This window comes from Streptomyces corchorusii (assembly GCF_001514055.1).
In the GTDB taxonomy this organism is placed as follows: Bacteria; Actinomycetota; Actinomycetes; order Streptomycetales; family Streptomycetaceae; genus Streptomyces; species Streptomyces olivaceoviridis.
On the sequence record NZ_KQ948354.1, the window covers coordinates 1 to 57,259 of the forward strand.

A 57,259-nucleotide genomic window follows, 5' to 3' on the forward strand; every position below is an offset into this window, starting at 1 on the left:
AGCTAGGCGGTGAGCCAGTTCCGCAGTCGTTCCTCGCCGGCCAGGATCTTCGCGGTCTCCACGCGCTCGTCCCGCTTGTGCGCCAGGTGCGGGTTGCCGGGGCCGTAGTTGACCGCGGGGATGCCGAGCGCGGAGAAGCGGGAGACGTCCGTCCAGCCGTACTTGGGCCGCGGGGTGCCGCCCACCGCCTCGATGAAGGCGGCGGCGGCCGGCTGGGAGAGGCCGGGCAGCGCGCCGGGGCTGTGGTCGTCCACCACGAACTCCTCCACGCCGCAGTCCGCGAACACCTCCTGGACGTGCGCGACGGCCTCCTGCTCGGTGCGGTCGGGGGCGTACCGGAAGTTGACCGTGACCACGCACTCGTCCGGGATGACGTTCCCGGCCACTCCCCCGCTGATGCCCACCGCGTTCAGACCCTCGCGGTACTCCAGCCCGTCGATGACCGGCCGGCGCGGCTCGTAGGAGGCCAGCCGGGCCAGGACGGGGGCCGCCGCGTGGATCGCGTTGGAGCCCATCCAGGCGCGCGCCGAGTGGGCCCGCTCGCCCTTCGTCCTCAGCAGCACCCGCAGCGTGCCCTGGCAGCCGCCCTCCACCTCGCCGTCGGAGGGCTCCAGCAGGACCGCGAAGTCGCCCGCCAGCCACTCCGGGTGGGCCTCGGCTACGTGCCCCAGGCCGTTGAGGTCGGCGGCGACCTCCTCGTTGTCGTAGAAGACGAAGGTCAGGTCGCGGTTGGGGGCGGGGACGGTGGCCGCGATGCGCAGCTGCACCGCCACGCCCGACTTCATGTCACACGTGCCGCAGCCCCACAGCACCCCGTCCGCGTCGAGCCGCGAGGGCACGTTGTCCGCGATCGGCACGGTGTCGATGTGCCCGGCCAGGATGACGCGCTCGGCGCGGCCCAGGTCCGTCCGGGCGATCACGTTGTTGCCGTAGCGGTCCACCGTCAGGTGCGGCAGGCCGCGCAGCGCGGCCTCGATGGCGTCCGCGAGCGGCTTCTCGGTGCCGCTCTCGGAGGGGAAGTCCACGAGCTGCGCGGTGAGCGCGGCGGCGTCCAGCGTGAGGTCAAGCGAGGTGTCGGCCATGGCCACGACCCTAACGCGCCACCCGCCGGGGCCGGGGGCGCGACCGACGGCGCGGTCCCGCGGACCCGGCGCAGGGGGTCCGGGGAGCTCCAGTACCTTGTACGCGTGTCAGAGCCGTCCCCCACCCGTCCCAAGCGCCGCGGGCGCCTCTTCCGTTACGCCGCGGCCCTGTTGGTCCTGTGCGGTGTCGCCGCGTACCTCGTGGTGCAGTACGTCACCGGAGGCGGCGGTGCGCGCGGCTGCACGGTGGTCTCGGCCTCGGACGACGGGGCGTCGTACGAGTTCACGCCCGAGCAGGCGGCGAACGCGGCGACGATCGCCGCCGTCGGGACCGGGCGCGGGATGCCCGAGCGGGCCGTGACGATCGCGCTGGCGACCGCCCTCCAGGAGTCGGGGCTGCGGAACATCGAGCACGGCGACCGGGACTCGCTGGGCCTGTTCCAGCAGCGGCCCTCGCAGGGCTGGGGCACCGCGCGGCAGATCATGGACCCGGCCTACGCGGCGGGCATCTTCTACGCGCACCTGGCCAGGGTGCCGGACTACACCGACCTGCCGCTGACGGTGGCCGCGCAGCGGGTGCAGCGCAGCGGCTACCCGGAGGCGTACGCCAAGCACGAGCAGGACGCCACGCTGCTGGCGGCGGCCCTGACCGGGCGGGCGGCGGCCTCGCTGACCTGCGACGGGCGCCCGCAGCGCACGACCTCGGCGACCGGCCCGGACGCGGTGCGGGCCGCGCTGGTACGGGACTTCGGGCGGGACGCGCTCCAGGAGACCGGCGCGGTGGTGGGCGGGACGCCCGTGCCGTCGCCGTCCCCGTCGCCGAGCGTGACCGCGACCGCGCGCGGGCGGACGGTGACGGTCCCGGTGCCGGAGGGTGCGAAGACGGACGCGACCGGGCGTGGCGAGCGGGAGCGGGGCTGGCAGCTGGCGCAATGGGCGGTGGCCCACTCCTCGGCGCTGCACATCCAGCGGGTGGCGTACGCGGGCCGGGTGTGGACCGCGGGGAGCGACAGCGACGAGTGGCGGACGGCCGGGCCGGACGGGGCCGGGGGCGCGCAGAGCTCCGCGGGGACGCCCGTGGAGACGTCCGTGGGGTCGGTGCGGATCGTGGCCGGACAGTAGTACGGACGATCACTCCGGCGGGTTGTGCGCCGCCAGGGCGTACGCCGGTTCGGGCGGGTGGCGTGCCCCTCCCGGGAACCCTTGGGAATCAAGGGCGGGAAGGATTCTGCACGATTTCCGGCGGATGTTCTTTGCCCGTTTTTATCCACACCTGATAATGCGACGCGTTATCCATTCTTTACCTGGGGCGTCCGCAACCTTCGCGGGCTTCGAGCGGTAGTCACGGCGTCCGAGCCGGAGACGGGCTTGGACACAGACACCGTTCTCTCCCGTCGAATGGAGCATCATGTCCCTCCCTCTGACCCGCCGGATCGCCCGTGCCGCGCTGCTCGTCGCAGCGGGAGCGGCTGCCGGGGTCGGTGCGGCCGGCTCCGCCGGAGCGGCCACTCTGCCGGCGGCCACCCCGAACCTGGGCGGTCTGACCGCCCTGGACGGCGCGCACGTCGGCAACGCCGTCGACGGTGCCGCGCAGAGCGTCACCACGGTCGCGGGCCACACGGGCGGCAAGGCGGTCGAGCAGGCGGTGCCGGCCGCGGGCAAGACCGGCGGCGCCGCCGTGAAGAAGGCGGCCCCGGCGGCGCAGAAGGCCGCGGGCGACGCGGCCGGGACCGCGGGCGGTGTCCTGGGGGACGCGGCCTCCGGCGCCACGAAGGGCGGCCTGCCGACGGACGCCCTCACCAAGGGCGGGCTGCCGACGTCCTCCCTGCCGACGTCCTCCCTGCCGACCAAGGGCCTGCCGCTGGGCGGCTGAGCGCCCGGCTGTGAACGCCGACGGGGTCCAGGTGCCTCTCCTGGGCCCCGTCGGCTTGTGCGCCGTCGAGACGGACGGACGGGCGGGCTATGCGGTCAGGCGGGCCACCGCTGCTCGCACGCGTTCGTCCGTCGCCGTGAAGGCCACGCGGACATGGTTCTTGCCCGCCTCGCCGTAGAAGTCGCCCGGGGCCACCAGGATGCCCCGGTCGGCCAGGTGGGCGACCGTGGTCCAGCAGGACTCGTCACGGGTGGCCCAGAGGTAGAGGCTCGCCTCGCTGTGCTCGATGCGGAAGCCGTCGGCGAGGAGCGCCGCGCGGAGCGCCTCGCGGCGGGCGGCGTAGCGCTCGCGCTGCTCGTGCACGTGGGCGTCGTCGCCGAGCGCGGCCACGACCGCCGCCTGCGTCGGCGCGGAGGTCATCATGCCGCCGTGCTTGCGGATCTCCAGCAGCGGGCCCAGGACGGCCGGGTCGCCGGCGGCGAAGGCCGCGCGGTAGCCCGCCAGGTTGGACCGCTTGGAGAGGGAGTGGACGGCGACGATGCCGTCGTAGGAGCCGCCGTTGACGTCCGGGTGCAGGACCGAGACCGGGTCGGCCTCCCAGCCCAGCTCCAGGTAGCACTCGTCGGAGAAGACGAGGACGTCGTGGGCGCGCGCCCAGGCGACGATGTCCGTGAGCTCCTGCCGGGAAAGGACCTTGCCCGTGGGGTTGGACGGCGAGTTCAGCCAGAGCAGCTTCAGGCCGGCCGGGTCCAGGTCGCGCGGGTCGTCGTAGACCTCGTACTCGGCGCGGGCCAGACGGGCGCCGACCTCGTACGTGGGGTAGGCCAGGCGCGGGTAGGCGACCCTGTCGCCGGGGCCGAGGCCGAGCTGGGTCGGCAGCCAGGCCACCAGCTCCTTGGAGCCGACGACCGGCAGGACGTGCCGGTGGGTGACCCCGCGGGCGCCCAGGCGGCGCTCCAGCCAGCCGGTGATCGCGTCGCGCAGGGCGGGGGTGCCCCAGACGGTCGGGTAGCCCGGGGAGTCGGCCGCGTCGATCAGGGCCTTCTGGACCAGCTCGGGGACCGGGTCGACCGGGGTGCCGACGGAGAGGTCGACGATGCCGTCCGGGTGGGCCGCGGCCGTCTTCTTGTACGGCTCCAGCTTGTCCCAGGGGAAGGTGGGAAGCCGGTCGGAGACTGCGGACACGGGAATCAGGCTCACTTTCGTACGGTGCGGCAAACGCCTCGGTCCCGTACGGCGCCGATCGGGCTGATCGGGCCGTACGGGACCGAGGCGGCGCGGCGCTGTGTGGCGGGCGGCCGCTTGGTGCTCAGTCGGTCACTCGCCCTGCGGCGGCAGCGCGGCGACGAAGGGGTGGTCGCGCTCGATCAGCCCCAGCTTGCTGGCGCCGCCGGGCGAGCCCAGCTCGTCGAAGAACTCGACGTTCGCCTTGTAGTAGTCCTTCCACTCCTCCGGGACGTCGTCCTCGTAGAAGATCGCCTCGACCGGGCAGACCGGCTCACAGGCACCACAGTCGACGCATTCGTCCGGGTGGATGTACAAGGACCGCTGGCCCTCGTAGATGCAGTCGACCGGGCACTCCTCGATGCACGCCTTGTCCTTGACGTCGACACAAGGCTGCGCGATGACGTAGGTCACGCTGTCGTTCCTCCTCGATAGGGCGCTGGCGGGCCTCCTCAGGCTCCGCCGCCTGGCGCGCGGGAGCGCGGCGTCGTCGATGCCCGCCCCTAGTATCTCCGTTCCGGAGCATGATCCGAACAGGAGGGGTGAACTGACCAGTGGAAATCTCGGCGAAAGGACGCCTGGAGGTCCGAATCACCCCTGCTGACGTGGGGAAACGGGTCTCTGTACGGCGGTTGGGCGAACCCGGTGGCGGACCGGAGAAGTTCACTGACACGGTGGGTGTTCTCACATCATGGGACGGTGGCGTGCTCATGATCACACGGCGGGACGGCGAACGGGTCAGGATCCCGCAATCCGCGCTGGTCGCCGGGAAGGTCGTGCCCGCCGCCCCGGCGCGGCGCAGGGGGCCCGCCGCCACGTACCCGGAACTCGTGCGGGTCTCCTCCCGGGCGTGGCGGCCGGTGGAGAGCGAGCGGCTGGGCGAGTGGGAGCTGCGGGCGGCCGGCGGGTTCACACGGCGCGCCAACAGCGTGCTGCCGCTCGGGGACCCCGGGCTTCCGCTCGACGCGGCCCTGGCGGCCGTACGACGCTGGTACGGCGAGCGCGGCCTGCCCGCGTACGCGCAGACCGCGACCGGCGCGGAGGGCACGCAGGAGATGCTGTGCGCGGAGCTGGAGCGGCGCGGCTGGGTGCGCGAGGTGACCGCCGAGCTGTGGACCGGGGCCCTGGCGCCGGTCGCGGACCGGGCCGGGGGCGCGGGGGTGGTCCTGTCCCGGGCGGCGGACGAGGCGTGGCTCGCGCGGTACCAGCGCAAGGGGGTGAGCGAGGTGGCCCTGCGGGTGCTCGGTTCCGGGCCGTCGGTGTGGTTCGCCTCCGTGCCCGGCGCCGGGGAGGGCGAGCCGCCGGCGGCGATCGGGCGGTGTGTCGTGGACGGGCGGTGGGCCGGGTTCGCCGCCGTCGAGGTGGACCCCGGCCGGCGGCGGCAGGGGCTGGCCACCGAGGTCATGGCCGCGCTGGCCCGGCGCGCGCTGGAGGAGGGCGCCTCGGCGGCCTGGCTCCAGGTGGAGACCGACAACGACTCCGCCCGAGCCCTCTACCGCGCCCTGGGCTTCACCCCCCACCACGCCTACCACCACTACCGGGCCCCCGAAGAGCAGGACCCGCCGGACCAGCCCCCCACCACCGCCGACCGGCCCTCGCCGGGGGACACGCCCGGGGCTGGGTCCCTGCCGGAGGGCGCCGCCGGGACCGGGTCCCAGCCGGAAGGCACCCCCGAAACCCGGCCCCTGCCGGGTGACAACCCCGAGACCCCGGACCCAGGCAAGTGACGCGCCCAGTACTCGCCCCCGACAGGGCGACATGCCCAGCGGCCGGACCCGCGCGAGCGACCGCCCCGGCAGCCGGACCCGTCCGAGCAACCGCCCTGGCGGCCCGACCCACCCGAGCAACCACCCCGGCAGCCGGACCCGTCCGAGCAACCACCCCGGCAGCCGGACCCACCCGAACAACCACCCCCACAACCCGACCCACCACCCCGGCAGCCGAACCCGGCCCGTCAACAGGCCCAGCAGCCCGACCCGGCCGGATAGCCACCGTGGCGGTCGGAGCCGGCCCGGCGGTCACCCAGCGTCGCGAGCGCCGCGGGCATCCCGCTGCGGGCTGCCGTAGAACGCGCCGTGGAAGGGCATGAGGCTGCCATGAGTCATCCGTATCTGCCGCCCCCGTACCCTCCCTCCGAGGACCGCTCCGCCGAGCTGCGGCGGCGGTTCGCCGAGGAGGCCCGGTCCGAGCGGCCCGACCTGTCGGCGCTGTGTCTGCTGATCGGCGCGGTGACGGACGGCTCGCTGGACGAGGCCGGCATCGACGCCGCGCAGGCGGAGCTGGACCGGCTGGCGGGCGAGCTGCCGTTCCGGCCGGGCGGGCCACAGGCGTGGGCGGAGGCCGTACGAGAGCTGCTCGGCACCCGCCACGCGTTCCACGGGACGCCGGGCGACTACCAGCGGCTGGAGTCCTCCCTGCTGCACGAGGTGCTGCGGCGACGGCGCGGGCTGCCGATCCTGCTGTCGGTGGTGTGGCTGGAGGTCGCGCGCCGGGCGGGCGCCCCCGTGTACGGCGTCGCGCTGCCGGGGCACTTCGTGGTCGGGTTCGGGGCGGCGGCGGAGCAGGTGCTGGCCGATCCGTTCGACGGTGGCCGGGTGCTCACCGGGCCGGACGCCGACCTGCTGGTCGTGGGTGCCACGGGCACGCCGCTGGACCCCTCGATGCTGGAGCCGGCGCCGCCCCTGGAGGTCGTCCAGCGCGTCCTGAACAACATCCGGGCGTGGGCGGCGGCCCGGCCGGAGCGGTCGGACGTCGCCCTGCGGGCCGTGGAGCTGGCGCTGCTCATCCCCTCGCACCCGGCACGCCTGCGCTACGAGCGCGGGCAACTGCTGGTGCAGCGCGGCGAGTTCGTCGCGGGCGCCGAGGAACTACAGCACTACGCCGACCTGATCGAGGTGGTGGACGAGTCGGCGGCGCGCAAGGTCCGGCAGGAGGCGCGCACGGCGAGGTCCAAGCTCAACTGAGATGGGGGTGGCCCCTCACAGCCACCCCTTGTCCCGGGCGATCCGTACCGCCTCCGCCCGGTTGCGCGCGGCCAGCTTCTGGATGGCGGTCGACAGGTAGTTGCGGACCGTGCCCTGGGACAGGTGCAGTGCCTGGGCGAGTTCGGCGTTGGTGGAGCCGTCGGCCGCCGCGCGGAGCACCTCGCGTTCGCGCTCGGTGAGCGGGTTGGCGCCCTCGGCGAGCGCGGCGGCGGCCAGCGTGGGGTCGATGACCCGCTCGCCGGCCAGCACCTTGCGGATCGCCTCGGCGAGCTGCGCGGCCGGGGCGTCCTTGACGAGGAAGGCGTCGGCGCCCGCCTCCATGGCGCTGCGCAGGTAGCCGGGGCGCCCGAAGGTGGTCAGGACGACCAGCTTGACCCCCGGATGCGCCCGGTGCACCAGGGCCGCGGCCTCGATGCCGGTGCAGCCGGGCATCTCGATGTCGAGCAGCGCGACGTCCACGCCGTGCGCGCCGACGGCCGCGAGCACCTCGTCGCCGCGCGCCACCTGGGCGACGACCTCGATGTCGTCCTCCAGGCCGAGCAGGGCGGCCAGCGCCTCGCGGACCATCGACTGGTCCTCGGCGAGGAGGACCTTGATCATGCTCGTCATGCCCCGGATCCTATGTCCGCCCCGGCGGCCGTGGGCACACGCGCGACGAGCCGGAAGCCGTGCCCGACCCGGCCCGCCTCCAGGCTGCCGCCGGCCTTCTCCAGGCGCTCGGTCAGCCCGGTCAGGCCGTTGCCGGGCCCCTTCCCGGAGCCGCCGCTCCCGCTGTCCTCGACGGAGAGTTCGAGCACCGGTCCGTCCAGGGTCTGACGGCGCAGCAGCCGTACGGCGCAGCGGTCGGCGCCGCTGTGCCGGACCACGTTGGTGACCGCCTCGCGCAGCGCCCAGGCCAGCGCGGACTCGGCCTCCTCGGGCACGCCGGCGAGGTCGGGTTCGGCGGGCACCTCGGCGACGACCCCGGCGGCGGTCAGCGCGACCTGGGCGCCCGCGAGTTCGGCGGCGAGCCGGGGGCGCCGGTAGCCGGTGACGGCCTCCCGGACGTCCACCAGGGCCTGCCGGCTGACCTGCTCGATGTCGGCGACCTGCTGGGCCGCCTTGTCGGGGTGGCCGGGCAGCATCCGGCCGGCCAGCTCGCTCTTGAGCGTGATCAGCGACAGGGAGTGGCCGAGCAGGTCGTGCAGGTCGCGGGCGAGGCGGAGCCGCTCCTCGTTGGCGGCGAGCTGGGCGACGGTGGCCCGCGCCTTGCGCAACTCGATCGTGGTGCGCACCAGTTGTCCGACGCCGACCATCGCGAAACCTATGAGCCCCACGAGGAGCAGCAGGCCACGGGCCTCCTTCTCGTTCGAGTGCAGCCCGACCAGGTACATCAGCGCGGCCGTCGCCGGGATCGCCCAGTACGACGCCCGGACCGGCAGGGTGGCCCCGCAGGCCACCGACAGGTAGACGAAGAGGCCGAGCCAGGCGCTGCCGAGGGTGTAGGCGAGGACGGGGGCCAGGACGGCCAGGACCGCGATGAGGCCGACGACGGTCCGGGGCGCGAAGGACCGGCCCATGTTGCGGAAGACCAGCGCCAGGTAGACCCCGACGAACGCGGCCAGGCCGAGGGAGCCGGCCAGGGTGGCGCGCGCGGTGTGGTGGCCGCCGACCAGGTCGCCGACCGGTGAGCTGAGGAAGACCAGCCACACGCCGATCCACAGCACCTTGGTCAGCACGTCCCGCCGGGTGCGGGGGCCCTGGCCCAGCCTCACCTGGTGTTCCGGCCGCTTCTGGCCGGTCAGGGGGTCTTCCGTCATCGCGCTCACGCCTTCAGCGTGTCCTTCCGGTACAGCCAGGCCGCGCCGCCCGCGAAGAGGACGAAGTAGGCGGCGAGGACGGCGATGTCCGCCGCGTGCGGGGCCTGGCTCTGCTCGATCGCCCGTCCCAGGGCAGCGTACGCGTGCGTGGGGAGCCACTCGGCGATGTCCTGGAGGGCCTGCGGGAAGGTCGTGGACGGCATCCACAGGCCGCCGAGGATCGACAGTCCGAAGTAGACGATCATCGTGATCGGGCGGACCGCGTCCCCGGAGGCGAGGTAGCCGAGGGCGACGCCGAGCGCGGCGAAGACGAGGCTGCCGGCCCAGATGACCCCGGTGAGCGCGAGCCACTGCCAGGCGTCCAGGCGTACGTGCTTCACACCGGCGGCGACGGCGAACACGACGACGATGGCCGGCAGGCTCACCACGGCGGCGCTCGCGGTCTTGGCGAGGACGTAGCCGCGTCCGGGCAGCGGGGTCAGCCGCAGCTGCCGCACCCAGCCGCTCTCGCGTTCCTTGGCGATGCGCTCGCTGTTGCCCATCAGGACGGCGGTCAGGGCGCCGAAGGAGGCCATGGAGACCATCAGGTAGGTGGCGACGGTCAGAGCGGTGCCGTCGACCCGCTCGTTCGCGCCGGCGCTGCTGGAGAAGATCAGGTAGATGATCGAGGGGTAGAGCACCGAGAAGAACAGGAATTTCCTGTTCCGCAGGGCGCGGGCCAGTTCGAGCTTGATGAGGGCGTTCACGACTGCTTGGCCTCCTCGGCCTCCGTGATGGCGACGAAGGCCTGCTCCAGACCGAGCCCGGCGACTTCGAGGTTGCGGGGGTAGACGCCGAGGCCGTAGAGGGCGTGCACGGTCGCGTCGGCGTCGGCGGACTGGATGCGGACGGTCTGGCCCGATACGTCGATCGAGGTGAGGAACGGCAGCCCGCGCAGGGCACCGGCGTCGATCTCGCCGGACAGGTCGAAGGAGATCCGCCGCGCGCCCGCCTTGGCCTTGATCTCGGCGGCCGTGCCGTCGGCGAGGAGCCGGCCCCGGTGCAGCACCAGGACCCGGTCCGCGATGGCGTCGGCCTCTTCCAGGTAGTGGGTGGCGAAGAGGACCGTACGGCCCTGGTCGGCCTGTTCGCGCATGGTGGCCCAGAATGCCTGGCGGGCGGCGACGTCCATGCCGGTGGTCGGCTCGTCCAGGATGATCAGATCGCTGTCGCCGGCGGTGGCGAGGGCGAACCGGACCCGTTGCGCCTGTCCGCCGGAGAGCTTGTCCACCTTGCGGTCGGCGATCTGGGCGATGCCCGCCCGGGCCAGCACGTCGGAGACCGGGTACGGCCGCGGGTGCAGGGAGCAGGCCAGCTTCACCAGTTCGGCGACGGTGACCCCGTCCATCAGGCCGCCGCTCTGGAGCATCGCCCCGACCCGGCCGCCCACGATCGCCTCGCGGGGGCTGCCGCCGAACAGGCTCACCGTGCCGCCGTCGGCGTGCTTGAGCCCGAGGAGCAGGTCCAGGGTGGTGGACTTGCCCGCCCCGTTCGGGCCGAGGAGGGCGACGGTCTCGCCCGGGTACAGCCGGAGCGAGAGGCCGTCGACGGCCCGCACGCTCCCGTACGTCTTGGTCACCTGGTCGAACCCGACCACCGGGGTGGTGGCCGGTGCCGCTGTCGTCGTCATGCCGTCCATGCTGGCGGCGGGGGCCCGGGAGCGGGCAGTGTCGGGGGTCCTGAGTGCCGCATGACAGATGTCACGCGGTGCGGGTGACGGACACGGCGAGGGGGCGCCCCCTGGACGAGGGCGCCCCCGCAAGCCGCCGGCTAGCTCGGGTTGGTGTCGATGACCCCGACCCGCTCCGCCTCCGTCTTGCCCCGCAGGGCCTGGCGCAGCGCGCCGACCACGTCCTGCGGCAGGACGCCGCGCTTCCCGGTCGCGGTCTGGATCTGCACGCCGTCGAAGGTGCTGCCGTAGGCCTCCTTGAGCGCGCCCAGGTCGTAGGTGTCCACGAGCTTGCCGTCCACGGCCTTGAAGCCGAGGATCTTCGGCAGCGACAGCGGACCGAACCGGATGCTGTGCGCCGCGTCGGTCTGCACCTTGACGATGCCGGACATCGCGGGCTTCGCGAAGTCGTTCATCACCCGGTCCACCTCGGCGTTCGACACCGTCGGCTGCTTGATGGTGGTCGGCACGGTGACCGGGGGCGTGCTGCCCGTCTCCACCAGCGTGCGGTACGCCTGTTCGACCGCCGTGGTCGAGCGGCCCGCGTCGATGGCCCTGCCCGCCTTGCCGTAGACCGCGACGGCCTTGCCGCCGGACTCGAACTTGATGGTGCCGTCCGTGGCCGAGCCCGAACCGCCGCCGGCCTGCTGGAGCGCGGCCTGGAGCTTCTCCTCGTCCACCGGCATGACCGGCTGGACCACGCGCTTCTGTCCGAAGAGGGAGCCGACGACGTGGACCGGGTTGTAGTCGCTCTTCGCGGCCCCGCTCACCGTGGCCTGGTAGTCGAACTGGAGACCGGCGTTCTCCGGCGTGAGGGTGACCGTCTTGCCGCCCACGGCCAGCTTCAGCGGCTTGTTCACCCGGCTGCCGAAGGCGTCGTCCAGCTTCTTGACGGCGTCGTCGCGGGTGCCGCCGCCGATGTCGACACCGAGCACGGTGGTGCCCTTGGGCACGTCGGTGTGGTTCATCAGCAGTCCGGCGCCGTAGGCGCCGCCCGCCACGACGAACACGCCGACGACGAGCAGCATCAGCTTGCTGCGGCCCTTCTTCTTCGGCTTGCCCGCCGCCTTGGGCGCGGCGGCCGGCTCCGGCTTGGGCGCCGTGGACGCCGCCGGGCCGCCGGGCTGGGTTCCGAAGGGGGTCTTGCCGGCGTTCGGGACGACCGGGATGCCGCTGGTGACGGTGTGTCCGGAGACGTTGTCGGCGGACGGGGGGCGGTACCCGGGCGTGCCCGGTTCCGGGGCCGGCTTCTGCGGGGTGAGGATCGCGGTGTCGTCGCTGAGCCCGCCACCGGGGCCACGGCCCGCCGGGCCGCCGGGGCTGCCTCCCGGACCGCCGGGGACGCCGGGCCCGCCGGGTCCGGTGAAGCCTCCCGCGGCGCCGGGCGCGTCGAGATCGGCGATGTCGGCGAGGGCGCTGCGCGCCGCCGGGGTGCCCTGGCCGCCGAAGCCGGCGCCCGCCGGGCCGTCGAAGGGCTCGCCCGGCCCCATGCCGACGCCGCCGGCGGCCGGCGGGACGAGGGTGCCGTCGCCGGTCACCGGGCCGCTGGTGGGACCGGCCGGCCCGCCCTGCGGACCGCCGGGGCCGCCAAGGCCACCGGGTCCGTCGAAGCCGCTGGCGCCGCCGGGACCGCCGTTCCCGCGGGCACCGCCCGCGGCACCGCCGTAGCCGTCGTGCCTGTCGGCCCCGGCCGCACCGGCGCCGTAGCCGCCCTGGCCGCCGGGGCCCGCCGTGCCGGTGCCGAAGTCGTCCTGGCCGCCGTTCTCCGAGAAGTACGGCAGGTCGTCGCGGCGGGGCTCGTCGGAGCCGGTGGAGCCGGGTCGGGAGCCGCCGCCGAGGGGGCCCGCGGCCAGCGCCTCGGTCACGTCGAAGGAGCCGGTGCCGCCGCCGTGACCCGGGGCGACCGGGCCGCCGGTGGCGCCGGGCAGGCCCTTGCCGTTCGTACCGCCGGAGCGGGGACCGCCCGGTGCGCTCATGGAGCCGACCACACCACCGGGACGGCCGCCGCCGGGGCGTGCGCCGGTGGTACCGGCCGCACCCGAAGCCCCCGGACCACTCGAACGGGCACCCGACACGCCGGAGGAGACCGGGGCGGCGGCGGAACCGCCGGACATCCCGGCGCCGTTCGTGCCACCGCCGCCCGGACCGCCCTTGGGCGCGCCGGACTTGCGCGGCGCGAACCAGTCGCTGGTCTTCTCCTCCGCCTGGGCGGCGGGCTCGGCCGGGGCCTCGGCGGCACCGGCGGTCGGCCGGTCGGCCACCGGCAGCGGCTCGGCGGCCGGCGCCTCCTCGGCGCCCTCGCCGTCCCCCACGGGCTTGCGCACGACGACCGGCGGGATGGGCCGGGACCCGGGGATGTTGATCCGGATCCGGGTCGTCAGCGTGGTCTCGGTCTTCTTCTCCTCCGGCCGCGTGCCCGAACGGCCCGCGCCCGTACCGTCGTCGGAAGCCAGGGGGGTCCCGTACGGCGGCGTGCCGGAGGGGTATGCGGCTCCGCCGCGCCCGTTGGGCCCGGAGGACGGAGTGTCAGTTTCACGACTCAAGGCAGGTTCTCCCGGTTGGCTCCGCCGCCCGTTTCGACCTCAGTGGGGGTGCCCCCTGTTCGAGCGCAGTCGAGAACTTGGGGGAGGCTCGGCGGCGCGCACCACCATACTGGCCACTTCTGGCGCGTATCCCATGACCGCCGGGGAAACCCACACCGGACTCGCACCCGCGCCGTACGGCGAAGTGGTACGTCACTTGCCAAGTCGGGCGGGGCCGCCGCGCGGTTGCCGCCCCGCGCCAACGGTGGCGCAGATCACAGCGAGGGCCATGCCGCCGAGCAGGTACAGGTAGGAACTGCCGCCCGCGCCGAAGAGGTAGTCGCCCTCCGGGCGCGTGGTGGTGAGCAGCAGGACGGCGACGACCCAGCCCGCCGCCGGCGCGACCGCCCCGCCCCGGCCGCCGGTGGCGTACGCGCCGCCGAGGAACAGCCCGGCGGCGCCCGCGAGCGCGAGCAGCAGCCCGCCGGGGAACCAGGCGGCCTGGAGGAGGGCCCCGGCCAGGCCCGTGACGGCGCCGAGCAGGAGCAGGCCGACGAGGGCGGCGGTCCGGCCCGCGGAGGGCGGACGCAGCGGCTGGGCGAGCAGGGAGCCGTTCCCGCCGTCGCTCATGACGCCTCCCCGAGGTCGAGGCCGGCGAAGAGGTCGGTCTCCCCGCGCTGTCCCGGCCCGCGCACCAACTCGTAGTACTCGGTGGTGAACAGCGGCTGGGCGAGTTCGTTGGAGAGCGCGAAGTACGGCTCGGCGACCTCGATCTGGGTGGCGTGGGCGCGCATGGCGGCGGTCTTGGCGGCGGCGTACGCGGTGCCGTCGATCGTGGTGGTGATCCGCTCGTCCGCCACCACGCCGGGTACGTCGTCCACGGTGGCGCCCTTGTCGAACGGCAGTGCGGACAGCTCGTCCTGGAGGCGGGCGAAGGCCGCGTCGGCGACGGAGCGCGGGACGCGGTTCCAGTACACCTTGGCGATCCGGTGGCCGCGCTCGGCCGCGAGGTCGACCGCGCGCATGGCGACGCGGTGGGCCTGGATGTGGTCCGGGTGGCCGTAGCCGCCGTCGTCGTCGTACGTCACGAGGACCTGGGGGCGGACCTCCAGGATCACCTCGGCGAGCCTGCCGGCGGCCTCGTCGACGTCGGCCCGCCAGAAGCAGCCGGGGTCGTCGTTGTCGGCGAGGCCCATCATCCCGGAGTCGCCGTACCGCCCGGCGCCGCCGAGCAGCCGGGCGTCCGTCACGCCGAGCGCGGACACCGCCGCGGCCAGCTCGCCGCGCCGGTGCGCGCCCAGCGCGGCGCCCGTCAGGTGCCGCAGCCCAGGCGGGATGACCTCGCCCCGCTCCCCCAGGGTGCAGGTGACCAGGGTCACATGGGCACCCTCGGCCGCGTACCGGGCCATGGTGGCGCCGTTGTTGATCGACTCGTCGTCCGGGTGCGCGTGCACCAGGAGAAGACGCCGGGAGGGCAGTTCCGTCATGGCCTCCACCCTACGAGGTCCACCCGCCCGGCCCCGCGACGCCGGCCGTCAGAACTTGATGCTGCCGATCATGCTCGCCACGTTGGTCGTCAGCTCGCTGATCGTGGGGGCCACGGTCGAGGAGGAGAGGTAGAAGCCGAGCAGGATGCAGACGACCGCGTGGCCGCCCTTCAGCCCTGACTTCTTGATCAGCAGGAAGACGATGATCGCCAGCAGCACCACCGCCGAAATCGAGAGTGCCACGGCGGCTCACCTCCAAAGATCCCAGGGACGCGGGTTCTAGATCAGTTGAGCAATTCCATGCAGACGACAGCAGGTTCCTACCCACTCTGCGGTAGTGATCATAACTATCCGTACTCGCGCATCGATCGGCGCACAGCCGCACAAGGGGGCGCATGGCCAATATGGTCGGGGTATGACGACCGAGGCTGACTCCTTCCCCCGTCGGCACGCCCGGACCCAGCGGTTCACGCTCGGCGCGCCGCGCGCGTTCACCGTGGCACCCGACGGTTCGCGTGTCGCGTTCCTGCGTTCCGGCTCGGGCACCGACCGGGCCAACTCCCTGTGGGTCATGGATCTTCCGGGGGGTGCGGAGCGCCTGGCGGCCGACCCGCGCGCGCTCCTCCGGGGCGCCGCCGAGGAACTCTCGGCCGAGGAGCGGGCGCGCCGCGAGCGCAGCCGCGAGGGCGGCGCCGGGATCATCGGCTACGCCACCGACAGCGCCCTGGAGTTGGCGTCTTTCGCCTTGTCAGGGCGGCTTTTCGCGGCGGAGCTGCGCGCCGGGACGGCACGCGAACTCCCCGTTCCCGGACCGGTGATCGACCCGCGTCCGGCCCCCGACGGCCGGCACATCGCGTACGTCGCCGGGGGCGCGCTGCGGGTCGTGGGCGCCGAGGGCGAGGGCGACCGGGCGCTGGCCGAGCCGGAGTCGGCGGACGTCTCCTACGGCCTCGCGGAGTTCATCGCGGCGGAGGAGATGGCGCGTTCGCGGGGCTTCTGGTGGGCGCCGGAGTCGGACCGGCTGCTCGTGGCACGCGTGGACGACACGCCGGTACGGCGGTGGTGGATCTCCGATCCGGCTCATCCGGACCGTGAGCCGGCCGGCATCCGGTACCCGGCCGCGGGCACCCCCAACGCGGACGTCCGCCTGTTCGTGTGCGGGCTGGACGGGACGCGCACGGAGGTGGTCTGGGACCGCGCGCGTTACCCGTATCTGGCACGTGTGCACTGGTCAGAGGCGGGTGCGCCGCTGCTGCTGGTGCAGGCGCGGGATCAGCGCAGCCAGCTCTACCTGGCGGTGGACCCGGATTCCGGGGCCACGCGGATGGTGCACGCCGATGAAGATCCAACTTGGCTGGAACTTTTCGCTGGCGTGCCCTGCTGGAGCCCCTCGGGGCAGCTTGTCCGTATCGCGGACGAGGGGGGCGCACGGGTGCTGGCGGTCGGGGAACGTCCCTTGACCAGCGGTCAGTTGCATCTACGCGCGGTGCTGGACGTGGGCGCGGACGACGTACTGGTTTCCGCCTCTTCCGGCCCGGAGGCCGAAGCGCCCGAAATTGGCGAAGTTCATGTGTACCGGGTGAACGAACTGGGCGTGGAGCGCCTGTCGCAGGAGCCCGGTGTGCACTCGGCGGTGCGCTCCGGGAACGTGACCGTCCTCGTGTCGGCCGCGCTGGACCGGCCGGGTGCCCGGGTCCAGGTGCTGTGTGACGGGAAACCGACGGGTACTGTCCGGTCGTACGCCGAAGATCCTGGTTTGTCCCCCCGGGTGACCCTCACCCAAGGGGGCGCACGCCGAATTCCGTGCGCCGTGCTTATGCCACGGGACTACCCCGGTGACACTCCCCTGCCGGTTCTCCTGGACCCCTACGGCGGTCCGCACGGCCAGCGCGTGGCCGCCGCGCACAACGCCCACCTCACCTCCCAGTGGTTCGCCGACCAGGGCTTCGCGGTGGTCGTCGCCGACGGCCGGGGCACCCCGGGCCGCTCGCCCGCCTGGGAGAAGTCGATCCGGGACGACGTGGCGGCGGTCGTCCTCCAGGACCAGGTCGACGCCCTGCACGCGCTCGCCGAGCGGTACCCGCTGGACCTCACCCGGGTGGCGATCCGGGGCTGGTCCTTCGGCGGCTACCTGGCCGCGCTGGCGGTGCTGCGCCGCCCGGACGTCTTCCACGCGGCGGTGGTCGGCGCGCCGGTCACCGACCTCAGGCTGTACGACACCCACTACCAGGAACGCTATCTCGGCGACCCGAACGAGCAGCCGGAGGTGTACCGGCGCAACTCGGTGATCGACGACGCGGGCCTGGTCGACCCCGCCGAGCCGCACCGCCCGATGCTGGTCGTCCACGGGCTGGCGGACGACAACGTGGTCGTCGCGCACTCCCTGCGCCTCTCCTCCGCCCTGCTGGCCGCCGGCCGCCCGCACGAGGTGCTGCCGCTGTCCGGGGTGACCCACATGACCCCGCAGGAGACGGTCGCGGAGAACCTGCTCCTGCTCCAGCTGGACTTCCTCCGCCGCTCCCTGCCCCGGCCGGCAGACGGCGGTGAACCGCGTTAACACACAGGCAACTTCACGGAAGCTGTGCCGCTATACGGACACGGCATCCTGAAGGACGTACGGCCGTGCGGGTGCCGTGAACGGGCCGGGGTGCGCCATGTCACCCCGGCCCGTTGCCGTTCAGCCGGGACTCCTCCGGCGGCACCACTTGCTTCTCCTCCGCGAAGTGACAGGCCGAGGGGTGCGCGGCGGGCCCGGCCGCGTCGCGGAAGGCGGCCGGCACGGCGAGCGCGGGGACCTCCACGGCGCAGCGTTCCTGTGCCTTCCAGCAGCGGGTGCGGAACCGGCAGCCGGAGGGGATGTCCGTCGGGGAGGGTACGTCGCCGGTGAGGATGATCCGTTCGCGGTGTTCGCGGGCGTCGGGATCGGGTACCGGGACCGCGGAGAGCAGGGCCTGGGTGTAGGGGTGGGTGGGGTGGTCGTAGATCTCGCTGTCGCGGCCGGTCTCCACGATGCGGCCCAGGTACATCACGGCGACGCGGTCGGAGATGTGCCGGACGATGGACAGGTCGTGGGCGATGAAGAGGTAGGAGAGGTCGAACTCCGTCTGGAGGCGGGCGAGGAGGTTGACGACCTGGGCCTGGACGGAGACGTCGAGGGCGGAGACGGGTTCGTCCGCGACGATGATCTCGGGGCGCAGTGCCAGTCCGCGGGCGATGCCGATGCGCTGGCGCTGGCCGCCGGAGAACTGGTGGGGGTAGCGGTTGACGTACTCGGGGTCGAGGCCGACGACGTCCAGCAGTTCCTGCACCCTGCGGCGCCGGTCGCCCTTCGGGGCCGCCTCGGGGTGGATCTCGTACGGCTCGCCGATGATGTCCCCCACCGTCATGCGGGGGTTGAGGGAGGTGTACGGGTCCTGGAAGACCATCTGGATGTTGCGGCGCACGGCTTTGAGGGCCTTGCCGGACAGCCGGGTGATGTCCTCGCCCTTGAACGTGATGGTGCCGGCGGTGGGTCGTTCGAGGCCGCACAGGAGTCTGGCGACGGTGGACTTGCCGCAGCCCGATTCGCCGACGATGCCGAGGGTTTCGCCCTGGGCGAGGGTGAAGTCGACCCCGTCGACGGCCTTGACCGCGCCGATCTGCTTCTTGAACAGGATGCCCCGGGTGAGCGGGTAGTGCTTGACCAGGCCGCTGACTTCGAGGATCGGTTCAGCCATCGAGGCACTCCCTCCAGAAGTGGCAGGCGCTGCCCCGCTCGTCGGACACCTCGTACAGCGGGGGTTCGTCGGTGCGGCAGACGTCCCTGGCCATGGGGCAGCGGGGGTGGAAGGAGCAGCCGGGCGGGATGTGTGTCAGGTTCGGCGGCAGGCCCTTGATGGCGTAGAGCTGCCGGCCTTTGTGGTCGAGACGGGGGATGGAGTCCAGCAGGCCCCGGGTGTAGGGGTGGGCGGGGGCTTTGTAGAGGTCGTGGACGGGGGCGGTCTCCACGATCCGTCCCGCGTACATCACGGCGATCCTGTCGGCGACGTCGGCGACCACACCCAGGTCGTGGGTGATGAGGATCAGTCCCATGCGGTACTCGCGCCGGAGGTCCGCGAGGAGGTCCATGACCTGGGCCTGGACGGTGACGTCGAGGGCGGTGGTGGGTTCGTCGGCGATGATGAGGGCCGGTTCCAGGGCCAGCGCCATGGCGATCATGATGCGCTGGCGCATCCCGCCGGAGAACTGGTGCGGGTAGTCGCGCACCCGCTGGGCGGCGGCCGGGATCCGCACCCGCTCCATCAGCTCCACGGCCCTCGCGCGCGCCTGCTTGCGCGACATGCCCCGGTGGACGACGAACATCTCCCCCAGCTGGTCCCCCACCGTCATCACCGGGTTGAGGGCGGACAGGGCGTCCTGGAAGATCATCGCCATCTCGGTACCCCGGATCCTCCTGCGCTCCTCGCCCTTCAGCGTCAGCAGGTCCCGTCCCCGGAACAGGATCCGCCCCTGGGTGATCCGCCCGGGCGGCGTGTCGAGGATGCCCATCACGGCCTGCGCGGTCACCGACTTCCCCGACCCCGACTCCCCCAGCACCGCCAGCGTCTCACCCGCGTCGACGGCGTAGTCGACTCCGTTGGCGGCGTGGGCGATCCCGTCGCGGGTGTGGAACTCCACGTGCAGGTCGCGTACGTCGAGCAGCACGGCGGACGTCACCTCAGCTTCGGGTCGAGGGCGTCGCGGACCGCGTCGCCCAGCATGATGAACGCCAGCACCGTGACCGCCAGGGCGCCCGAGGGCCACAGCAGGGCGTGGGGGGCGTTGCGGATGTAGGGGGAGGCGGCGGAGATGTCGATGCCCCAGGAGACGCTGGGGGGTTTGAGGCCCACGCCGAGGTAGGACAGGGTCGCCTCCAGGGCGATGTAGGTGCCCAGCGCGATGGTCGCCACCACGATCACCGGGGCGACGGCGTTCGGCGCGATGTGCCGCAGCAGGATGCGGGAGTCGGAGGCGCCCAGGGCACGGGCGGCCTGGACGTAGTCGTTCTGCTTGGCGGTGATGACCGAGCCGCGCGCGATGCGGGAGATCTGCGGCCAGCCGAGCAGCACCATGAACCCGATGACCGGCCAGACCGTATTGGAGGTCACGACCGAGAGGAGGACGAGTCCGCCGAGGACGACCGGGATGGCGAAGAAGATGTCCGTGATCCGGGACAGCACCGCGTCCCACAGGCCCCCGAAGTAGCCCGCCAGCCCGCCCAGCACCGACCCGAACACCGACACCCCGAGCGTGGCCAGGACCCCGACCGTCACCGACGTACGGGCCCCGTACACGGTGCGCGTGTAGACGTCGCAGCCCTGGCCGTCGTACCCGAAGGGGTGCCCGGGGGCCGAGCCGTCCTGCGCCTTGGCCAGGTCGCAGGTGAGCGGGTTCCCGGAAGCGATGGCCGACGGCCAGACCGAGACGAACACCAGGAAGAGGATGACCAGGGCGGAGACGAGGAAGACCGGGTCGCGGCGCAGGTCGCGCCAGGCGTCCGACCACAGCGAGCGCGGCCTGCCCGCCGGCCCCGTGCCCTCCGGGCCGCCCGGTGTGCGCTCCAGCGTGGTCGCCTCGCTCGCCGCGAGGTCCATCGCGCCGCCCATGCCGGTACCGGCGATGGCACGCCCGGCCTCGTACGGCGGTTGCTCAGGCATAGCGGATCCTCGGGTCGAGAACGGCGTACAGGAGGTCGACGAGGAGGTTGGCGACCAGGAAGACGAGGACGAGGACGGTGACGAAGCCGACGACCGTCTGGGTGTTCTGGCGCAGGATGCCCTGGTAGAGCTGGTAGCCGACGCCGTGGATGTTGAAGATCCGCTCGGTGACGATCGCCCCGCCCATCAGCGCGCCGATGTCCGTGCCGATGAACGTGACCACGGGGATGAGGGAGTTGCGCAGCAGGTGCCGGGTGATGACCCGGCGCTGGGGCAGCCCCTTCGCGATGGCCGTACGGACGTAGTCCGCGCGTTTGTTCTCCGCGATGGAGGTGCGGGTCAGCCGGGTGACGTAGGCCAGGGAGACCGAGGCGAGGACCAGGCCCGGCACGATCAGCTCGCCGAAGGCCGCGTCCGGGGAGACGGACGGTTTGATCCAGGCCCACCGCACCCCGAGCAGCAGTTGGAGCAGCAGACCGGTGACGAAGGTGGGGACCGAGATCACCACCAGGGTGAGCAGCAGCACGGTGGTGTCGACGGGCCGGCCGCGCCGCAGGCCCGTGACGACGCCCAGCGTGATGCCGATGACGACCTCGAACAGGATCGCCACGATCGTCAGCCGGATGGTGACGGGGAACGCCGTGCCCATCAGCTCGGTGACCTTCTGCCCGTTGAACGCCGTACCGAAGTCGCCGGTGAACAGGTGCCCCATGTAGGTGAGGTACTGCTGCCAGACCGGCTTGTCCAAGCCGAACTCCCGCTTCAGCTGGGCCGCCGTCGACGGATCGCACGCCCGCTCCCCGCACAGGCCGGCGACGGGATCGCCCATCACATTGACCATGAGGAAGATCAGCAGGGTGGACCCGACGAAGACCGGGACCATCTGGAGCAGTCGCCGGACGACATAGCGCCCCATGGCGGCTCAGCTGACCTTGATCTCGTTGTAGACGGGCACGCTGAACGGGTTGAGTGCCACGTCGGACAGCCGCTCGGAGTAGCCGGCGCTGCCGTTCTGGTACCACAGCGGGATGGCGGCCATGTTGTCCCGGACGACCTCCTCGGCCTGCTGGAACAGCTTCACGGCCCTGGTCTGGTCGCTCTCGGCGTTGGCCCGGTCGACCAGCTCGTCGAACTTCTTGTCCGACCACTTGCCGTCGTTGGACGAGGCGTTCGTGTAGTACAGCGGCTGGAGGAAGTTCTGGATGAGCGGGTAGTCCATCTGCCAGCCCGCGCGGAACGGTCCGGTCATCTTGTGCCGCCCGATGCGGTTGCGGAAGTCGGCGAAGGTGCCGACCGGGTTGCCGACGCACGCCTTGTCGTCGCCGAGGGCGTTGTTGACGGAGTTGCACACGGCGTCCACCCACTCCTTGTGCGAGCCCGTGTCCGCGTTGTACGTGATCTTCACCTGGCCGCCGGGGATCCCGCCGCCCTCCTTGATCAGCTTCTTGGCCTCGTCCGGGTGGTACTCGCAGGCCTTGCCGCACAGGCCCTCCTTGAAGCCGCCGGCCACGCCGAGGACGGGCGAGGTCCAGTCGGTGGCCGGGGTGCGGGTCCCGTGGAAGATCGTCTCGGTGATCTGCTCGCGGTTGATCGCCATGGACAGCCCCGTGCGGACCTTCTCCGCGCCCGGCTTGTCCCACGCCTTGTCGTAGTAGGGGAAGGCGAAGGTCTGGAGGATGCCGGCCGGGGTGTTGAGGTAGCGGTCGCCCAGGTCGGCCTTGACGTTCTTCAGCTGGGCGGCGGGCACGTCGTCCACCAGGTCGAGGTTGCCGGACATCAGGTCGGTGTAGGCGGTGTTGCTGTCGGTGTAGACCTTCAGGTCGACCCCGCCGTTGCGTGCCTTGTCCGGGCCCGGGTAGCCGTCCCACTTCCGCAGGGACATCTGGGACCCCTTCATATAGGAAGCGACCGTGTACGGACCGTTGCCGACCGGCTTCTTCAGCCAGGCGGCGTGGTCCGTGAAGAAGGCGCGCGGCAGCGGGGCGAAGGCCGCGTAGCCGAGGGTGTCCGGGAAGGTGGAGAACTTCTGGTTGAGCCGGACGGTGAAGGTGTGGTCGTCCACCACCTTCAGCCCGGACAGGGTGTCGGCGGTCTGCCTGCCGCCGCTGGGGTGGACCTTGTCGTAGCCGTCGATGTAGCCGAAGAAGAGGGCGTTCTTCTGGTTGTTCCGCAGGCTCGCGCCGTAGTTCCAGGCGTCCACGAAGGAGCGGGCGGTGACCTTCTCGCCGTTGGAGAAGGTCCAGCCGGGCTTCACCTTGATGGTGAAGTTCCGCGAGTCGTCGGTGTCGATGGACCGGGCGAGCATGTCGGTGGCCTTGCCGGTCCTCGGGTCGTACTTCTTCAGGCCCCGGAAGATCATGTCGAGGACCTTGCCGCCCTGCACCTCGTTGGTGTTGGCCGGCTCCAGCGGGTTCTGCGGGTCGCCCCAGGAGGCGCTGAGCACCGCGCCCGAGGTGCCGCCGCCTGAGCCGCCGCCCCCGCAGCCGGTGGCGGCGAGAGCCAGCGCCACCGCGCACACGGCCCCCCGGGCCTGCGTGACTCCCCGCATGGCGTGCCTCCTCCGCGACGTTGATCCACTACCGGCCAATATCGTCATATAAGGCATGTATCGCATGTCCGCCGCCCGATTGAGCGGCCTTTGGAGGGAGACGTCATCCGAATGCAGGCACCGCCCCCTCGGACGCCCTGATGATCTTGGGTGGCGAGCGCAATAGATCTTCGCGTAACGATGCCGAAACGTTGGATTGAGGGGGGTCGATGTACGCATGTCGACACTCCACCGTCCGCATATCGAACGCCTTGCCCGTTTAGTCCGATTGACCCGATGTGAAGCACGGATTGATTACGGCGCGCTACCCGCGTAGCTACGGAACGATCAAGGAAGAGTAAAGAAGGTAAAGAGAAACCCAAGGCGGCCGAGAATTTATTGACCTTGAATGAATTGCGTTGAAAAAGTCCGGCGTAGCCCGTAGGGGAGCGCCCTGCGGAGTCATCAGACCCTCCCTTGGGCCAGGAGCACCATGACCCCCCCAACTCCATCCGCGGCTGCCCCGCTTGAGGTGACCGACGAGACCGTCGAGAAGTCGATCGCTTCGGACGGGTCGAAGGGCAGCGAGAGCCGGTCCCCCGGTCAGCTGGCCTGGCGTCGCTTCAAGCGGGACCGCGTTGGCGTCGCCTCGGCGATCATCGTGATCCTCTTCTTCGTGATCGGCCTCGCGGCGCCGCTCATAGCCAAGCTGTACGGCAAGGACCCGTACACGACGTACGGCATCAACACGCCCGGACTGCTGGGCGACAACGGCCTCCCGGCGAAGCCGAACGGCGGCATCGACAGCGAGTTCTGGTTCGGCATCGACCCGCAGCTCGGCCGCGACGTCTTCACCTTCCTGCTGTACGCGGTCCGCAACTCGCTGCTGCTCGCGACGGCGATCACGATCCTCATCATGATCGTCGGTGTGGTGATCGGCATCACCGCCGGCTACATCGGCGGCAAGACGGACTGGATCCTGGGCCGGGTCATCGACATCCTGCTCGCCTTCCCACAGCAGCTGTTCTTCGTGGCGTTCACGCCCGTGGTCCTCAGCCTCTTCGTGGCCAGCAACGAGGACACGCCCACCTCGATCGTCGTGATCTCCCTGATCACCCTCCTGGTCCTCTTCGGCTGGGCCTCCATCGCCCGGCTGCTGCGCGGTCAGGTGCTGGCCCTGCGCGAGCGGGAGTTCGTCGAGGCCGCGAAGGTCACGGGCGCGTCTCCGGCCCGCATCATCTTCAAGGAACTGCTGCCCAACCTGTGGACGCCCATCCTGATCCAGGGCACGCTCCTGCTGCCCGCGATGGTCACCACGGAGGCAGGTCTCGCCTACCTCGGCGTCGGTATGCAGGACCCGACCCCCGACTGGGGTGTCATGATCGGGTACGCCGCCGGCTTCTACCAGGACGACTTCACCTTCCTGCTCTTCCCCGGCATCTCGATGGTGATCTTCGTACTGGCCTTCAACCTCCTCGGTGACTCGGTGCGCGACGCGCTCGACCCGAAGACCAAGCGCTGACTCCGGCCCTTCTTCAGGACCACGGCAAGGACGCCGGGGTGCCGGGCTTCTCTCATCAACCCACTTCAAGGCAGGATGCGATGTCCTTCTCGCGCAGAAACTTCCTGATAGCCACCGGTGTTGCCGCCGCCTCCAGCTCCGTGCTGACCGCGTGCAGCAGCGGCAACTCCAGCAGCACCGGCACCGGCAAGCAGGAAGCGGCCAAGGCCCACACCACCACCGTCAAGATCGGCACGGCGGCGGACTCGCAGGGCCCGGCTCCGGAGGTCCCCGGCGCCAAGAAGGGCGGCAAGGTCTACCTGCTGAACGACGACGACTTCTCGCACCTCGACCCGCAGCGCGTCTACTACGCGTGGAACTCGCTGGCCGTGATCGTCCTCGCCCGCACCCTGACCGGTTACAAGGTCGGCGACGACGGCTCCATGACCCTGGTCGGCGACCTCGCCACCGACACGGGCACCATGAAGGACGGCGGCAAGACCTGGTCCTTCACCCTGAAGGACGGCGTGAAGTGGGAGGACGGCTCCGACGTCACCGTCGACGACGTCCGCCACGGCTTCGAGCGCGCCTTCGCCAACTTCATCACCGAGGGCGCCGTGTACGCCCAGACCTGGCTGTCGGGCACGCAGGAGTACCGCAAGTCCTACCCGGGTCCCTTCAAGGGCAACAAGCACCTCAAGTCGATCACGACGAGCGGGAAGACCATCACCTTCCACCTCTCCGAGGCGCGTCCGGACTTCAACTACGTCGTCGCGATGCACTCGTACGCGCCGAACCCGGTGAAGCACGACACCAAGCAGGACTACGACAAGAAGCCGTTCTCCAACGGCCCGTACAAGATCAAGTCGCACCAGACCGACAAGTCGATGGTCCTGGTCCGCAACGAGCACTGGGACCCGAAGACGGACCCGATCCGTAACGCGTACCCGGACGAGTTCGACTTCACCTTCGGCATCGAGGCGGAGACCGCCGCCGACCGTCTGATCGCCGACTCGGGCAACGACCAGTACGCCGTGTCCTGGCGGACCGTCCCGCAGTCGAAGGTCCAGCAGGCCACCGCCAAGGCCAAGGACCGCCTCTTCGAGGACCTGAGCAGCGGCACCAGCGTCTACTGGATCAACCAGACCCGCGTCACCGACATCAAGGTCCGCGAGGCCATCATCAAGGCCTGGCCGACCGCCGGCATCCGCTCCATCCAGGGCGGCGCGCACCGCGGTGACTACGCGACCGGCATCATGAGCCCGCTCGTCGCCGGCTACAAGTCGCAGGACGTCTGGGGCAAGCTGAAGAACCCGGCCGGCGACCCGGCCGCCGCCAAGGCGGTCCTGAAGAAGGCCGGCAAGCTCGGCACCAAGGTCGTCTACGCCTACCAGCAGGACCCGATCAACGCCAAGGTCAAGGTCGTCGTCGAGAACGCCCTCAAGGCGGCCGGCTTCGACGTCGTCACCAAGGGCATCGACTCCACCACCTGGTACGACCAGATCGGCAAGCTCGACAACGAGTTCGACATCTACTGGGGTGGCTGGTCCGCCGACTGGCCGACCGGTTACTCGGTCTTCCAGCCGCTGTTCGACAGCCACAACGTGGTGGACCAGGGCACCAACTACTGCCACCTGAAGAACCCGGACGTCGACGCGGCCATCAAGGCGGCCACGGCGGAGACGGACCAGGACAAAGCCAACGCCATGTGGGCCGCCCTGGACAAGCAGGTCACGGAGCTGGGCGCCTTCATCCCCGACGTCTACATGAAGCGCCTGTACCTCCACGGCTCGAAGCTCGGCAACGTCAAGATGGACCCGAACTTCGACGGCTGCATGCTCTACAAGATGTACGTCAAGGCCTGATCCACACCTGAGAGGTGGGGCGGCTCCGGCCGCCCCACCCTCGGCTCGTCCACCGGGCCCCCGGTCATCCCGTCCCGGCCCGTTCCGCACGACGGCCCTCCCAGGAAAGCCAACCCCCATGCTTCGCTTCCTCGTCCGCCGGCTCCTCGGCGCCGTGGTCACGCTGCTGATCATCAGCGCGGTCACGTACATGCTCTTCTACGCGGTGCCGCGCGACCCGTCCCGGATCGCCTGCGGCAAGGTCTGCACCCCGGAGACGCTCGACGTGATCCGGCACAACATGGGGATCTCGGACCCGCTGCCGGTCCAGTACTGGCACTGGCTTGAGGCCATTTTCGTGGGCCGCGACTACCCGGGCTTCGGCCACTGCGACGCCCCGTGCCTGGGCTACTCGTTCATCAACCGTGAGCCCGTCCTCTCGACGGTGTGGGACCGCTTCCCGACCACGGCCTCCCTCGCCATCGGCTCCGCGGTCGTCTTCCTGATCTTCGGTATCGGCACCGGCATGCTCGCCGCGGTGAAGCAGGGCAAGCCGCTCGACAAGATCGCCAGCTCGGCCTCGCTGGTCGCCTCCTCGATGCAGATCTACTTCGTCGGCCCGGTCGCCCTGTACCTCCTCGTCTACCAGTCGCACCTGCTGGACCAGCCCTCCTACACCCCGTTCAGCCAGAACCCGGGTGCCTGGTTCACCGGTCTGCTCGTGCCCTGGCTGGTGCTGGCGCTGATCTGGACCGCCAACTACACCCGCATGACCCGCTCGCAGCTCGTCGAGACGCTCACCGAGGACTACGTCCGCACCGCCCGCGCCAAGGGCATGTCCCGGCGCAACGTCTTCTTCCGCTTCGCCTGGCGCGGCGCCATGGGCCCGATCGTCACCATCTTCGGCATCGACATGGGCGTGCTGCTCGGCGGCGCGATGATCACCGAGAAGACCTTCAGCCTCCAGGGCATCGGCCTGCTCGCCGTGAAGTCGGTGATCAACAACGACCTGCCGATGCTGCTCGGTGTCATGATCATCACGGCCTCCTTCGTGGTGATCGCCAACATCGTCGTCGACGCCTGCTACGCCCTGATCGACCCGCGGATCCGGCTCGCCTGACCCCGCCCTCCTCCGCCAGCTACCCCGCATCACCCCCCTCTGGAGCGTCCCCGTGACGAGCACCGATTCGCAGCCCTTCCTGTCCGTCAAGGACCTGAAGGTGCACTTCTCGACCGAGGACGGCGTCGTCAAGGCCGTCGACGGCCTCTCCTTCGACCTCGTACGCGGCAAGACGCTGGGCATCGTGGGTGAGTCGGGGTCCGGCAAGTCGGTCACCAACCTGGCCATCCTGGGCCTGCACAACCCGGACAGCACGAAGATCGAAGGCTCCATCGAGCTGGACGGCGAGGAGCTGAACGGCGCCCCAGAGAAGACGCTGGAGCACCTCCGCGGCAACAAGATGGCGATGATCTTCCAGGACGCCCTGGCCTCGCTGTCGCCGTACCACACCATCGGCACGCAGATCGGCGAGGTGTACCGCAAGCACACCGGCGCCTCCAAGGCCGAGTCGCGGGCGCGGGCCATCGAGATGCTGAAGCGCGTCGGCATCCCCCAGCCCGACCGCCGGGTGGACAGCTACCCGCACGAGTTCTCCGGCGGTATGCGCCAGCGCGCGATGATCGCCATGGCGCTGGTGTGCGACCCGGAGCTGCTGATCGCCGACGAGCCGACGACCGCGCTCGACGTGACCGTGCAGGCCCAGATCATGGACCTGCTCAAGGACCTCCAGCAGGAGTTCGGCACCGCGATCATCTTCATCACCCACGACCTGGGTGTGATCGCGGACATCGCCGACGACGTGCTGGTGATGTACGGCGGCCGGTGCGTGGAGCGCGGCCCGAAGGCGGAGGTGCTGCGCACCCCGCAGCACCCGTACACCTTCGGTCTGCTCGGCTCCATGCCGAGCCTGGACGGCCCGGTGGACGTGCCGCTCAACCCGATCCCGGGCTCGCCGCCGTCGCTGCTGAACCCGCCGACCGGTTGCCGCTTCCACCCGCGCTGTGCCTTCGCGGAGAAGGTCCCGGACGGCAGGTGCGCCAAGGAGAGCCCGCTGCTGGAGATCGTGGACGGCCGCGGCAAAGCCTGCCACCTGACGGACGAGCAGCGTCGCGAGTACCTCACCGACACGGCTGCCAAGGCCCACTGACGTACAAGAGACGGAATTCACCAATGAGCGACACCACTCCCCTCCTGGACGTCTCCGGGCTGACCAAGCACTTCCCGATCAAGGGCGGCTTCCCGATCCGGCGCACGGTCGGCGCGGTGCAGGCCGTCGACGGCCTGGACTTCCAGGTCGCCGAGGGCGAGAGCCTGGGCCTGGTCGGCGAGTCCGGCTGCGGCAAGTCGACCACCGGCCGGCTCATCACCCGCCTGCTGGAGCCCACGGCCGGCACGATCACCTACCGCGGTCAGGACATCAGCCACGCGAACCGCAAGCAGCTCGCGCCGATCCGGTCCGAGATCCAGATGATCTTCCAGGACCCGTACGCCTCGCTGAACCCGCGGCACACGGTCGGCAAGATCATCTCCGGGCCGATGGAGATCAACGGCATCAACCCGCCCGGTGGCCGGGAGAAGCGGGTCCGCGAGCTCCTGGAGATCGTCGGTCTCAACCCCGAGCACTACAACCGCTTCCCGCACGAGTTCTCCGGCGGCCAGCGCCAGCGCATCGGCGTCGCCCGCGCCCTCGCCCTGGAGCCGAAGCTCATCGTCGCCGACGAGCCGGTCTCCGCGCTCGACGTCTCGATCCAGGCCCAGGTCGTCAACCTGCTCCAGAAGGTGCAGCGGGAACTGGGCATCGCGTTCGTCTTCATCGCCCACGACCTCGCGATCGTGCGGCACTTCTCCCAGCGCGTCGCGGTCATGTACCTGGGCAAGATCGTCGAGATCGGCGACCGCGAGGACCTGTACGACAACCCGCGTCACCCCTACACCCGGGCCCTGCTCTCCGCCGTCCCCGAGGCCACGGTGGACGAGGAGCCGCGCGAGCGCATCCGCCTGACCGGCGACGTGCCGTCGCCGATCAACCCGCCCTCCGGCTGCCGCTTCCGCACCCGCTGCTGGAAGGCGACCGAGAAGTGCGCCACGGAGGCGCCGCCGCTGGTGCAGGCGGAGGGCAACAAGCCGGGCCACCTGACCGCGTGCCACTACCCGGAGACGGAGCCCACGATCCCGGCCCCCCGTCTCTCCAAGGACCCCGAGGCGGCGGCCTGACACACCCCTTTCCGTCAGCCGCCCCCTTGCGGATCGGACTTTCACGGCCCATTGACCCGAGCCTCTGATCGTCCGCTCCAGGGGACGAGGGCCCGCGCCTCCCCAGGCACGGGCCCTCTTCCGCGTTCCGGGCGCCCGCTGTCCGCGGGCCCGCCTTCCGGGCCGGCCCGCGCCAACGGCCCCGCCGGTAGGAAGACTTCGGGAAGTACTCCGTTCCTGACCCACCGTTCAACACCGTGTGTCAGACTGCCGCGGTGGTGGATCACGTCTTTGCCGATCTCTCGTTCGCCGCTCTCTACGACAGCCTCAACCCCTGGGGACCGGGGGACGACTTCTACCTCGGTCTGCTGCGGGACGCCGGCTCCGTGCTGGACATCGGGTGCGGCACCGGCCGGCTGCTGCGGCGGGCCCGGGCCGAGGGGCACCGGGGGCGGCTGATGGGCCTCGATCCGGCCGCCGCCATGCTCGTCCAGGCGCGGCGGGCCCGGCCGGACGTCGAATGGGTGCTCGGCGATGTGCGGGTGCGGCGGTGGCAGGAGGACTTCGACCTCGTCGTCATGACCGGGCACGCCTTCCAGGAACTGGTGACGGACGAGGAGATCCGGGTCTGCCTGCGCGCCGCCCGCGAGGCCCTGCGGGACGGGGGGCGGCTGGTGTTCGAGACCCGCAATCCGGGTGCCCGTGCCTGGGAGCGGTGGACCCCGGACCGGGTGCACGAGATCACCGCCGCCGACGGCACGCCGGCGCGGGTGTGGCACGAGGTGCTGGGCGCGGACCTGGACCGGGGCCGGATCCGCTTCACGGAAACCTACGCCGGCCCCGCCTGGCCCGCCCCCCGGGTCAACCACAGCGTCCTGCGCTTCCTGGACGGCGGGACGCTGGCGGCCTTCCTCGCGGAGGCGGGCCTGACCGTCACCGCACAGTACGGCGACTGGAACCGGGGCCCGCTGACGGACACCTCCCCGGAGATCATCACGGTGGCCCGCCGGGATGACCCAAACGACAGGGCCTAGTCCGCCTGGCCCTCCTCCAGTGCCGCCAGTGCCGGGTCCAGGACGATGTCCTCCTCGCGGGCCTCGACGGTCGGCTCCTCCGGGAAGTGGCAGGCCGTCAGGTGGCCGCCCCGGTTGCCGGAGAGCTGGAGCAGCGGGGGTTCCTCGGCCGCGCACTTGTCCTGTGCCTTCCAGCAGCGGGTGCGGAAGCGGCAGCCGGAGGGCGGGGAGATGGGGGACGGCACGTCGCCGGCGAGGCGGATGCGCTCGCGCTGCTGCGCCTCCCCTTCCGTCAGGGTCACCTCGGGCACGGCGGACAGCAGGGCGTGGGTGTAGGGGTGCCGCGGGCGGGTGTAGATGGAGTCCCGGTCGCCCACTTCGATGATCTTGCCGAGGTACATCACCGCGACGCGCTGGGAGAAGTGCCGCACGATCGCGAGGTCGTGGGCGATGAAGACGAACGCGATGCCCAGTTCCCGCTGCACCTTCTGGAGCAGGTTCACGACCTGGGCCTGGATGGACACGTCCAGCGCGGAGACCGGCTCGTCGGCGACGATGAGTTTCGGCTCCAGGGCGAGGGCGCGGGCGACGCCGATGCGCTGGCGCTGGCCGCCGGAGAACTCGTGCGGGAAGCGGTTGTAGTGCTCGGGGTTGAGACCGACGATCTCCAGGAGCTCGCGGACCCGCCGCTCACGGCCGCCCTCGGGGTCGATGCCGTTGATCTCCATCGGACCGGAGATGATCTTGCCGACCGTCTGCCGCGGGTTCAGCGACGAGTACGGGTCCTGGAAGATCATCTGGATCTCGGACCGGATCGGCGCGAGCTGCTTGCGGTTCGCGTGGCTGATGTCCCGGCCGCGGTAGGTGATCGTGCCGCTGGTCGGCTCCAGCAGGCGCGTGATGAGCCGGCCGGTGGTCGACTTGCCGCAGCCCGACTCGCCGACCAGGCCGAAACTCTCGCCCTCGGCGACCTGGAAGTCCAGGCCGTCGACGGCCTGCACCGCGCCGACCGTCCGCCGGATCGGGAAGCCGCCCTTGACCGGGAAGTGCTTGACCAGCCCCGAGACCTTCAGCAGCGGCTCGCGCGCCGCGTCGTCACCGGCCTCGCGGGTGGTGGGGAGGACCAGGTCCTCTTTCATGACGGTTGTCCTCCTAGCCCAGACGGGGCCTGATCTCTTCGATGAAGATGGTGCGTTTCTGCTCCGCGCCCAGATGGCACGCCGAGCCGCGGTCCGGTCCCAGCAGCGGGCGCTCGGTGACGCACCGGTCCCCCGCGACCCGGTCCCGGAAGGTGCACCGGGGGTGGAAGCGGCAGCCGGTCGGCGGGTTGAGCAGGCTCGGCGGGGTGCCGGGGATCGGCGAGAGCGGGGTGCCGAGGTCGGAGTCCAGCCGGGGCATGGAGTTCAGCAGGCCCCAGGTGTACGGGTGTTGCGGCGCCCGGAGCACCTCGTCGACGGTGCCGCGCTCCACCGCGCGCCCGGCGTACATGACCATGATGTCGTCGGCCATGTCGGCGATGACCCCGAGGTCGTGGGTGATGAAGACGATCGCCGTGCCGAACTCCCGCTGGAGGTCCTTGAGCAGGTCCAGGATCTGCGCCTGCACGGTCACGTCCAGCGCCGTGGTCGGCTCGTCGGCGATCAGCAGGTCCGGGTCGCAGACCAGCGCCATGGCGATCATCGCGCGCTGGCGCATACCGCCGGAGAACTGGTGCGGGTAGTCCCGCGCGCGTTCCTCGGGGTTGGGGATGCCGACCTTGGCGAGCATCTCCACGGCCCGCTCCCAGGCGGCGCGCTTCGAGGCGCCCGTGTGCTTCATGTACGGCTCGGCGATCTGCCGGCCGATGGTGTAGAAGGGCGACAGCGCGGTGAGGGGGTCCTGGAAGATCATCGCCATCCGGTTGCCGCGGAGCTTCTCCATCTCCTTCTCGGTGGCGGTGATCAGTTCCTTGCCGTCGAGGAGGATCTCCCCGTCGATCGTCGTGAACATCGGGTCGTGCAGCCCGAGGATCGTCAGGTTGGTGACCGACTTGCCCGAGCCCGACTCGCCCACGATGCCCAGGGTCTTCCCGCGGTGCAGGTCGAAGGAGAGGCCGTCGACGGCCTTGACCGGGCCGTCCTCGGTGGAGAACGTCACCTGGAGATCGCGTACCGAGAGGAATCCGTCCGGCCCGGCCGGGGCCGGCGCCCCCTCGGCCTTGGTCACTGTGGTCACAATGGCTGGTTCTTCCTAGGAGAGCCGGATGCGGGGGTCGATCCACGCGTAGGTGATGTCGGTCAGGATGTTGATGATCAGGATGAAGAAGGCGCCGAACAGCATGACCCCCATCGTCAGCGGCAGGTCCTTGTTGACCGCGCCGTCCACGGCGAGCCGGCCGATCCCCTGGAGGGAGAAGGTCAGTTCGGTGACGACGGCGCCGCCCAGCATGGAGCTGACGTCGATGCCGAGCACGGTGACGATCGGGATGAGCGAGCCGCGCCAGGCGTAGCGCAGGAAGACGTACTTGCGTGACATGCCCTTGGCCCGGGCGGTGCGCACATGGTCCTCGGCGAGCTGTTCGATCATCGAGGAGCGTGCCATACGGGTGTACTGCGCGGTGAAGATCGTGGCCATCACGCAGACCGGGATCGACATCCCGACGAACCAGCCGACCGGGTCCTGGGTGAGGGGCACGTACTTGGGGTCCTCCATCCAGCCGGTGCTGTAGACGAGGACCGTCAGCACGATCGGGCCGAGGAAGTAGATCTGGAACGAGCTCAGCACCATGGACGCGCCGGTGGCGACCTTGTCGACCAGTGTCCCGCGCCGGTAGGCGGCGATCATGCCCGCGCCGACGCCGATGACGAGGAAGACGATCGCGCCGCCGGCGGTCAGGGTGAGGGTCAGCGGGAACCGGTCCATGATGGTGCTCCAGACCATGTCCCCCGAGTAGAACGACACGCCCAGGCAGGGGGCCGAGCAGTGCCCGGTCGGGAAGTCGCGGCCCGTCACGATGCCGGACATGAAGTCCCAGAACTGCTGGGCCAGGGGCAGGTTGAGCCCGAGGGCCTCCCGGATGTCCGCGAGCCGCTGGGGCGAACAGTCCTTGCCGCAGGCCAGGGAGGCGTAGTCGGAGGGTGCGGCCACGAAGAGGAAGAACGTCGCCGCCCCGATGAGGAAGAGCGTGACGAAGGCGCCGACCGTGCGCCGGATGATGAACTGAAGCATGGCGGGCTGGCTCTCTGCGGAGACGGTGGGTAGGGGGCGCTCGGACAAGGGGCGCGCTCGCTGCGGAGCGCGCCCCCTGGGTCAGCCGCGGGTCACTGCTTCAGGTACAGCCGGTTGATGTCGATGAGGCTGGACACCGAGCCGTAGCGGGCACCGCCCACGTTGGAGCCGGAGATCTGGAACTGCTTCGTGTACCACAGCGGAGCCGCCGGGATGACGTTCTCCAGCAGGTAGTGGTGCGCTTCCTTCCAGGTCTTGGCGGCGTCGGTCGGGTTCTGCGTCATGGCCTTCTTGATGAGGGCGTCGACCTTCGGGTCCTTGACGTGCGAGTAGTTCGCGGAGCCGTCGAAGACCTGCGAGCCGTCGTAGATCGGGGTGACGACCGTGCCCGGGGACGGCCAGTCCTGGCCCCAGCCGGTGATGTAGGCGTCGTACGGGTTCTTGAGCTTGCCGATCTGCTCGTAGTAGCTCGCGGAGTCGACCTCCTTGGCGACGACGTCGAACCCGACCTTGGTGAGGGCGTCCTCGATGGCGACCTTGCGCTTCTGGCCGGCCTCGCTGTTGGCGTAGGCGAAGACGATCTTCTTCTCGGCGGCCGGGACGCTCTTGAGGATCTCCTTGGCCTTGGCGATGTTGCCCTGCGGGGTCTTCAGCCGGCCGTAGGGGTCGTAGCTCGGCTCGTAGCCGGGCAGCGTCGGGGCGAAGTAGTTCGGCGCGACGTCACCGCCGTAGGCGCCGCCCTCACCGGCGATGAGGGACTTGGAGTTGACCGCGTAGGTGACGGCCTCGCGGACCTTCTTGTCCTTGACCCGGTCGAGGTTGAAGGCCAGGGTCATGACGTAGGGCTGGTAGCCCTTGACCGTGCGCTTGCTGGCCTCCGGGTTGTTGATGACGTCCTGGATCTGCGTGGCCTCGACGCCGTTGGTGAGCTGGATGGCGTTCTTGTTGTCGCCCTCGTCGGCGATCAGGCGCTTGGTCTGGGTGGACTCGGTGACACCGAACTGGATGGTGAAGCCGTCGACGTACTGGTGGCGCACGGAGTCGGTCTTCGGGTCCCAGTTGGTGTTCTTGACCAGCTTCAGGGTCTTGCCGGCCTTGTTCTCGGCGATCTTGTACGGGCCGGTGGCGACCGGCTTCTTCTCGTACCTCTCCTTGGTGTCGCCCTTCGCCGGGACGATGGAGTAGCCGGCCATGGCGAGCGTCTGCGGCAGGTCCGGGCGCGGCTGGTCGAAGTGGAAGACCACCGTCTTGTCGTCCGGGGTGTCCAGCACCGAGGCCGGCAGGTGCTTGCCGTCGAAGCCGCCGCCGGGCAGGGCCTTGCGGTAGTCGGTCCCGCTCAGCCAGTTCTGGAGGTAGGTCGGGCCGTCGAAGATGAACTTCGCGTACAGGCGCTCGACGCTGTGCCGGACGTCGGCCGACGTGATCGGGTTGCCGTTCTCGTCCTTGATGCCGTCCTTCAGCGTGAAGGTCCAGGTCTTGCCGCCGTCGGAGGACTTGCCGGAGTCGGTGGCGAGGTCGCCGACGACGGACACGTTGCCCTTGTCGTCCTCCTGGAACTGGGTCAGGCGGCGGAAGAGCAGGTTGGCGACCTGGCCGGCGTCGGAGACGTAGATCTGGCCGGGGTCCAGGTGCGACAGGCCCGCCTCCTGGTACACCGTGATCGTGCCGCCGGGTTTGGCGCCGGGCACGTCCTTCGCGGGTCCGGTCGAGCCCGCGGCGTCGACATAGGTGACCGCCTTCGACTGGACCGCCGCTTCCTTCTGGTCCTTCTTGGAGTCCTTGCCGGACTTGCCGCCCTCGTTCTTGGAGCAACCCGTGAGAGCCAGGGAGCCGGCCGCGATGGCGATCACTACGGCACGCGCTCCGCGGGCGCGATGAGACATCATGTGGCGAATCCACCTACCTGTCGGTTGTTATCCGTGAGATCTGCCGGGCGCCGGCCGGGTGCGGGCCGGCGGGGGCGGCAGTCACCCCCCACCCAACGGACGACCTACCGCCCGGACTTGGGGTCGAACGCGTCCCGTACGGAGTCCCCCAGGAGGTTGAAGCACAGGACGAAGATCACCAGCGCCACCCCGGGGAAGAACATGAACGCCGGGTCCTGCTCGGCGTACCGGGCGCCGGCGGCGAAGAGGCGTCCCCAGTCGGGCGTCGGCTCGACGAACCCCACACCCGCGAAGGACAGGAAGGCGATGCTGAGGATGGTGCTGGGCAGTTGGTACGTGAACTGCACCAGGATCGGGGTGACGACGTTGGGCAGGATCTCCTTGCGCACGATCCGCCACGGCGAGGCGCCCGAGACCTTGGCCGCCTCCACGAACTCCCTCTCGCGCAGGGACAGTACGGTCGACCGGACGATGCGGGCCATGCCCATCCAGCCCAGCAGCCACAGCACGATCAGCATGGCCAGGGCGCGGAAGTAGGTCGGCGTCTCCTCGCGGGGATCCACGAAGAAGGACGTGACGACGGGCATGAAGGCGATGAAGAACAGCTGTTGCGGGAAGGAGAGGAAGAAGTCGGTGCCACGGCCGATCCAGTAGTCCGTGCGACCGCCGGAGTATCCGCCGATCAGGCCGATCACGACACCGGTGACCATGATGAGCACGGTGATGCCGAGCGCCATGTACAGCGAGGTGCGCATGCCGTACAGCAGCATGGCGTAGAGGTCGCGGCCGTACTGCGGTTCGACGCCGAACCAGTGGTCGCCGGAGACGCCCCCCAAGTACCCCAGCGGAAGCCCGAATTCATCGAGGACGGGCTTGTCGGCGTAGGTGGGATCCTGGCCGTACAGGGTGTACGGATCAGTGCCCGTCAGCTTCACCAGCAGCGGTGCGAGCAGGGCGACGACGAAGTAGCCGGTCACCACCACGGCGCAGATGACGCCCGTGCGGTCGCGCTTGAAACGCAGCCACATCAGCTGGCCGGGGGACCGGCCCGCGAGCGTGACGGGTTCGCTCTTCGTCTCCGGCCCTGGTGCGCCGTCGACGACGGCCGAAGCCCCGCCGCCCTCTACATCGATAGGACTTGTCACGGTTCGTCCGTTTCACAGGTATAAGCGTGAGAGGTGTCCGCGTACTCCGAGAACGCGCGTGACCGCAGTCGGACGCGCGTAGTTACCGGGGTTCCCTCCTCATGACTTCACGTGTTCACCAACTGTCGAGGGTTTCCGTCTTCCCTCCGACACCCCTGACGGAGGGTCAGAAACCCCGTGGTGCTCGTGAGTCGGCGCTGTCCCCACAGCGCGAGACCCATTGACCCGAGCGCTACGCGGCTAACTATCTGCCATGGGTCGACCACCGACCACTGCCCGTAGATCTCAATTCAGTCACAGCTCACGCCTACACCTTCCAAAATCTGGACAAACTGTTCGCCAGAAGAAGGCGCGAAACGGACTTGTTACATGGCTATCGGGCAGCGATCTCCGCATGTCGGACATGGGGCGCCCGAAAACTGGTTGCAAAAAGCCCGGGTTCCCCCACCGTGGGGGGAACCCGGGCTCAAGTGGCCGGGAATCAGCTGTGCTTGGCGCGGCTCGCGGCCCGCGCCCGCTCCCGCTGGTCGAGCACGACCTTGCGGATGCGAACGGCCTCCGGGGTCACCTCGACGCACTCGTCGTCGCGGCAGAACTCCAGCGACTGCTCCAGCGACAGCTTGCGCGGCGGAACGATCGACTCGGTCACATCGGCCGTCGAGGACCGCATGTTGGTGAGCTTCTTCTCCTTGGTGATGTTGACGTCCATGTCGTCGGAGCGGGAGTTCTCGCCGACGATCATGCCCTCGTACACCTCGGTGCCCGGCTCCACGAAGAGCACGCCGCGCTCCTGGAGGTTCGTCATCGCGAACGCGGTGACGGCACCGGAGCGGTCGGCGACCAGGGAGCCGTTGTTCCGGGTCTGGAGCGGACCGGCCCACGGCTCGAAGCCCTCGTGGATGGAGTGGGCGATGCCCGTGCCACGGGTCTGCGTCAGGAACTCGGTGCGGAAGCCGATCAGACCGCGGGAGGGGACGACCCATTCCATGCGGACCCAGCCGGAGCCGTGGTTGGACATGTTGTCCATGCGGCCCTTGCGCACGCCCATGAGCTGGGTGACGGCACCCATGTGCTCCTCGGGCACGTCGATCGTCATGCGCTCCATCGGCTCGTACGTCTTGCCGTCGACGTCCTTGGTGACGACCTGCGGCTTGCCGACGGTCAGCTCGTAGCCCTCGCGGCGCATGGTCTCGACCAGGATGGCGAGCGCCAGCTCACCACGGCCCTGCACCTCCCAGGCGTCCGGGCGCTCGGTCTCCAGGACACGGAGGCTGACGTTACCGATCAGCTCGCGGTCCAGGCGGTCCTTGACCTGGCGGGCGGTGACCTTGCGGTCCTTGACGGCCGCCTTCTTGTCGGCGCCCTTGCCGGTGGCGCCACGGCCGACCAGCGGGGAGGTGTTGGTGCCGATCACCATGGAGATCGCCGGCTCGTCGACCTTGATCAGGGGCAGCGCGACCGGGTTCTCCGGGTCGGCCAGCGTCTCGCCGATCATGATGTCCGGGATACCGGCCACCGCGCAGATGTCACCCGGGCCCGCCTTCTCGGCCGGCTTGCGGGTGAGCGCCTCCGTCATCATCAGCTCGGAGATGCGGACGTTGCTGACGGAGCCGTCCCGCTTGATCCAGGCGACCGTCTGGCCCTTGCGCAGCTCGCCCTGCTCGACCCGGAGCAGCGCGATACGGCCGAGGAAGTTGTCGGCGTCCAGGTTGGTGACGTGCGCCTGGAGCGGGGCGTCCTCGTCGTAGGTCGGGGCCGGGATGTGCTCCAGGATGGTGGAGAAGAACGGCTCCAGGCTGGTGGAGTCCGCCGGGACCGTGCCGTTTTCCGGCTTGGTCAGCGAGGCGATGCCGTCACGGCCGCAGGCGTAGACGATCGGGAACTCGATCTGCTCCTCGTCCGCGTCCAGGTCGAGGAAGAGGTCGTAGGTCTCGTTGACGACCTCGTCGATACGGGCGTCCGGACGGTCCGTCTTGTTGATGCACAGGATGACGGGAAGCCGGGCCTGGAGCGCCTTGCGCAGCACGAAGCGGGTCTGCGGCAGCGGGCCCTCGGAGGCGTCCACCAGCAGCACGACGCCGTCGACCATCGACAGACCGCGCTCGACCTCGCCGCCGAAGTCGGCGTGGCCGGGGGTGTCGATGATGTTGATGGTGATGGGCTCCCCGCCGTCCTTGGGGTGGTACTTCACCGCCGTGTTCTTGGCGAGGATCGTGATGCCCTTCTCACGCTCCAGGTCGTTCGAGTCCATGACGCGGTCGTCGACCTGATCGAGCTGGTGGGCGGCGAAGGCGCCGGCCTGCTTGAGCATCCCGTCGACGATGGTGGTCTTGCCGTGGTCGACGTGGGCGACGATGGCGACGTTGCGAATGTCGTGGCGCGTGGCCATAGTGTGGCGTACTCCCGGAGTGTGCGGACTGCCCTGCGCGTACGTCCGTCGCGCGGGCCCTGCCGGGCTGGACACGCCACGGCCTCACCCCATGGTACGTGGCCTCTGCGGCGGGAGCTCGCCGGGATACGAAGGTGCAGCTCAGGCCGCCTCCCACGCCCCCGGCGACGGCTATGTGGCCGGGCTCGGCGAAACCTTCGCCCCCTTCTTCAGGAAGCCCATGTCCTCGTAGACCGGCGTCCCGAAGCCGAAGGCCCCGGCGTTGACCACGTTCTTGCGGACCCCCACCAGCTGGGGCCGCTGGTAGAGCGGGATCGAGCCGGCGGCGGCCCAGATGCGGGCGTCGGCCTTGCGGATCAGGGAACGCGCCTCGTCCTCGTCCAGCGTGGTCCCGGCCTGGTCGAAGAGCTGGTCGACCTGGTCCGTGCCGACCCGCGTGTAGTTCTGCTCGACGTTCACCGAGCCGTCCGCCGCCGCGACCGGCTTGGCGTAGATGGGCCGGGCGTCCGTCGCCGGGAACGCGGAGGACGGCCAGGAGTACAGGGCGAGGTCGTAGTCGCCGGCGGCGATGTGGTCCTTGAAGTAGCTCTCGTCGGAGACCTTGGTGATCGTCGTGCGGATGCCGACCTGCTCCAGCATCGCGGAGATCCGCTCGGCGACCGAGTTCAGCGTCTGCGAGCCGGATCCGGAGGGCAGGACGAAGCGCAGCGCGAGCGGCTTGCCGTCCTTCGCGAGCGGTCCGGCGGGCGCGGCGGCCGGGGCGGCCGTGCCCTGGGGGGCGTAGGCGCCGGGCGCGCCGCCGTGCTTGCCCTCCCGCACGAGGTGCTGGTCGGGGTGCTCGTGCTGGTCGCCGGCGGACTCGTGGTGCTTGCCCTTGCCGTCGCCGTCCGGACCGCCGTGGCTGCCGCCGCCGGCCTGGCTCCCGTCGTCGCGGCCCTTCTCGTCGTCGTCCTCCCCGACGACGTACTCGCCGTCCTTGCCGCCGTTCGACACGTCCTCGGCGGAGCGCTCGGGGCCGGCCGCCTTCTCGGGCTTCTTCTGCTCCTTGAGCGGGCCGCCGCGCACCCAGCCGGCGTCGGCGAGCAGTGCCTGCGCCTCCTTGGCGTCCTGGGCGCCGATCGCACCGCTGGCGTCGGCGTAGGCGGCCTGCCCGGACAGGGCGAGGTGGCTGCCGACGGGCACGGCGGGCAGCCCCAGCGGGGTGAGCACCAGCCGGGCCAGCTCCACGCGGTCCAGGGCGCGGGCGACGGCCCGGCGGACCCGTTCGTCGGCGAGGGGACCGGTGGAGCCGTTGAGGGCGAGCTGGGTGTAGGCGGGCTCCAGGGACTTGCGGACCTCGACGTCCCGCAGTGCCTGCTGCTGCTCCAGGTACCGGGTGATGGCCTTGCGCAGCTTGTTCTTGCCGGCGTGCACCTGGTCGGAGTCGAAGCCGTGTGCGAGCGCCCAGTCACGCAGCTTCTTCGCGGAGGTCCTGCCCCCGGCGCCCTGGAGCGGGGTGCCGGTGCCCTTCTCGCGGCTCGCCAGCCCGATCCGCTGGGCGTCGGCGGAGTCGATCTCGGCGAGGTCCACGCTGCCGTCGGCGAGGGCGGCGGCCCGCTTGTCGCGCGACACGGCGTGCAGCACGATCTCGTTCAGCTTGGCGGGCTTGCCCCACCAGCGCGGGTTGCGGGTGAGGACGACGTCCTTCTTGGCGGTGTCGACCTTCGCGACCTTGAAGGGCCCGGCGGTGACCTTCAGCTTGCGCCGGGCGCCGTCGTTGAAGGCGTCCGGGGTGCCCATGACGTCCTTCGGGTACAGCGGGGAGAACAGCGACTTCCAGTCGGCGTAGGGGCGGGAGAAGGTCACCCGGACCTGGAGGTCGTTGGCGCCGCGCTCGATCTTGGCGATGCGGTCGTAGCCGGCGTTGCGGGCGGTCCAGAAGGCGCTGTTCTTGCCGGACAGGGCGCGCCACTGGGCGACGAAGTCGGCGGCGCCGATCTCCCGGCCGTCGGTCCAGACGGCCTGCTGGTTCAGCTTGTACAGCACGACCTGGCGCGGCTCGGTCTCGATGACCTTGGCCGATTCCAGATAGGCCGGGTTGGGCACCGGCCGCCCGGCGGCGTCCAGCCGGAACATGGACGGCAGCACGGCCTGGGCGACGCGGCTGGTGCCGGCGTCGGCGTCGGCCTGGAAGGTGTTCAGGGTCTCCGGTACGGCGTCCACGGCCCACTTCAGGGTCCCGCCGTCGGCGACCTTGTCGCGGGCGACGAGAGCGATGTCCTGCGGTGCGAGGGGGGTGCCGGCCTCGTCGTCCTCGCCGCAGCCGGCGAGGAGGGGGACGGCGAGGGCGCTCGCGCCGAGGAAGACGAGGGCGCGCTTGACGTGCCGGGACCGGCCGCCGGCCGTCTGCGGGTGCGTCGCGGCTGGTCGCTCCCCGCGGCAGAGCCGCCCGTCGATGGAGCCTCGCACCCCTGCGGGGCGCTGCCCAACGCCGTCGTAGGACATCTCTGCTACCTCCAGGAAGCCACGGGCCTTATGCTCGCATTTGTCGGTATATGGAGCTGATCACGTTTGGCGGTATATGGAGCTGATCAGATCTATGCGGCCACTGAAGAGGAAAGGATCCGGCCACGGTGGGCGACACGGCGACGACGGCCGGCAAGCCCACCCGTGCGGCGCAACACACCGGGCAGTGCATCCGTGCGCCTCGGCCAATCGCTGCACATCCCTTCACACCGGCGTGCGTGAGGCGCAACACTCCAAGGCGCATGAACGTTGCCGCCCATGACCGCCGGACCCGCGGAAGCGAGGGCAAGTCATGTCCGTGCACGACGACATCAACGCCGTCCAGCGCTGCCTCGACGACCTCAACCGGTCGGTGAGCCGCCTGGAACACCAGCTCGGCAGCGCTCTGGAGATACGCCGGGTCCGCCTGGACGCCGACCACCTGCGTGAGAGCGTGGCCCTGCTGCGGGAGGCCGCCGCCCCGGCCACGCCACGCCGGCCCGACCTCGTCACCATCTCCGACGCGCCGTACGACATCAGCCTGTGGACGGACTCGGACGACGAGGGCCTGGGCGCCCGCGACCGCCGCGCCCCCTGACACTCCCCCGAACCGACCGGAGTCCCCCTTGGCTACTGGTACGGAACCCCAACAGAACAGCGGTGGCGTACGCGCCCGTACGCGCGCCGCGATCGCCGCCCCGCACCTGCGGACCGACCGCTGGTGGCTGGCGCCCGCCGCCACCGCGGCCGGCCTGCTGGCCTTCGTCGTGTACTCGACCTGGCGGGCCTTCGCGAACGCCCACTACTACGCGGCCCCGTACGTCTCGCCGTTCTACTCGCCGTGCCTTGCGGAGAACTGCCGGACCATGCGCGCCGGGCCCAACGCCGACCTCTTCGGGGGCTGGTGGGGCATCTCCCCCGCCGTCATCATCCTGATCTTCCCGCTCGGCTTCCGGCTGACCTGCTACTACTACCGCAAGGCGTACTACCGCGCCTTCTGGGCGTCCCCGCCCGCCTGCGCGGTGGCCGAGCCGCACCGGACGTACACCGGCGAGACCCGCTTCCCGCTGGTCCTCCAGAACATCCACCGGTACTTCTTCTACGCCGCCCTGCTGGTGGCCGGCGTGCTGACGTACGACACCGTGCTGGCCTTCCGGGACGAGCACTACCGGTGGGGGCACATGGGCCTGGGCACCCTGGTCTTCCTCGCCAACATCGCGCTGATCTGGGCGTACACCCTCTCGTGCCACTCCTGCCGGCACATCGTCGGCGGCAAGCTCAAGCACTTCTCCCGGCACCCCGTGCGCTACCGCGCCTGGCAGTTCGTCGGCCGGCTCAACGCCCGCCACATGCAGCTCGCCTGGGCCTCGCTGCTCAGCGTGGCGCTCGCCGACTTCTACGTCTACCTGGTCGCGTCCGGGGTCTTCGACGATCCGCGCTTCTTCTAGAGATCCAGTGAGGGACTGACTGATGTCCGTGGTCGACCGGCAGGAGTGGGACGTCGTGGTGGTCGGCGCCGGGGGCGCGGGCCTCCGCGCGGCGATCGAGGCGCGCGAGCGGGGCGCCCGCACGGCGGTGATCTGCAAGTCGCTGTTCGGCAAGGCGCACACGGTGATGGCCGAGGGCGGCATCGCGGCGGCGATGGCCAACGCCAACGAGCACGACACCTGGCAGGTCCACTTCCGCGACACCATGCGCGGCGGCAAGTTCCTCAACCAGTGGCGGATGGCCGAACTGCACGCGCGGGAGGCCCCGGACCGGGTGTGGGAGCTGGAGACCTGGGGCGCGCTGTTCGACCGTACGAAGGACGGCCGCATCGCGCAGCGGAACTTCGGCGGACACGAGTACCCGCGCCTGGCCCACGTGGGCGACCGTACGGGCCTGGAGCTGATCCGCACGCTCCAGCAGAAGATCGTCGCGCTCCAGCAGGAGGACTTCCAGGAGACCGGGGACTACGAGTCCCGGCTGAAGGTCTTCCAGGAGTGCACGGTCACCCGGATCCTCAAGGACACGCCGTCCGACGGCGGCTCCGCCGGGGGCCGCGTGAGCGGTGTCTTCGCCTACGACCGGGAGACCGGCCGCTTCTTCGTCCTCCAGGCGCCGGCCGTGGTCCTCGCGACCGGGGGCATCGGCAAGTCCTTCAAGGTCACGTCCAACTCGTGGGAGTACACGGGCGACGGCCACGCGCTGGCGCTGCTGGCCGGCGCCCCGCTGCTCAACATGGAGTTCGTGCAGTTCCACCCGACGGGCATGGTCTGGCCGCCGTCGGTGAAGGGCATCCTCGTCACCGAGTCGGTGCGCGGGGACGGCGGGGTGCTGCGGAACTCCGAGGGCAAGCGGTTCATGTTCGACTACATCCCGGAGGTCTTCAAGGAGAAGTACGCCGAGTCGGAGGAGGAGGCCGACCGGTGGTACGAGGACCCCGACCACAACCGCCGGCCGCCCGAACTCCTCCCCCGCGACGAGGTGGCCCGCGCGATCAACGCCGAGGTGAAGGCGGGCCGGGGCTCCCCGCACGGCGGGGTCTTCCTGGACGTGTCGACCCGGATGCCCGCCGAGGTGGTCCGGCGCCGGCTGCCGTCCATGTACCACCAGTTCAAGGAGCTGGCGGACGTCGACATCACCGCGGAGGCCATGGAGGTCGGGCCGACCTGCCACTACGTGATGGGCGGCATCGCCGTCGACTCCGACACGGCGGCGGCGCGCGGGGTGCCCGGGCTGTACGCGGCCGGTGAGGTGGCCGGCGGCATGCACGGCTCCAACCGGCTCGGCGGCAACTCCCTGTCCGACCTGCTGGTGTTCGGGCGCCGGGCCGGCCGGCACGCGGCGGAGTACGCGCGGGCGCTGGCCCACCGCCGCCCGTCCGTGGACGACGCCCAGGTCGGCGCGGCGTCGGCGGAGGCGCTGCGGCCGTTCTCCGTCGGCGCGGAGGGCGAGGCGGGCCCGCCGGAGAATCCGTACACCCTGCACCAGGAACTCCAGCAGGCGATGAACGACCTGGTCGGCATCATCCGCCGCGAGGGCGAGATGGAGCAGGCCCTGCACAAGCTGGCCGAGCTGCGGGTGCGGGCCCGGCGGGCCGGCGTCGAGGGCCACCGCCAGTTCAACCCCGGCTGGCACCTCGCCCTGGACCTCAGGAACATGCTGCTGGTCAGCGAGTGCGTGGCCCGGGCCGCGCTGGAGCGCACCGAGTCGCGCGGCGGGCACACCCGCGAGGACCATCCCCGGATGGAGCGGGCCTGGCGCAACGTGAACCTGCTGTGCACCCTCGCCGACCCCGCCGGCGGCCTCGCGGCGACCGACCCGGCCCGCGGCCAGATCCGCCTCACCCGCGAGACCACCGAACCCATCCGCCCGGACCTGCTCGCCCTCTTCGAGAAGGAGGAGCTGGTCAAGTACCTCGCCGAAGAGGAGCTGTACGAGTGAGCAGCTACGAAGCCCGCTTCCAGGTGTGGCGGGGCGACGAACAGGGGGGCGGCCTGGAGGACTTCACGGTCGAGGTGAACGACGGCGAGGTGGTCCTGGACATCGTCCACCGCCTCCAGGCCACCCAGGCGCCCGACCTCGCCGTGCGCTGGAACTGCAAGGCGGGCAAGTGCGGTTCGTGCTCGGCGGAGGTCAACGGCCGCCCCCGGCTGCTGTGCATGACCCGTATGTCGGTCTTCGACCGCGCGGAGACGATCACGATCACCCCGCTGCGCGCCTTCCCGGTGATCCGGGACCTGGTGACGGACGTCGGGTTCAACTACCAGAAGGCGCGCGAGATCCCGGCCTTCGTGCCGCCCCCCGGTCTCGGCCCCGGCGAGTACCGCATGTTCCAGGAGGACGTGGACCGCCCGCAGGAGTTCCGCAAGTGCATCGAGTGCTTCCTGTGCCAGAACACCTGCCATGTGGTGCGGGACCACGAGGAGAACAAGCAGGCCTTCGCGGGCCCGCGCTACCTGATGCGCGTCGCCGAACTCGACATGCACCCGCTGGACGCGGCAGCCGGGACCGGCCTGGACCGCGGGCGCACCGCCCAGGACGACCACGGCCTCGGCTACTGCAACATCACCAAGTGCTGCACCGAGGTCTGCCCCGAGGGCATCAAGATCACCGACAACGCCCTGATCCCGCTGAAGGAACGCGCGGTGGACCGCAAGTACGACCCGCTGGTCTGGCTGGGTTCGAAGATCAGGAGGCGGTCGGGGGCGTAGCCACCCAGTCCTCCCGGTACGCCCGCCAGTCCGCCTCGGTGGCCGCGAAGTCCACGTAGAGGGCGACGCCGAAGCGGGCCCGGCCGGCGTCCGTGCGGCTCAGCCCGAGACGGACCCCGCGGACGGCGGCCGGGACGGTCTCGGCGCGCGCCCGGTGACCGAACCGGTTCTCGTGGTAGAAGGGCAGGCCCATCAGCAGGTCGGTGCCCTCGGGGGTGGCCTCCAGGGCGAGGCTGGTCTGCTGGGCCACGTAGCCGCCGTACAGGCTCTCCAGCGGCTGCATGGTGTCGTACGACATGACGGCGATCTGGTCCACCCGCCGGGCCACCTGCCCGAAGTACGCCTGCGACCACCACTTGGGGTGGCCGGTGGTCGTGCCCCAGAAGGAGTGGAAGGCGGGCAGCGGGTCGATCTGGTGGGCCGCGACGGAGAGGACGGCGCCCCGGGCGTGGGTGAGGTCGCGCAGGTCGTCGAGGAGGGACAGGTAGTCGCGGTCGCCGGAGTGGAGCGGTTCCAGGTCGACGTGGGTGCCCTCGAAACCGGCGGCGAGGATCTGCCGGGCCGAGGTGACGACCGCCGCCCGGGTCGCGGCACGCTCCAGGCGCAGGCCGTCCGGGCTCTCACTGGCCAGCTTGTCGCCGAGCCAGGCCTGGACGCGGACGCCGGGGAGTTCCCGGTGGACGGCCGCGATCAGCCGGCGGGCCTTCGGGTACGCCGACGCCGGCAGGGTCCCGTCGTGTTCGAGCGGCCCCGCGTGGACGTACAGATCGCGGATCCCCGTGCCCCTCAGGCGGCGGGCGAGGGCCTCGACGTCCCGGTCGGTCCTGCGTCCGTCCACCCAGGCGTGCCCGAGCCAGAGGGCGTCCTGGTGCCGGGTGCGGGTACCGGGGGCCGGATCACCGGTGTAGTTGAGACGGAGGGCCGTCTCGGCGGTGAGGAGGGGGAGCAGGAGCAGGGCGAGGAGGCCGGCGGCGATCCGCAGGAGGCGGCGTGTGCGGCGGCGGGGGGCGGTCCGGGGTCCGGCGCCGTCGGTATGGACACCATCGCTATGGACGTCCCCGGTATCGACGCCATCGGTCCGGTTCCCGCCCGTCCGGTTCTCGTCCATTCCGCCCCCCTGTCCGCCTGGTCCCCCACCCGTATCCACCCCGCTCGCGGAGCCGTCTAGCGGCCCATACGCTCCGAAATGTGACGTCCTCCCTGTTCCGGGGCCGGCCCCGGCGGGCCACCGCGCACATACGGGCGCGGGTGGCGCATGCCGTGCTGGGCGCCCTGGTGGGGGCCGGGTGGCTGGTGTTGCCGGTGATGACGGTCGATACCCGTGATCCGGTTCCCGTGGCGCCCGCCGGCGCGGTGGCGAGCGCCGCCGCGTCATCGCAGGCCGGCACGTCGGCCGCCGACCTCGTACTGCCGCTCGTCGCCGGGGTCGCGGCCGTGGCCCTGGCCGGATTCGGCTGGCTGCGGCGCACCCGCCGGGCCCGGACCCGGACGACCCCGGGGACCGTCTCGGCACATCCGCCCGTGCCCGCCCCGGCCGCCTCCGAACGCCAGGCCCGGGCGGCACTGCGGCTGGCCGACGACTGCGTACGGACCAGCCGGGAGGAACTGTCCTTCGTGCGGGAACGGTTCGGGGAGCAGCGGACCGAGCCGTTCACGCACGCGCTGCGGGCCGCCGGGACCGAGTTGTCGGCGGCGTTCGCCGTCTGGCGGCGGTACGAGGAGGGCGTCCCCCAGGAGGCGGGCGCCCGGCGTCAGGCACTGGCCGGGGTGATCGGCCGCTGCGCGGAGGCCGGACGCCGGCTGGACGCGCAGGCGGAGGCGCTGGACCGGTTGCGGGACCTCACGGCGGACGGGGAGGGGATGCGCGCGGCGCTGGAGGTGGCCGAGGAGCGGTTCCGGGAGCTGGCGGCGCGGGCGATGGCCGCGCAGAGGACCCTGGCGGCGCTGCGGGAGCGGTACGCGCGCTCGGTCGCCGGGTCCGTCACCGGGTACGTCGAACAGGCCAAGGACCGGCTGGTGTTCGCCGGCGCCCGGCTGAACGAGGCCCGGCAGGCCGCCGACGTGGGCGAGACACGGCGGGCCGCGTGGCAGTTGCGCGCGGGCGAGGGCGCGGTGGCCCAGGCGGGGGTGCTGGTGGGCGGGGTGGAGCGGCTCGCGGCCCAGGTACGGGAGGCGGCCGGACTGGTACCGGCCGCGCTGACCGGCGCGGAGGCGGAGCTGGCGGCGGCCCGGCGCACCGCGCCGGCACCGGGTGAGCCGGAGGCCCGGCCGGCGGAGGTAAGGCGGGAGAGCGGGCGGGGCTCGCCAGCCCCGGGGGAACCGGCTGCCCGGTCGGCCCACGTCGACGGGGTCCTGGCGGTGGTCCGTGAGGAGCTGACCGGTGGGCCGTACGACCCGCTGGACGCGCTGCGCCGGATCACTCGGGCCGTCGAGCGTCTGACGGGGGTGCGGTCGGGGGTGCTGGGCGCGGCGGCGCTGCTCGTGGCGCGCAGTTCGGTCGCCGGGGCGGAGGAGTTCGTCGGGGTGCACCGGGGGGCGGTGGGTGCGGAGGCCCGGGCCCGGCTGGCGGAGGCGGCTCGCGAGCTGGGCGCGGGCAGCGCGGGGTGGGCCGACGTCGTGGCCGGGGAGGCGCGGAGGCTGGCCGACCGGGATGTCCGGGCCCACGGCACCGAGGGGGACGCGACCGGCCCCGCCGGTGCGGTGCTGGGCGGCATCCTCCTCGGAGAGGACCCGGACGGCGGTCCCCCGCCCGCGTTCGGCGGCCCACAGACCCGCTCCCGGCTGCACAGGTAGGGCCGCCGTCCAAGGACGCCCCACACCGGCACCGGCGGCTGCTGCCTCCTTCAGGCGGCTGGGGTCAGAACAGGCTCAGCAGCGCCTCTGCCGGGTCGGTGAGGCCGCCCTCTCCGCCGGGCAGCGGCAACTCGAACCAGACCGTCTTGCCGCGGGGCGTCCGCCGCGAGCCCCAGGCCGCGCTGAGCAGCCCGACCAGCTGGAGCCCGCGTCCGCCCTCGTCGGTGTCCCGGGCCCGTCGGCGCCGGGGCTGGACCAGGCCGGAGTCCCAGACCTCGCAGACCAGGGTGCGGTCCAGGAGGAGCCGTAGCCTGATGTCCCCCTCGCCGTACCGCAACGCGTTCGTCACCAGCTCGCTGACCAGCAGTTCCGTCGTGTCGACCAGCGGCTCCAGATCCCAGGAGAGCAGCTGTCCGCGGGCGTACTCCCGGGCCCGGCCCACACTGCGCGGCTCGCGCGGCAGCGTCCAGTCGCCGACGGATTCGGCGGGCAGCCCCTGCACGCGGGCCATCAGCAGGGCGATGTCGTCCTCGCCGTGGTGGGTGTCGAGGGTGTTGAGGACGTGGTCGCAGACGTCCTCCAGGGGCCGGCAGGGGTCGGTGAGCGCGCCGATGAAGGCCTGGAGCCCCTCGTCCAGCGGGTGGTCGCGGGATTCGACCAGGCCGTCCGTGTAGAGCGCGAGCAGCGCGCCCTCGGGGAGTTCGACCTCGACCTCCTCGAACGGCTCGCCGCCCACGCCCAGCGGCATGCCGGGCGGCACGTCGAGCATCAGCGCCGTCTCGCCGGGCTCGACCAGCACGGGCGGCAGATGCCCGGCGTTGGCGAACGTACAGCGTCTGGTGACGGAGTCGTACACGGCGTACACGCAGGTCGCGAGGTACACCTCGGAGAGGTCCGCGTCCCGGGGCTGACGGGCCGTACGGGTCGCCTGCTGGACGCCGCCCGGCGTGCCGAGGCCCCGCGCGATCTCGTCCAGCGCCGAGAGCACTTCCGCCGGTTCCAGGTCCAGCAGGGCCAGCGTGCGGACGGCGGTGCGCAGTTCACCCATCGCCACCGCCGCCCTGAGGCCCCGGCCCATGACGTCCCCGACCACCAACGCCGTGCGGTGACCGGGCAGTTCGATGACGTCGAACCAGTCGCCGCCCACCTCCGTCGCCGCGTTGCCGGGCAGATAGCGGCAGGCGATGTCCAGGCCGGACGCCTCGGGGTCGCCGGGTGGGAGCAGGGAGCGTTGCAGTATCAACGCCCGTTCGTGTTCCCGGCGGTACAGGCGTGCGTTGTCGATGCAGACGGCGGCCCGTGCGGCCAGTTCGACCGCGAGGTCCCGGTCGCGGTCGCCGAACGGCTCGCTGCCCTTCGTCCGGGCGAACTGCGCCAGTCCCACGACCGTGTCGTGGGCGACCATCGGCACCGCCAGCGTGGACTGCACGAGACCGCCCTCCTCGGCGGGCACGCGCTGCGGGCGGGCGGTGCGCAGGGCGTCCGCGCAGGGCGAGGTGAACGGGAAGTGGTGCACCGCGCCGACCTCGACGCGTTTCCCGGAACTGCCGAAGGGCGCACCGGAGACGGCGCTGGCGAAGGCGACGCGGCGCAGTTCGGCGCTGCCGTCGGCGAGGCCGGGAGGGGTCTCGTCGCCGGTCAGCAGGCCCTGGTAGAGGTCGACGGTGGCGAGGTCGCAGAAGCCGGGGACGACGACGTCGAGGAGTTCGCGGGCCGTGGTCTCCAGGTCGAGGGAGTTCCCTATGCGGGCGCCGGCCTCGTTGAGCAGGGCGAGGTTGCGCCGGGCGGCGGCGGCCTCCCGGGCGGCGGCGCGACGGGAGGTGATGTCGGTGCCGAGCCAGGCGACGCCGATGGGCCGGCCGCTGCCGCTGTGCACGCGGTAGAGGTTGACCGACCAGTGCCGGCGTTCCTCGGAGCCCGGGACGAAGCCGGTGACGTGCATGTCGGTGATGGACTCGCCGCTCTCCAGCACCCGCCGCAGCGTGGCCGAGACCCGCTCGGCCTCACCGCGCGGCAGGTAGTCGTGAACTCCCTTGCCCCGGTGGGCGTCCGGGGTGCCGCCGAAGACGGAGGCGAACCGCATGTTGACACGGCGCACCCGCAGGTCCGTGTCGATCAGCAGGAATCCGAAAGGGGATTGACCGAAAATTGCCTGCGAGGCGGCGAGGTCGGTCTCGATGCTGCGCAGCGTGCGGACGTCCACGACGATGCAGACGGCGGCCTTGTCGCCCTCGGCGGTGCGCGTCGGCATGACGTACACCTCGGCCAGGCCCTCTTCGCCGCGGGTGCCGTCCGGCCGGTCCGGCATCCGGAACGGCACCACTCCGGTCCACTCCCGCCCGTCGAGGATTTCGGCCATCTTCCGCTGGCCGCGCTCGCGCAGGTCGGGATCGATGAAGGCCTCTATGGGGTCCATGCCGACGGCGCGTGCGGCGGGGATGCCGAAGAGCTGCTCGGCGCGCAGGCTCCACTGGTCGACCAGCCCGCCGGGACTGATGGAGAAGGACGCGACCTTGATGTAGTCGTAGATGGAACCGGGCGGACTGCTCTGCCACATGGCGTCACCGGGTGCCGCGGCGGCCTCCACGGCCTGCCTCCTCGCGCCGTCCGACGGGTCCTCGGACTCCGTGGCCTTCGCTGGTATCTCGCTCACGCGAACCGTCCCCTCCAGCTCACCGCGTCCGGCACCGGTCACCGGGGGCGGCTGCCCGCAGTATCCAGCACTACGGCGCCGCACGACACGGTGTTCACGATCACAGCTCGGTCCAGGTGCTTTTTGGACCGGTCCGTGACAACACTTCCACTCTTCTAACCAGGGAACACACCACCGAATCACACACCGCGGGACCACGTGCGCCCCCGGCGCGCACGAGGGACGGCACGCTGTCGGCCGTACACCCCCGTGCCCTGCGCGTGCCGTGCCGTCACCCGGGCACCGCCAGTTCGAACCAGACGGTCTTTCCGCTCGCGCCGGGCCGGGTTCCCCAGTCGAGTGAGGAGCCGGCGACCAGTTGGAGGCCGCGTCCGCTCTCGTCCTCGGGGTGGGCGACGCGTTCGCGCGGCAGGTCGGGGAGCGGGTCGGAGACCTCGACGCGCAGCGTGCGGTCGAGCCCGGCGGGGCGGACGAGCCGTACGCCGATGGGGCCGGTGGCATGCCGCAGCGAGTTGGTGACCAGCTCACTGACCAGCAGCGCGGCGAGGTCGGCGACGCAGTCGAGGTGCCAGCCGTGCAGCTGGGACCGGACGGCCGCGCGGGCGCTGCGCACGGCGCCCGGTTCCGCGGGAAACGTCCACTCGGCGCAGTCGCCATCGGTGTCGATCACGCCGATCACTTCCCAGGCCAGCGAGCCCACCCATGTCCGCTTTCATGGGGTTAATGGGCACATACCCGATATCCGGGTCGCAGTACCGCGTGAGAGGGCGCACTGTGGCACGAACGGGCGCGCTCCGCTCGGGGCCGTGCACCTACGCGCGGCGCCCGATCGCGGCCGCCACCTCCCGGACCGCCGGGACGTCCTGGTCGAGCCAGTCGACCTCCCAGATCCGGTCCGGCGTCAGCCAGCGCAGCTCGTCGTGGTCCTGGAGGGGCCGGGGCAGGGGCGAGCCGGGGCGCAGGCGGGCGGTCCACACCTGGAGGACGTACGGCGTCCGCAGCGGCCATGCGCCGGGCACGCGGTCGACCGGTTCGGCGTCGACGCCCAGTTCCTCGCGCAGCTCACGCACCAGCGCGTCCTCGGGCCGCTCCCCCGCCTCGACCTTGCCGCCGGGCAGCTCCCAGCGCCCGGCCAGGTCGGCGGGCGCGCTGCGACGCGCGGCCAGCAGCCTGCCGCCGTCGAACAGGGCGGCTCCCACCACCACGATCCGTTCCGCCTCGGGGGTCGTACGCGTCATGGAGCGGAGCCTACGGGAGCACGCGACCGGTCAGTTCTGCGTGCCGTCCCCGTTCTGCCCGATGCGCTCGACCCAGTAGAGCTGTTTGTGCCCCCGGTCGTCGAGGCTGTCGGCGATCTTCTGCGCCTCCGCGCGGGTCGCGTACCGGCCGACGCGGTAGCGATTGCCGTTGTCGTCCTGCCGTATCACGATCCAGGGCAGGGACACCGTGCCCTCACTCATGGCCCCCACCGCCCGCGCTCCTTCTCGCACCGCCCCGCCCTCCCCCGGGCCCGGGCCCCCGCCGGGCCCCGTATAAGGAAACCGCAATCCGCATATGCCCGAGCGTACGCCCAACCTTCACGCTGCGAATACGGCTTTTCACAAAGAGGTACGCATCGAGCCAGAACGCCGGGGGCGCACGGGACCGAACGCGCCGTCGGGAACGCGGCCGTCCTGGGTCGGGGGCGTGCCGAAGGCACCCCGGACCACCTGCGAGAACGGCCGGATTGCTGCGCCCCGGGCGGCCTCGGCGGGGGCGGGACGGCGCCCGTGACGGCCCGGGCGGCGCACCGGGGTGTGCGCTACCTCACGCGAAGGGGCGCGGGGTGGGCCGCCCGGACGGGGGCGTTCACTTCACCGGCAGGTGGTAGGCGACCCGGTAGCGGTCGGCCGGGATGACCAGGTCGGCGGTCTCCACCGGACGCCCGGAGGCGAAGTAGGTGCGCTGCACGACCAGGACCACGTGTCCGGGGACACCGCCGAGCAGATGCAGTTCCTCGGCGAGGCCGGGGCGGGCGCCGACCTCCTCGGTGACGTTGTCCACGATGACGTCGATGGCCCGCATGCGCTCGACCACGCCCATCCCGCCGAGCGGCCCCTCCTCGGGCAGCATCACCGGGGTGCGGCCGGTGACGGCGAGGGGTTCCCAGGAGGTGGAGAGCATCATCGGCTCGCCGGCCTCCCGGAACAGGTACTTGGTGCGCATGACCCGGTCGCCGGTCTGGATCGCGAGCCGCTCGGCGATGGCCGCGCCGGCCTCGGTCTGCGCGCTGCTGGACTCCCAGGTGCCGCGCACCGTGGCGTCGGCCTGCTCCTGCCGGAACGGGGTGGCGCCGCCGGCCGGGCGGTATCCGGAGCGGGCGACCCGCCGGGGCACGGGCCGCTCGCGCACGTACGTCCCCGAGCCGGAGCGGCCCTCGACCAGGCCCTCGGCCATCAGCACCTTGCGGGCCTCCAGCGCGACCGTGTCCGAGACGCCGTACTCCTCGCGGATGCGGGCCTGCGAGGGGAGGCGGGTATGGGGCGGCAGCGAACCGTCGACGATCTTCTTGCGGAGATCACCCGCGACACGCAGGTACGCCGGCTGCTCACCGAAAGCCACTGGCCGCTCCCATCAGGTTGTACAGACAGCTACAGCCTGGCAACCGTGGGTTGAGCCGTGCAAGCAAAGGCCAGAGAATCACTCGATGTGATGACAAAGGCGCGGGGAGGGCTTTACCCAGGCGCTTTCTGCCCCGTATAGGCGCGCTCTCACACCTGGACGCTGGCGTCGGATCCGTCGTCGTCGGCCGGCACGGTGGTGGCGAGCCCCAGGGCCCTGCGCGCGGGGACCCCCAGGGACGGGTCGATGAGGTCGAAGCCGGTGTCGTAGTGCTCGTAGAAGGCGTCCGCGTCCCCGGCCCGCGCGGCCTTCGCCCACTGCGCGCGCGCCTTGTCCAGGTCGGCGGCGAGCGCGGCCACGGGCCCGCGGGCACGGGCGGGCCAGTCGTGGGCGCGCAGCATCCGGGCCTGTTCGCCCAGCGCGGCCGACACCCGGCCCGCCCAGGCCCTGTGCCCCGGCAGGTCGTCCTCGACGTACTCCGCGTCGGGAGCGGTGTCCAGGGCGGCGTTGAGGACGTGCGCGGCCTTCAGGTAGGCGACCTGGTCGGGGTCGAGGACGGTCTCGTCGTTGCGCAGCGACCCGGTCAGGTCCTCGCCCTCGGCGGTGTTGCCGAACACGCAGGTGATCTCGCGGTCCCCGGCGGCCCAGCCGTCCTCGGTCGGTGTCAGGTAGTACACGTCGACGTCCCGCGGGACCGCCCAGCCGTCCATCGCGTAGCCGTCCTGGAGGCTCCAGCAGCGCTCGTCGGCGGTGTCGCCGACCGCGTCGTCCCCGGGGTAGGAGCCGCCGGGGAGCGTGACGGTAGCGAACACCTCGCCGTCGTGCGCGCCGGCGCAGGAGACCCGGTGCACGTCGTACGTGTCGCCGCTCAGCGCGCCCCCCGGCGTGTCGAAGCACTCGCCCTCGGTCAGCGCGAGCGTCCTGCCGCCGCGTGCGCCGTCCTCGAACCCGTGCCACAGCGCCGAGGCGCCGCCCGTCGCGATCAGCACCGCCCACAGCACCAGCCCGGTCCCGGACAGCGCCGCGCCGCCCACGGCCAGCCCCGTGCCGCGCTCGCCGCGCCGGCGGATCTGGCGCAGCCCGGCCAGCCCGAGCACCAGCCCCACCCCGGGCAGGCAGCACAGCACCCCGAGCACCAGGGAGGCGATGGCGAGGCCGTTGACCGGCGCCGGGTGGTTGTGGGGGTGGTAGCCCTGCGCCCACGGCTGGTAGGCGGGCAACCCCGGGGAGCCGCCCGGCTGCCGGGGGTACGGCGACGGGCCGTACGGCTCCGCCGGCCGCGGCCGGGGTGGCTGGTACGGCTCTTGCGGCTCGCGGGGGCCGGGAGGCGGGGGGAAGGACACCGGTACCGTGCTCCTGGATCGGGCGGCGGCGGCACAGGGGACCGGCGGCCGGCCGGCGGCTGGACTGACGTACGACTGGCCGCATGGTAAGCGTGACCGGAACGGGGGCGGAATGCGGGTGGAGACGAGCACGGTGGCCGGGGGGACCGTCCGGCGTGTGAACGGGCTGACGGCCCGGTGGGCACAGGCCCTGAACGGCGAGGGCACGGTGTTCTCGGCGCCGGGTGTGTGGCCGCTGCTGGCCTTCCTGGCCGACGGCGCGGCGGGCCCGGCGCGGGCGGAACTGGCCGGCGCGCTGGGCGTGCCCGCCGAGCAGGCGGCCGGTGCCGCGCGGGAGTTGCTGGCCGGGCTGGCGGGGGTCGCCGGTCTGGACGCGGCGCTCGGCCTGTGGACGCACCACGGGCTGGCCCTGCGGGAGGAGTGGCGGGCCGGGCTGCCCGCCGGGACCCACGGGGTCTTCGGGGACGACCTCGTCACCGCGCAGGAGCGGCTGGACGCCTGGGCGGCCGAGCGGACCGGCGGGCTGGTCGAGCGCATGCCGGTGACGCTGACCCGGGAGGCGCGGATGGTGCTGGCCACCGCCCTCGCCCTGCGCACCGAGTGGCGGCAGCCGTTCACGGAGCAGCCGCTGCGGCCCGGCTCCGGCCCCTGGCAGGGCCGTACCCTGCGCGGCCTGCACCGGCGCAGCGTGCGGCCGGACCGGGTGGGGGTGGCGGGCACGCCGGACGGCTTCGTCACCGCGCTGACGGTCCCCGGGGACAACGGTGTCGATGTGCATCTGGTGCTGGGCGAGGAGCGGATGACGCCCGGTCAGGTGCTGGCGGCCGGGGTCGCGGTCGTGGAGCGCGGGCTGCCGCTGACCGGGGGCGGCGCGCTGCCGCACGGGCACGTCGGCCCCGGCCTGCACGTGGAGCAGCAGCCGGCGACCGCGCCGCAGCCGACGACGCTGGACGTGACGACGGTGGCGTACGAGGTACGGGCGGACCACGATCTGCTCGCCCTGCCCGGTCTGTTCGGCCTCGGCGCGGCGGCGGACACCGCGGCCGGCCACTTCCCGGGGGTGAGCCCTTACCCGTTGGCCGTCGGGGAGGCCCGCCAGTCGGCCGTGGCCCAGTTCGGCGCGCTCGGCTTCCGGGCGGCGGCGGTGACGGCGGTCATGCCGGTGCCGGCCGGCGGGGTCCCGCAGTACCGGTACGAGACGACGGTCGTCCGCGTCGCCTTCGACCGTCCCTTCGCGTTCCTGGCCACCCACCGCGAGTCCCGCCTGGTGCTGGCGGCGGGCTGGGTGACGGAACCGGCGCCGTACCCGGTGCCGTCCCCCGCTCGGTGAGGCGGCACCGGTCCTCCCTCCGACGGCGCACGGCGAGCGGGACCCGGACGGGAACGGCGTGGGAGGTGAACGGGCCCGGGTGCCGGAATTCTGACGGGGACACACGTCTGGAGAAGGAGGATGCCGTGAAGCGTCCGGAGTACAGCCCGGCCGACGACTCGGTCCTGCACCGCATCAACCAGGAACTCGCCCGCGTCGGCAGTCTGGGGGCCCGGGGGACGCGGGCACTGCCGGAGGGCACCGAGTTCCTGATCACCACGGTCACCGAGAGCGGCATGCACCAGGTCGTCGCCGTGGACGCCCGGCGGCGCGGCAGCGCGGAGCCGTCGCTGGCCACCCCGGACGAACAGGTCGAACTCCGTTCGGTGGTACGGGCCCTGCTGGACATGGCCGGACACAGCTCGGGGACGGTCCGCACGTCGGTGGTCCTGCTCGCGGAGGGCCCGCGGGTCGTGGCGTGCACCGGACTGGTCCCCGCCCCGCCGAAGCCGTAGCCGTAGCCGTAGCCGTAGCCGTAGCCGGGCGGGGAGCCGTTCCCGTGGGGGCCGTGGTTCCCGGTATCGCGGGAGGAACGGTCCGGGAACGGCTCCCAGCAGCATCAGTGGTGTCGAGAACGGGACATCACAAGGGGGACAAGACGATGCGTGACAAGCTGGCGGGTCTGTTCGGGGTGGTCGCGATGGCGCTGGTGTTCGGGCTGGGCGCGGCGGCCCAGCACAACGCGGCGGCCGACCGGCCGG

49 protein-coding genes (1 of these 49 cut by a window edge) are annotated in these 57,259 nt (G+C 71.6%); 19 read left to right on the forward strand and 30 right to left on the reverse strand.

Annotated features, from left to right (window positions below; translation table 11 throughout):
• Window positions 1-2: 2 nt before the first annotated feature.
• Window positions 3-1,082: a succinyl-diaminopimelate desuccinylase gene (gene dapE / locus AQJ11_RS10040; RefSeq protein ID WP_058081805.1), complete on the reverse strand. Its 1,080-nt coding sequence runs from the start codon at window positions 1,080-1,082 to the stop codon at window positions 3-5.
• Window positions 1,083-1,187: 105 nt separating this feature from the next.
• Between dapE and AQJ11_RS10045 the strand changes: the two genes are divergently transcribed.
• Both AQJ11_RS10045 and AQJ11_RS10050 read left to right on the forward strand, forming a co-directional pair.
• Window positions 1,188-2,204: a VldE C-terminal domain-containing protein gene (locus AQJ11_RS10045; RefSeq protein WP_175252255.1), complete on the forward strand. Its 1,017-nt coding sequence runs from the start codon at window positions 1,188-1,190 to the stop codon at window positions 2,202-2,204.
• Window positions 2,205-2,490: 286 nt separating this feature from the next.
• On the forward strand, window positions 2,491-2,955 hold the full coding sequence (locus tag AQJ11_RS10050) for a hypothetical protein (protein WP_014674798.1): 465 nt from the start codon (window positions 2,491-2,493) through the stop codon (window positions 2,953-2,955).
• An 87-nt stretch (window positions 2,956-3,042) separates the two neighbouring features.
• Here the strand turns inward: AQJ11_RS10050 and AQJ11_RS10055 are convergent, their stop codons facing one another.
• Both AQJ11_RS10055 and fdxA read right to left on the reverse strand, forming a co-directional pair.
• Complete coding sequence (locus AQJ11_RS10055) at window positions 3,043-4,140, reverse strand: bifunctional succinyldiaminopimelate transaminase/glutamate-prephenate aminotransferase (protein ID WP_058081804.1); 1,098 nt, start codon at window positions 4,138-4,140, stop codon at window positions 3,043-3,045.
• Window positions 4,141-4,272: 132 nt separating this feature from the next.
• A complete protein-coding gene (gene fdxA / locus AQJ11_RS10060; RefSeq protein ID WP_014674796.1) occupies window positions 4,273-4,593 on the reverse strand; it encodes a ferredoxin in 321 nt (106 codons plus the stop codon).
• A 140-nt stretch (window positions 4,594-4,733) separates the two neighbouring features.
• Here fdxA and AQJ11_RS10065 point away from each other — a divergent pair, with 140 nt between their 5' ends.
• Together AQJ11_RS10065 and AQJ11_RS10070 are read left to right on the forward strand one after the other, a co-directional pair.
• Window positions 4,734-5,906 carry a GNAT family N-acetyltransferase gene (locus AQJ11_RS10065; RefSeq protein WP_398780980.1) on the forward strand — a complete coding sequence of 391 codons (1,173 nt, stop codon included), beginning with the start codon at window positions 4,734-4,736 and terminating at the stop codon, window positions 5,904-5,906.
• A 369-nt stretch (window positions 5,907-6,275) separates the two neighbouring features.
• Window positions 6,276-7,142, forward strand: a complete 867-nt coding sequence (locus AQJ11_RS10070; protein WP_059262767.1) for a transglutaminase family protein — start codon at window positions 6,276-6,278, stop codon at window positions 7,140-7,142.
• A 15-nt stretch (window positions 7,143-7,157) separates the two neighbouring features.
• Here AQJ11_RS10070 and AQJ11_RS10075 read toward each other — a convergent pair whose 3' ends face one another.
• The 8 genes from AQJ11_RS10075 to AQJ11_RS10110 all read right to left on the reverse strand — a co-directional run bounded on the left by AQJ11_RS10075 (window position 7,158) and on the right by AQJ11_RS10110 (window position 14,922).
• Window positions 7,158-7,772, reverse strand: a complete 615-nt coding sequence (locus tag AQJ11_RS10075; RefSeq protein WP_014674793.1) for a response regulator transcription factor — start codon at window positions 7,770-7,772, stop codon at window positions 7,158-7,160.
• Window positions 7,769-8,962: a sensor histidine kinase gene (locus AQJ11_RS10080; RefSeq protein ID WP_059263074.1), complete on the reverse strand. Its 1,194-nt coding sequence runs from the start codon at window positions 8,960-8,962 to the stop codon at window positions 7,769-7,771. Before AQJ11_RS10080 ends, AQJ11_RS10075 begins: the two co-directional genes overlap by 4 nt.
• Before the next feature lie 5 nt (window positions 8,963-8,967).
• Window positions 8,968-9,708 carry an ABC transporter permease gene (locus AQJ11_RS10085; protein ID WP_059262769.1) on the reverse strand — a complete coding sequence of 247 codons (741 nt, stop codon included), beginning with the start codon at window positions 9,706-9,708 and terminating at the stop codon, window positions 8,968-8,970.
• Entirely contained in the window at window positions 9,705-10,631 is a 927-nt protein-coding gene (locus AQJ11_RS10090; protein WP_208616475.1) for an ABC transporter ATP-binding protein, read from the reverse strand. Before AQJ11_RS10090 ends, AQJ11_RS10085 begins: the two co-directional genes overlap by 4 nt.
• 140 nt (window positions 10,632-10,771) lie before the next feature.
• Complete coding sequence (locus tag AQJ11_RS10095; protein WP_059262773.1) at window positions 10,772-13,213, reverse strand: hypothetical protein; 2,442 nt, start codon at window positions 13,211-13,213, stop codon at window positions 10,772-10,774.
• A gap of 192 nt (window positions 13,214-13,405) precedes the next feature.
• Window positions 13,406-13,822, reverse strand: a complete 417-nt coding sequence (locus AQJ11_RS10100) for a DUF6113 family protein (RefSeq protein WP_059262775.1) — start codon at window positions 13,820-13,822, stop codon at window positions 13,406-13,408.
• Window positions 13,819-14,679 (reverse strand): N-acetyl-1-D-myo-inositol-2-amino-2-deoxy-alpha-D-glucopyranoside deacetylase, encoded by an 861-nt coding sequence (gene mshB, locus AQJ11_RS10105; RefSeq protein ID WP_059262777.1) that lies wholly within the window; start codon window positions 14,677-14,679, stop codon window positions 13,819-13,821. The genes AQJ11_RS10100 and mshB overlap by 4 nt, the downstream gene beginning before the upstream one ends.
• 48 nt (window positions 14,680-14,727) lie before the next feature.
• Window positions 14,728-14,922, reverse strand: a complete 195-nt coding sequence (locus tag AQJ11_RS10110; protein WP_014674786.1) for a hypothetical protein — start codon at window positions 14,920-14,922, stop codon at window positions 14,728-14,730.
• Between the two features lie 172 nt (window positions 14,923-15,094).
• Between AQJ11_RS10110 and AQJ11_RS10115 the strand changes: the two genes are divergently transcribed.
• The gene (locus tag AQJ11_RS10115; RefSeq protein WP_059262779.1) at window positions 15,095-17,236 is read left to right on the forward strand and encodes a S9 family peptidase; all 2,142 of its coding nucleotides are present in this window, start codon (window positions 15,095-15,097) and stop codon (window positions 17,234-17,236) included.
• 100 nt (window positions 17,237-17,336) lie between these two features.
• Here AQJ11_RS10115 and AQJ11_RS10120 read toward each other — a convergent pair whose 3' ends face one another.
• Genes AQJ11_RS10120 through AQJ11_RS10140 form a run of 5 tightly spaced genes read right to left on the reverse strand, consistent with a single transcriptional unit; the run spans window position 17,337 to window position 22,902 of the window.
• The gene (locus AQJ11_RS10120) at window positions 17,337-18,395 is read right to left on the reverse strand and encodes an ABC transporter ATP-binding protein (RefSeq protein ID WP_014674784.1); all 1,059 of its coding nucleotides are present in this window, start codon (window positions 18,393-18,395) and stop codon (window positions 17,337-17,339) included.
• On the reverse strand, window positions 18,388-19,362 hold the full coding sequence (locus tag AQJ11_RS10125) for an ABC transporter ATP-binding protein (protein ID WP_059263075.1): 975 nt from the start codon (window positions 19,360-19,362) through the stop codon (window positions 18,388-18,390). The genes AQJ11_RS10120 and AQJ11_RS10125 overlap by 8 nt, the downstream gene beginning before the upstream one ends.
• An 8-nt stretch (window positions 19,363-19,370) precedes the next feature.
• A complete protein-coding gene (locus AQJ11_RS10130) occupies window positions 19,371-20,354 on the reverse strand; it encodes an ABC transporter permease (protein ID WP_059262781.1) in 984 nt (327 codons plus the stop codon).
• Complete coding sequence (locus AQJ11_RS10135; protein ID WP_059262782.1) at window positions 20,347-21,270, reverse strand: ABC transporter permease; 924 nt, start codon at window positions 21,268-21,270, stop codon at window positions 20,347-20,349. The genes AQJ11_RS10130 and AQJ11_RS10135 overlap by 8 nt, the downstream gene beginning before the upstream one ends.
• A 6-nt stretch (window positions 21,271-21,276) precedes the next feature.
• A complete protein-coding gene (locus tag AQJ11_RS10140) occupies window positions 21,277-22,902 on the reverse strand; it encodes a peptide ABC transporter substrate-binding protein (RefSeq protein ID WP_014674780.1) in 1,626 nt (541 codons plus the stop codon).
• 472 nt (window positions 22,903-23,374) lie between these two features.
• Between AQJ11_RS10140 and AQJ11_RS10145 the strand changes: the two genes are divergently transcribed.
• From AQJ11_RS10145 to AQJ11_RS10170, 6 genes are all read left to right on the forward strand, one after another.
• Entirely contained in the window at window positions 23,375-24,403 is a 1,029-nt protein-coding gene (locus AQJ11_RS10145; RefSeq protein WP_244218184.1) for an ABC transporter permease, read from the forward strand.
• Between the two features lie 80 nt (window positions 24,404-24,483).
• Window positions 24,484-26,247 carry an ABC transporter substrate-binding protein gene (locus AQJ11_RS10150; RefSeq protein ID WP_014674778.1) on the forward strand — a complete coding sequence of 588 codons (1,764 nt, stop codon included), beginning with the start codon at window positions 24,484-24,486 and terminating at the stop codon, window positions 26,245-26,247.
• 118 nt (window positions 26,248-26,365) lie between these two features.
• On the forward strand, window positions 26,366-27,346 hold the full coding sequence (locus AQJ11_RS10155) for an ABC transporter permease (RefSeq protein WP_014674777.1): 981 nt from the start codon (window positions 26,366-26,368) through the stop codon (window positions 27,344-27,346).
• A gap of 52 nt (window positions 27,347-27,398) precedes the next feature.
• The gene (locus AQJ11_RS10160) at window positions 27,399-28,433 is read left to right on the forward strand and encodes an ABC transporter ATP-binding protein (RefSeq protein WP_014674776.1); all 1,035 of its coding nucleotides are present in this window, start codon (window positions 27,399-27,401) and stop codon (window positions 28,431-28,433) included.
• 23 nt (window positions 28,434-28,456) lie between these two features.
• On the forward strand, window positions 28,457-29,500 hold the full coding sequence (locus tag AQJ11_RS10165) for an ABC transporter ATP-binding protein (RefSeq protein WP_014674775.1): 1,044 nt from the start codon (window positions 28,457-28,459) through the stop codon (window positions 29,498-29,500).
• 254 nt (window positions 29,501-29,754) lie between these two features.
• The gene (locus AQJ11_RS10170) at window positions 29,755-30,513 is read left to right on the forward strand and encodes a class I SAM-dependent methyltransferase (RefSeq protein ID WP_014674774.1); all 759 of its coding nucleotides are present in this window, start codon (window positions 29,755-29,757) and stop codon (window positions 30,511-30,513) included.
• On the opposite strand, the gene AQJ11_RS10175 is transcribed toward AQJ11_RS10170, so the two are convergent.
• From AQJ11_RS10175 to AQJ11_RS10205, 7 genes are all read right to left on the reverse strand, one after another.
• The gene (locus AQJ11_RS10175; RefSeq protein ID WP_059262785.1) at window positions 30,510-31,631 is read right to left on the reverse strand and encodes an ABC transporter ATP-binding protein; all 1,122 of its coding nucleotides are present in this window, start codon (window positions 31,629-31,631) and stop codon (window positions 30,510-30,512) included. The genes AQJ11_RS10170 and AQJ11_RS10175 overlap by 4 nt on opposite strands.
• A gap of 13 nt (window positions 31,632-31,644) precedes the next feature.
• A complete protein-coding gene (locus AQJ11_RS10180; RefSeq protein ID WP_059262787.1) occupies window positions 31,645-32,706 on the reverse strand; it encodes an ABC transporter ATP-binding protein in 1,062 nt (353 codons plus the stop codon).
• A 15-nt stretch (window positions 32,707-32,721) separates the two neighbouring features.
• On the reverse strand, window positions 32,722-33,699 hold the full coding sequence (locus tag AQJ11_RS10185) for an ABC transporter permease (protein ID WP_014674771.1): 978 nt from the start codon (window positions 33,697-33,699) through the stop codon (window positions 32,722-32,724).
• Between the two features lie 92 nt (window positions 33,700-33,791).
• Window positions 33,792-35,585, reverse strand: a complete 1,794-nt coding sequence (locus AQJ11_RS10190) for an ABC transporter substrate-binding protein (protein WP_059262789.1) — start codon at window positions 35,583-35,585, stop codon at window positions 33,792-33,794.
• A gap of 104 nt (window positions 35,586-35,689) precedes the next feature.
• Entirely contained in the window at window positions 35,690-36,730 is a 1,041-nt protein-coding gene (locus AQJ11_RS10195) for an ABC transporter permease (protein ID WP_041665483.1), read from the reverse strand.
• Window positions 36,731-37,211: 481 nt separating this feature from the next.
• Window positions 37,212-39,119, reverse strand: coding sequence for a translational GTPase TypA (gene typA, locus AQJ11_RS10200; protein WP_014674768.1), 1,908 nt, complete (start codon window positions 39,117-39,119; stop codon window positions 37,212-37,214).
• Between the two features lie 171 nt (window positions 39,120-39,290).
• Window positions 39,291-41,603: an ABC transporter family substrate-binding protein gene (locus tag AQJ11_RS10205; RefSeq protein WP_059262791.1), complete on the reverse strand. Its 2,313-nt coding sequence runs from the start codon at window positions 41,601-41,603 to the stop codon at window positions 39,291-39,293.
• Window positions 41,604-41,916: 313 nt separating this feature from the next.
• Here AQJ11_RS10205 and AQJ11_RS10210 point away from each other — a divergent pair, with 313 nt between their 5' ends.
• From AQJ11_RS10210 to AQJ11_RS10225, 4 genes are read left to right on the forward strand one after another with little or no spacing between them, the layout of a single operon-like run.
• Window positions 41,917-42,201 (forward strand): hypothetical protein, encoded by a 285-nt coding sequence (locus AQJ11_RS10210; RefSeq protein WP_014674766.1) that lies wholly within the window; start codon window positions 41,917-41,919, stop codon window positions 42,199-42,201.
• A gap of 28 nt (window positions 42,202-42,229) precedes the next feature.
• Window positions 42,230-43,051, forward strand: a complete 822-nt coding sequence (locus AQJ11_RS10215; protein ID WP_014674765.1) for a hypothetical protein — start codon at window positions 42,230-42,232, stop codon at window positions 43,049-43,051.
• A gap of 22 nt (window positions 43,052-43,073) precedes the next feature.
• Window positions 43,074-45,029, forward strand: coding sequence for a fumarate reductase/succinate dehydrogenase flavoprotein subunit (locus AQJ11_RS10220; RefSeq protein ID WP_059262793.1), 1,956 nt, complete (start codon window positions 43,074-43,076; stop codon window positions 45,027-45,029).
• Window positions 45,026-45,799, forward strand: coding sequence for a succinate dehydrogenase/fumarate reductase iron-sulfur subunit (locus AQJ11_RS10225; RefSeq protein WP_014674763.1), 774 nt, complete (start codon window positions 45,026-45,028; stop codon window positions 45,797-45,799). Before AQJ11_RS10220 ends, AQJ11_RS10225 begins: the two co-directional genes overlap by 4 nt.
• On the opposite strand, the gene AQJ11_RS10230 is transcribed toward AQJ11_RS10225, so the two are convergent.
• A complete protein-coding gene (locus AQJ11_RS10230) occupies window positions 45,777-46,907 on the reverse strand; it encodes a hypothetical protein (RefSeq protein ID WP_059262794.1) in 1,131 nt (376 codons plus the stop codon). The genes AQJ11_RS10225 and AQJ11_RS10230 overlap by 23 nt on opposite strands.
• Window positions 46,908-46,987: 80 nt before the next feature.
• On the opposite strand from AQJ11_RS10230, the gene AQJ11_RS10235 reads away from it, so the two are divergent.
• Window positions 46,988-48,592, forward strand: coding sequence for a hypothetical protein (locus tag AQJ11_RS10235; RefSeq protein WP_059262795.1), 1,605 nt, complete (start codon window positions 46,988-46,990; stop codon window positions 48,590-48,592).
• 64 nt (window positions 48,593-48,656) lie between these two features.
• Here AQJ11_RS10235 and AQJ11_RS10240 read toward each other — a convergent pair whose 3' ends face one another.
• The 6 genes from AQJ11_RS10240 to AQJ11_RS10265 form a co-directional block, all read right to left on the reverse strand.
• A complete protein-coding gene (locus tag AQJ11_RS10240) occupies window positions 48,657-51,245 on the reverse strand; it encodes a SpoIIE family protein phosphatase (protein ID WP_014674760.1) in 2,589 nt (862 codons plus the stop codon).
• Between the two features lie 271 nt (window positions 51,246-51,516).
• Window positions 51,517-51,945 carry an ATP-binding protein gene (locus AQJ11_RS10245; RefSeq protein WP_014674759.1) on the reverse strand — a complete coding sequence of 143 codons (429 nt, stop codon included), beginning with the start codon at window positions 51,943-51,945 and terminating at the stop codon, window positions 51,517-51,519.
• Window positions 51,946-52,057: 112 nt separating this feature from the next.
• The gene (locus AQJ11_RS10250) at window positions 52,058-52,483 is read right to left on the reverse strand and encodes a (deoxy)nucleoside triphosphate pyrophosphohydrolase (protein WP_014674758.1); all 426 of its coding nucleotides are present in this window, start codon (window positions 52,481-52,483) and stop codon (window positions 52,058-52,060) included.
• A 30-nt stretch (window positions 52,484-52,513) separates the two neighbouring features.
• On the reverse strand, window positions 52,514-52,705 hold the full coding sequence (locus AQJ11_RS10255; protein ID WP_030649874.1) for an SPOR domain-containing protein: 192 nt from the start codon (window positions 52,703-52,705) through the stop codon (window positions 52,514-52,516).
• Window positions 52,706-53,093: 388 nt separating this feature from the next.
• A complete protein-coding gene (locus AQJ11_RS10260; protein ID WP_058081771.1) occupies window positions 53,094-53,846 on the reverse strand; it encodes a GntR family transcriptional regulator in 753 nt (250 codons plus the stop codon).
• 149 nt (window positions 53,847-53,995) lie between these two features.
• Complete coding sequence (locus tag AQJ11_RS10265; protein WP_059263076.1) at window positions 53,996-55,066, reverse strand: DUF4190 domain-containing protein; 1,071 nt, start codon at window positions 55,064-55,066, stop codon at window positions 53,996-53,998.
• Between the two features lie 235 nt (window positions 55,067-55,301).
• Here AQJ11_RS10265 and AQJ11_RS10270 point away from each other — a divergent pair, with 235 nt between their 5' ends.
• From AQJ11_RS10270 to AQJ11_RS49760, 3 genes are all read left to right on the forward strand, one after another.
• Window positions 55,302-56,519 (forward strand): serpin family protein, encoded by a 1,218-nt coding sequence (locus AQJ11_RS10270; RefSeq protein WP_059262796.1) that lies wholly within the window; start codon window positions 55,302-55,304, stop codon window positions 56,517-56,519.
• Window positions 56,520-56,644: 125 nt separating this feature from the next.
• Window positions 56,645-57,013, forward strand: a complete 369-nt coding sequence (locus AQJ11_RS10275) for a hypothetical protein (RefSeq protein WP_014674753.1) — start codon at window positions 56,645-56,647, stop codon at window positions 57,011-57,013.
• A 146-nt stretch (window positions 57,014-57,159) separates the two neighbouring features.
• Window positions 57,160-57,259: the 5' portion of a hypothetical protein gene (locus tag AQJ11_RS49760; RefSeq protein WP_167360854.1), read on the forward strand. 65 nt of this gene lie beyond the right edge of the window; only the first 100 of its 165 coding nucleotides appear in the window; the start codon lies at window positions 57,160-57,162; the stop codon falls past the right edge of the window.

What these genes read in the sequence shown, in the direction of transcription:
- AQJ11_RS10205 (WP_059262791.1), bottom strand. Translation starts at nt 41,603, where the DNA reads ATGTCCTACGACGGCGTTGGGCAGCGCCCCGCAGGGGTGCGAGGCTCC.
- AQJ11_RS10090 (WP_208616475.1), bottom strand. Translation starts at nt 10,631, where the DNA reads ATGACGACGACAGCGGCACCGGCCACCACCCCGGTGGTCGGGTTCGAC.
- AQJ11_RS10210 (WP_014674766.1), top strand. Translation starts at nt 41,917, where the DNA reads ATGTCCGTGCACGACGACATCAACGCCGTCCAGCGCTGCCTCGACGAC.
- AQJ11_RS10175 (WP_059262785.1), bottom strand. Translation starts at nt 31,631, where the DNA reads ATGAAAGAGGACCTGGTCCTCCCCACCACCCGCGAGGCCGGTGACGAC.
- AQJ11_RS10070 (WP_059262767.1), top strand. Translation starts at nt 6,276, where the DNA reads ATGAGTCATCCGTATCTGCCGCCCCCGTACCCTCCCTCCGAGGACCGC.
- AQJ11_RS10165 (WP_014674775.1), top strand. Translation starts at nt 28,457, where the DNA reads ATGAGCGACACCACTCCCCTCCTGGACGTCTCCGGGCTGACCAAGCAC.
- AQJ11_RS10270 (WP_059262796.1), top strand. Translation starts at nt 55,302, where the DNA reads ATGCGGGTGGAGACGAGCACGGTGGCCGGGGGGACCGTCCGGCGTGTG.
- AQJ11_RS10255 (WP_030649874.1), bottom strand. Translation starts at nt 52,705, where the DNA reads ATGAGTGAGGGCACGGTGTCCCTGCCCTGGATCGTGATACGGCAGGAC.
- AQJ11_RS10140 (WP_014674780.1), bottom strand. Translation starts at nt 22,902, where the DNA reads ATGCGGGGAGTCACGCAGGCCCGGGGGGCCGTGTGCGCGGTGGCGCTG.
- AQJ11_RS10185 (WP_014674771.1), bottom strand. Translation starts at nt 33,699, where the DNA reads ATGCTTCAGTTCATCATCCGGCGCACGGTCGGCGCCTTCGTCACGCTC.
- dapE (WP_058081805.1), bottom strand. Translation starts at nt 1,082, where the DNA reads ATGGCCGACACCTCGCTTGACCTCACGCTGGACGCCGCCGCGCTCACC.
- AQJ11_RS10220 (WP_059262793.1), top strand. Translation starts at nt 43,074, where the DNA reads ATGTCCGTGGTCGACCGGCAGGAGTGGGACGTCGTGGTGGTCGGCGCC.
- AQJ11_RS10190 (WP_059262789.1), bottom strand. Translation starts at nt 35,585, where the DNA reads ATGATGTCTCATCGCGCCCGCGGAGCGCGTGCCGTAGTGATCGCCATC.
- AQJ11_RS10050 (WP_014674798.1), top strand. Translation starts at nt 2,491, where the DNA reads ATGTCCCTCCCTCTGACCCGCCGGATCGCCCGTGCCGCGCTGCTCGTC.
- typA (WP_014674768.1), bottom strand. Translation starts at nt 39,119, where the DNA reads ATGGCCACGCGCCACGACATTCGCAACGTCGCCATCGTCGCCCACGTC.
- AQJ11_RS10115 (WP_059262779.1), top strand. Translation starts at nt 15,095, where the DNA reads ATGACGACCGAGGCTGACTCCTTCCCCCGTCGGCACGCCCGGACCCAG.
- AQJ11_RS10100 (WP_059262775.1), bottom strand. Translation starts at nt 13,822, where the DNA reads ATGAGCGACGGCGGGAACGGCTCCCTGCTCGCCCAGCCGCTGCGTCCG.
- mshB (WP_059262777.1), bottom strand. Translation starts at nt 14,679, where the DNA reads ATGACGGAACTGCCCTCCCGGCGTCTTCTCCTGGTGCACGCGCACCCG.
- AQJ11_RS10150 (WP_014674778.1), top strand. Translation starts at nt 24,484, where the DNA reads ATGTCCTTCTCGCGCAGAAACTTCCTGATAGCCACCGGTGTTGCCGCC.
- AQJ11_RS10130 (WP_059262781.1), bottom strand. Translation starts at nt 20,354, where the DNA reads ATGCCTGAGCAACCGCCGTACGAGGCCGGGCGTGCCATCGCCGGTACC.
- AQJ11_RS10155 (WP_014674777.1), top strand. Translation starts at nt 26,366, where the DNA reads ATGCTTCGCTTCCTCGTCCGCCGGCTCCTCGGCGCCGTGGTCACGCTG.
- AQJ11_RS10145 (WP_244218184.1), top strand. Translation starts at nt 23,375, where the DNA reads ATGACCCCCCCAACTCCATCCGCGGCTGCCCCGCTTGAGGTGACCGAC.
- AQJ11_RS10250 (WP_014674758.1), bottom strand. Translation starts at nt 52,483, where the DNA reads ATGACGCGTACGACCCCCGAGGCGGAACGGATCGTGGTGGTGGGAGCC.
- AQJ11_RS10135 (WP_059262782.1), bottom strand. Translation starts at nt 21,270, where the DNA reads ATGGGGCGCTATGTCGTCCGGCGACTGCTCCAGATGGTCCCGGTCTTC.
- AQJ11_RS10120 (WP_014674784.1), bottom strand. Translation starts at nt 18,395, where the DNA reads ATGGCTGAACCGATCCTCGAAGTCAGCGGCCTGGTCAAGCACTACCCG.
- AQJ11_RS10075 (WP_014674793.1), bottom strand. Translation starts at nt 7,772, where the DNA reads ATGACGAGCATGATCAAGGTCCTCCTCGCCGAGGACCAGTCGATGGTC.
- AQJ11_RS10080 (WP_059263074.1), bottom strand. Translation starts at nt 8,962, where the DNA reads ATGACGGAAGACCCCCTGACCGGCCAGAAGCGGCCGGAACACCAGGTG.
- AQJ11_RS10230 (WP_059262794.1), bottom strand. Translation starts at nt 46,907, where the DNA reads ATGGACGAGAACCGGACGGGCGGGAACCGGACCGATGGCGTCGATACC.